At 62.2% G+C, this 55,377-nt stretch carries 62 protein-coding genes and 1 riboswitch (1 of these 63 only partly in view); of the genes, 10 read left to right on the plus strand and 52 right to left on the minus strand.

From position 1 onward, the window contains the following. The 4 genes from J2D75_RS12100 to J2D75_RS12115 all read right to left on the minus strand — a co-directional run. Window positions 1-967: NAD-dependent epimerase/dehydratase family protein (locus J2D75_RS12100; protein ID WP_207855079.1), on the minus strand; the 967-nt coding region annotated here is incomplete at its 3' end. Between the two features lie 71 nt (window positions 968-1,038). Then, window positions 1,039-1,533: a DUF192 domain-containing protein gene (locus J2D75_RS12105; protein WP_207855134.1), complete on the minus strand. Its 495-nt coding sequence runs from the start codon at window positions 1,531-1,533 to the stop codon at window positions 1,039-1,041. A gap of 78 nt (window positions 1,534-1,611) precedes the next feature. Next, the gene (locus J2D75_RS12110) at window positions 1,612-2,310 is read right to left on the minus strand and encodes an MBL fold metallo-hydrolase (RefSeq protein WP_279381469.1); all 699 of its coding nucleotides are present in this window, start codon (window positions 2,308-2,310) and stop codon (window positions 1,612-1,614) included. A gap of 172 nt (window positions 2,311-2,482) precedes the next feature. After that, the gene (locus J2D75_RS12115) at window positions 2,483-2,899 is read right to left on the minus strand and encodes a baeRF12 domain-containing protein (protein WP_207855080.1); all 417 of its coding nucleotides are present in this window, start codon (window positions 2,897-2,899) and stop codon (window positions 2,483-2,485) included. Window positions 2,900-3,065: 166 nt separating this feature from the next. Here J2D75_RS12115 and J2D75_RS12120 point away from each other — a divergent pair, with 166 nt between their 5' ends. From J2D75_RS12120 to J2D75_RS12135, 4 genes are all read left to right on the plus strand, one after another. Then, window positions 3,066-4,169: an XdhC family protein gene (locus tag J2D75_RS12120; RefSeq protein WP_207855136.1), complete on the plus strand. Its 1,104-nt coding sequence runs from the start codon at window positions 3,066-3,068 to the stop codon at window positions 4,167-4,169. Continuing rightward, complete coding sequence (locus tag J2D75_RS12125) at window positions 4,169-4,885, plus strand: nucleotidyltransferase family protein (RefSeq protein ID WP_207855081.1); 717 nt, start codon at window positions 4,169-4,171, stop codon at window positions 4,883-4,885. Before J2D75_RS12120 ends, J2D75_RS12125 begins: the two co-directional genes overlap by 1 nt. Window positions 4,886-5,134: 249 nt before the next feature. After that, window positions 5,135-5,485, plus strand: coding sequence for a RidA family protein (locus J2D75_RS12130; protein ID WP_207855082.1), 351 nt, complete (start codon window positions 5,135-5,137; stop codon window positions 5,483-5,485). Window positions 5,486-5,952: 467 nt separating this feature from the next. Then, complete coding sequence (locus J2D75_RS12135; protein WP_207855083.1) at window positions 5,953-6,648, plus strand: CHAP domain-containing protein; 696 nt, start codon at window positions 5,953-5,955, stop codon at window positions 6,646-6,648. Between the two features lie 257 nt (window positions 6,649-6,905). On the opposite strand, the gene gcvP is transcribed toward J2D75_RS12135, so the two are convergent. From gcvP to J2D75_RS12165, 6 genes are all read right to left on the minus strand, one after another. Next, window positions 6,906-9,830 carry an aminomethyl-transferring glycine dehydrogenase gene (gene gcvP, locus J2D75_RS12140; protein WP_207855084.1) on the minus strand — a complete coding sequence of 975 codons (2,925 nt, stop codon included), beginning with the start codon at window positions 9,828-9,830 and terminating at the stop codon, window positions 6,906-6,908. Window positions 9,831-9,882: 52 nt separating this feature from the next. Then, window positions 9,883-10,248, minus strand: a complete 366-nt coding sequence (gene gcvH / locus J2D75_RS12145; RefSeq protein ID WP_207855085.1) for a glycine cleavage system protein GcvH — start codon at window positions 10,246-10,248, stop codon at window positions 9,883-9,885. 66 nt (window positions 10,249-10,314) lie between these two features. Beyond that, entirely contained in the window at window positions 10,315-11,460 is a 1,146-nt protein-coding gene (gcvT, locus tag J2D75_RS12150) for a glycine cleavage system aminomethyltransferase GcvT (protein ID WP_207855086.1), read from the minus strand. Between the two features lie 156 nt (window positions 11,461-11,616). Next, window positions 11,617-11,706, minus strand: a riboswitch (glycine riboswitch). A gap of 55 nt (window positions 11,707-11,761) precedes the next feature. Continuing rightward, a complete protein-coding gene (gene speE / locus J2D75_RS12155) occupies window positions 11,762-12,631 on the minus strand; it encodes a polyamine aminopropyltransferase (protein ID WP_207855137.1) in 870 nt (289 codons plus the stop codon). Between the two features lie 172 nt (window positions 12,632-12,803). Beyond that, entirely contained in the window at window positions 12,804-13,274 is a 471-nt protein-coding gene (gene speD, locus J2D75_RS12160) for an adenosylmethionine decarboxylase (protein ID WP_207855087.1), read from the minus strand. A gap of 123 nt (window positions 13,275-13,397) precedes the next feature. Further along, window positions 13,398-16,580 (minus strand): hypothetical protein, encoded by a 3,183-nt coding sequence (locus tag J2D75_RS12165; RefSeq protein WP_207855088.1) that lies wholly within the window; start codon window positions 16,578-16,580, stop codon window positions 13,398-13,400. Between the two features lie 321 nt (window positions 16,581-16,901). On the opposite strand from J2D75_RS12165, the gene J2D75_RS12170 reads away from it, so the two are divergent. After that, entirely contained in the window at window positions 16,902-17,600 is a 699-nt protein-coding gene (locus tag J2D75_RS12170; RefSeq protein ID WP_265783039.1) for an HAD family hydrolase, read from the plus strand. Between the two features lie 21 nt (window positions 17,601-17,621). Next, window positions 17,622-18,629 (plus strand): hypothetical protein, encoded by a 1,008-nt coding sequence (locus J2D75_RS12175; protein WP_207855089.1) that lies wholly within the window; start codon window positions 17,622-17,624, stop codon window positions 18,627-18,629. Window positions 18,630-18,655: 26 nt separating this feature from the next. Here J2D75_RS12175 and J2D75_RS12180 read toward each other — a convergent pair whose 3' ends face one another. From J2D75_RS12180 to J2D75_RS12350, 36 genes are all read right to left on the minus strand, one after another. Continuing rightward, window positions 18,656-20,140: a mannitol dehydrogenase family protein gene (locus J2D75_RS12180; RefSeq protein WP_207855090.1), complete on the minus strand. Its 1,485-nt coding sequence runs from the start codon at window positions 20,138-20,140 to the stop codon at window positions 18,656-18,658. Window positions 20,141-20,509: 369 nt separating this feature from the next. Next, window positions 20,510-22,276: a putative bifunctional diguanylate cyclase/phosphodiesterase gene (locus J2D75_RS12185; RefSeq protein ID WP_207855091.1), complete on the minus strand. Its 1,767-nt coding sequence runs from the start codon at window positions 22,274-22,276 to the stop codon at window positions 20,510-20,512. A 178-nt stretch (window positions 22,277-22,454) separates the two neighbouring features. After that, complete coding sequence (locus J2D75_RS12190; protein ID WP_207855092.1) at window positions 22,455-22,781, minus strand: YnfA family protein; 327 nt, start codon at window positions 22,779-22,781, stop codon at window positions 22,455-22,457. Between the two features lie 71 nt (window positions 22,782-22,852). Beyond that, complete coding sequence (locus J2D75_RS12195) at window positions 22,853-23,662, minus strand: hypothetical protein (RefSeq protein WP_207855093.1); 810 nt, start codon at window positions 23,660-23,662, stop codon at window positions 22,853-22,855. Window positions 23,663-23,744: 82 nt separating this feature from the next. Next, window positions 23,745-24,353, minus strand: a complete 609-nt coding sequence (locus J2D75_RS12200; protein WP_207855094.1) for a hypothetical protein — start codon at window positions 24,351-24,353, stop codon at window positions 23,745-23,747. Beyond that, window positions 24,350-24,709: a hypothetical protein gene (locus J2D75_RS12205; RefSeq protein ID WP_207855095.1), complete on the minus strand. Its 360-nt coding sequence runs from the start codon at window positions 24,707-24,709 to the stop codon at window positions 24,350-24,352. Before J2D75_RS12205 ends, J2D75_RS12200 begins: the two co-directional genes overlap by 4 nt. Window positions 24,710-24,713: 4 nt before the next feature. Then, window positions 24,714-25,148 (minus strand): cell wall hydrolase, encoded by a 435-nt coding sequence (locus tag J2D75_RS12210; protein ID WP_207855096.1) that lies wholly within the window; start codon window positions 25,146-25,148, stop codon window positions 24,714-24,716. Continuing rightward, window positions 25,123-25,602, minus strand: a complete 480-nt coding sequence (locus tag J2D75_RS12215; protein WP_207855097.1) for a hypothetical protein — start codon at window positions 25,600-25,602, stop codon at window positions 25,123-25,125. The genes J2D75_RS12210 and J2D75_RS12215 overlap by 26 nt, the downstream gene beginning before the upstream one ends. Before the next feature lie 62 nt (window positions 25,603-25,664). Further along, complete coding sequence (locus J2D75_RS12220) at window positions 25,665-26,135, minus strand: hypothetical protein (RefSeq protein WP_207855098.1); 471 nt, start codon at window positions 26,133-26,135, stop codon at window positions 25,665-25,667. Then, the gene (locus J2D75_RS14480) at window positions 26,132-27,655 is read right to left on the minus strand and encodes a hypothetical protein (protein ID WP_243428730.1); all 1,524 of its coding nucleotides are present in this window, start codon (window positions 27,653-27,655) and stop codon (window positions 26,132-26,134) included. The genes J2D75_RS12220 and J2D75_RS14480 overlap by 4 nt, the downstream gene beginning before the upstream one ends. Next, complete coding sequence (locus tag J2D75_RS12230; RefSeq protein WP_207855099.1) at window positions 27,655-28,230, minus strand: DUF2612 domain-containing protein; 576 nt, start codon at window positions 28,228-28,230, stop codon at window positions 27,655-27,657. The genes J2D75_RS14480 and J2D75_RS12230 overlap by 1 nt, the downstream gene beginning before the upstream one ends. Further along, window positions 28,230-29,435, minus strand: coding sequence for a baseplate J/gp47 family protein (locus J2D75_RS12235; protein WP_243428731.1), 1,206 nt, complete (start codon window positions 29,433-29,435; stop codon window positions 28,230-28,232). Before J2D75_RS12235 ends, J2D75_RS12230 begins: the two co-directional genes overlap by 1 nt. A 4-nt stretch (window positions 29,436-29,439) precedes the next feature. After that, window positions 29,440-29,793, minus strand: a complete 354-nt coding sequence (locus J2D75_RS12240) for a hypothetical protein (RefSeq protein WP_207855101.1) — start codon at window positions 29,791-29,793, stop codon at window positions 29,440-29,442. A gap of 41 nt (window positions 29,794-29,834) precedes the next feature. Then, a complete protein-coding gene (locus J2D75_RS12245) occupies window positions 29,835-30,476 on the minus strand; it encodes a Gp138 family membrane-puncturing spike protein (protein ID WP_243428732.1) in 642 nt (213 codons plus the stop codon). After that, complete coding sequence (locus J2D75_RS12250) at window positions 30,466-31,407, minus strand: baseplate hub protein (RefSeq protein WP_207855102.1); 942 nt, start codon at window positions 31,405-31,407, stop codon at window positions 30,466-30,468. Before J2D75_RS12250 ends, J2D75_RS12245 begins: the two co-directional genes overlap by 11 nt. After that, entirely contained in the window at window positions 31,400-31,705 is a 306-nt protein-coding gene (locus J2D75_RS12255; protein WP_207855103.1) for a phage baseplate plug family protein, read from the minus strand. The genes J2D75_RS12250 and J2D75_RS12255 overlap by 8 nt, the downstream gene beginning before the upstream one ends. Further along, window positions 31,705-32,421: a hypothetical protein gene (locus J2D75_RS12260; RefSeq protein ID WP_207855104.1), complete on the minus strand. Its 717-nt coding sequence runs from the start codon at window positions 32,419-32,421 to the stop codon at window positions 31,705-31,707. Before J2D75_RS12260 ends, J2D75_RS12255 begins: the two co-directional genes overlap by 1 nt. A gap of 47 nt (window positions 32,422-32,468) precedes the next feature. After that, window positions 32,469-33,677, minus strand: coding sequence for a hypothetical protein (locus J2D75_RS12265; protein ID WP_207855105.1), 1,209 nt, complete (start codon window positions 33,675-33,677; stop codon window positions 32,469-32,471). A 3-nt stretch (window positions 33,678-33,680) separates the two neighbouring features. Further along, window positions 33,681-33,815: a hypothetical protein gene (locus J2D75_RS14575; RefSeq protein ID WP_265783035.1), complete on the minus strand. Its 135-nt coding sequence runs from the start codon at window positions 33,813-33,815 to the stop codon at window positions 33,681-33,683. Then, complete coding sequence (locus J2D75_RS12270) at window positions 33,812-34,273, minus strand: hypothetical protein (RefSeq protein WP_207855106.1); 462 nt, start codon at window positions 34,271-34,273, stop codon at window positions 33,812-33,814. The genes J2D75_RS14575 and J2D75_RS12270 overlap by 4 nt, the downstream gene beginning before the upstream one ends. After that, window positions 34,273-34,707 carry a phage tail fiber protein gene (locus J2D75_RS12275; RefSeq protein WP_207855107.1) on the minus strand — a complete coding sequence of 145 codons (435 nt, stop codon included), beginning with the start codon at window positions 34,705-34,707 and terminating at the stop codon, window positions 34,273-34,275. The genes J2D75_RS12270 and J2D75_RS12275 overlap by 1 nt, the downstream gene beginning before the upstream one ends. A gap of 2 nt (window positions 34,708-34,709) precedes the next feature. Further along, entirely contained in the window at window positions 34,710-36,101 is a 1,392-nt protein-coding gene (locus J2D75_RS12280) for a DUF3383 family protein (protein ID WP_207855108.1), read from the minus strand. Window positions 36,102-36,105: 4 nt separating this feature from the next. After that, window positions 36,106-36,696, minus strand: coding sequence for a phage neck terminator protein (locus J2D75_RS12285; RefSeq protein ID WP_207855109.1), 591 nt, complete (start codon window positions 36,694-36,696; stop codon window positions 36,106-36,108). Further along, window positions 36,651-37,052 (minus strand): hypothetical protein, encoded by a 402-nt coding sequence (locus J2D75_RS12290; protein ID WP_207855110.1) that lies wholly within the window; start codon window positions 37,050-37,052, stop codon window positions 36,651-36,653. Before J2D75_RS12290 ends, J2D75_RS12285 begins: the two co-directional genes overlap by 46 nt. Further along, complete coding sequence (locus J2D75_RS12295; protein ID WP_207855111.1) at window positions 37,043-37,489, minus strand: DUF4054 domain-containing protein; 447 nt, start codon at window positions 37,487-37,489, stop codon at window positions 37,043-37,045. The genes J2D75_RS12290 and J2D75_RS12295 overlap by 10 nt, the downstream gene beginning before the upstream one ends. After that, complete coding sequence (locus J2D75_RS12300) at window positions 37,489-37,929, minus strand: hypothetical protein (RefSeq protein ID WP_207855112.1); 441 nt, start codon at window positions 37,927-37,929, stop codon at window positions 37,489-37,491. The genes J2D75_RS12295 and J2D75_RS12300 overlap by 1 nt, the downstream gene beginning before the upstream one ends. 61 nt (window positions 37,930-37,990) lie before the next feature. After that, window positions 37,991-39,052 (minus strand): DUF2184 domain-containing protein, encoded by a 1,062-nt coding sequence (locus J2D75_RS12305; protein ID WP_207855113.1) that lies wholly within the window; start codon window positions 39,050-39,052, stop codon window positions 37,991-37,993. A gap of 5 nt (window positions 39,053-39,057) precedes the next feature. Then, on the minus strand, window positions 39,058-39,561 hold the full coding sequence (locus tag J2D75_RS12310; protein WP_207855114.1) for a structural cement protein Gp24: 504 nt from the start codon (window positions 39,559-39,561) through the stop codon (window positions 39,058-39,060). A 12-nt stretch (window positions 39,562-39,573) separates the two neighbouring features. Beyond that, on the minus strand, window positions 39,574-40,902 hold the full coding sequence (locus J2D75_RS12315; protein WP_207855115.1) for a DUF2213 domain-containing protein: 1,329 nt from the start codon (window positions 40,900-40,902) through the stop codon (window positions 39,574-39,576). A gap of 14 nt (window positions 40,903-40,916) precedes the next feature. After that, window positions 40,917-42,584, minus strand: coding sequence for a phage portal protein (locus tag J2D75_RS12320; protein ID WP_207855116.1), 1,668 nt, complete (start codon window positions 42,582-42,584; stop codon window positions 40,917-40,919). 2 nt (window positions 42,585-42,586) lie between these two features. Beyond that, window positions 42,587-43,852 carry a PBSX family phage terminase large subunit gene (locus tag J2D75_RS12325; protein WP_207855117.1) on the minus strand — a complete coding sequence of 422 codons (1,266 nt, stop codon included), beginning with the start codon at window positions 43,850-43,852 and terminating at the stop codon, window positions 42,587-42,589. Next, window positions 43,849-44,397 (minus strand): terminase small subunit-like protein, encoded by a 549-nt coding sequence (locus tag J2D75_RS12330; RefSeq protein ID WP_207855118.1) that lies wholly within the window; start codon window positions 44,395-44,397, stop codon window positions 43,849-43,851. Before J2D75_RS12330 ends, J2D75_RS12325 begins: the two co-directional genes overlap by 4 nt. After that, the gene (locus J2D75_RS12335) at window positions 44,303-44,845 is read right to left on the minus strand and encodes a hypothetical protein (protein ID WP_207855119.1); all 543 of its coding nucleotides are present in this window, start codon (window positions 44,843-44,845) and stop codon (window positions 44,303-44,305) included. Before J2D75_RS12335 ends, J2D75_RS12330 begins: the two co-directional genes overlap by 95 nt. A gap of 148 nt (window positions 44,846-44,993) precedes the next feature. Beyond that, entirely contained in the window at window positions 44,994-45,548 is a 555-nt protein-coding gene (locus tag J2D75_RS12340; protein ID WP_243428733.1) for a hypothetical protein, read from the minus strand. 2 nt (window positions 45,549-45,550) lie between these two features. Further along, a complete protein-coding gene (locus J2D75_RS12345; protein WP_207855120.1) occupies window positions 45,551-46,105 on the minus strand; it encodes a hypothetical protein in 555 nt (184 codons plus the stop codon). After that, on the minus strand, window positions 46,105-46,917 hold the full coding sequence (locus tag J2D75_RS12350) for a DUF1376 domain-containing protein (RefSeq protein ID WP_207855121.1): 813 nt from the start codon (window positions 46,915-46,917) through the stop codon (window positions 46,105-46,107). Before J2D75_RS12350 ends, J2D75_RS12345 begins: the two co-directional genes overlap by 1 nt. 150 nt (window positions 46,918-47,067) lie before the next feature. Between J2D75_RS12350 and J2D75_RS12355 the strand changes: the two genes are divergently transcribed. From J2D75_RS12355 to J2D75_RS12370, 4 genes are all read left to right on the plus strand, one after another. Beyond that, window positions 47,068-47,925, plus strand: a complete 858-nt coding sequence (locus tag J2D75_RS12355; protein ID WP_207855122.1) for a S24 family peptidase — start codon at window positions 47,068-47,070, stop codon at window positions 47,923-47,925. A gap of 96 nt (window positions 47,926-48,021) precedes the next feature. Then, window positions 48,022-48,321, plus strand: a complete 300-nt coding sequence (locus J2D75_RS12360) for a hypothetical protein (RefSeq protein ID WP_207855123.1) — start codon at window positions 48,022-48,024, stop codon at window positions 48,319-48,321. A gap of 159 nt (window positions 48,322-48,480) precedes the next feature. Next, entirely contained in the window at window positions 48,481-48,993 is a 513-nt protein-coding gene (locus tag J2D75_RS12365; protein WP_207855124.1) for a hypothetical protein, read from the plus strand. A 21-nt stretch (window positions 48,994-49,014) separates the two neighbouring features. Beyond that, the gene (locus J2D75_RS12370; protein WP_207855125.1) at window positions 49,015-49,560 is read left to right on the plus strand and encodes a DUF5384 family protein; all 546 of its coding nucleotides are present in this window, start codon (window positions 49,015-49,017) and stop codon (window positions 49,558-49,560) included. 75 nt (window positions 49,561-49,635) lie between these two features. On the opposite strand, the gene J2D75_RS12375 is transcribed toward J2D75_RS12370, so the two are convergent. The 6 genes from J2D75_RS12375 to J2D75_RS12400 all read right to left on the minus strand — a co-directional run. Further along, complete coding sequence (locus tag J2D75_RS12375; protein ID WP_207855126.1) at window positions 49,636-51,612, minus strand: methyl-accepting chemotaxis protein; 1,977 nt, start codon at window positions 51,610-51,612, stop codon at window positions 49,636-49,638. 256 nt (window positions 51,613-51,868) lie between these two features. After that, window positions 51,869-52,996, minus strand: a complete 1,128-nt coding sequence (locus tag J2D75_RS12380; RefSeq protein WP_207855127.1) for a DegT/DnrJ/EryC1/StrS family aminotransferase — start codon at window positions 52,994-52,996, stop codon at window positions 51,869-51,871. Window positions 52,997-53,124: 128 nt separating this feature from the next. Then, window positions 53,125-53,712, minus strand: coding sequence for a DUF1826 domain-containing protein (locus J2D75_RS12385; protein WP_207855128.1), 588 nt, complete (start codon window positions 53,710-53,712; stop codon window positions 53,125-53,127). Window positions 53,713-53,803: 91 nt separating this feature from the next. Beyond that, window positions 53,804-54,187 carry a hypothetical protein gene (locus J2D75_RS12390; RefSeq protein ID WP_243428734.1) on the minus strand — a complete coding sequence of 128 codons (384 nt, stop codon included), beginning with the start codon at window positions 54,185-54,187 and terminating at the stop codon, window positions 53,804-53,806. 115 nt (window positions 54,188-54,302) lie between these two features. Beyond that, a complete protein-coding gene (locus J2D75_RS12395; RefSeq protein ID WP_207855129.1) occupies window positions 54,303-55,046 on the minus strand; it encodes an ImuA family protein in 744 nt (247 codons plus the stop codon). A 196-nt stretch (window positions 55,047-55,242) separates the two neighbouring features. Beyond that, window positions 55,243-55,377, minus strand: partial view of an autotransporter-associated beta strand repeat-containing protein gene (locus tag J2D75_RS12400; protein ID WP_207855130.1) — the end only. The gene runs 4,101 nt beyond the window's last position; only the last 135 of its 4,236 coding nucleotides appear in the window; its start codon lies beyond the right edge, outside the window; its stop codon occupies window positions 55,243-55,245.

Below are 55,377 nucleotides of genomic sequence, written 5' to 3' on the forward strand. Positions count from 1 at the left end.
GCTCTAGGCCTGATTCGCGCAGCCATGAGACGAAGTGACCGATTCCCTTTTCCAGCGTTGTGGAGGGCTTCCAGCCTGTCAGGGCGTGAATCGCACTGATATTGGCCCATGTCCTTTCCACGTCAGCCCCCGGCCTTGGTTGCAGCGCAATCTGTGCCGTGCGGCCAAGATGCTGCTCCAGCAGGCTGACCAGATGCCGCACTGATTCTGGGCGGTCGTTCCCGACATTGAGTATCCGGGGCCGATCGGGCGCTGGCGGGTGGGCATACACGGCCAGCACCGCGCGCGTTACGTCATCAATATAGGTGAAGTCGCGCGCGAGGGCGTCGCCCTCGTAAAGCGTTACGGGCTGGCCAGCCATAATGGCGCGGGCAAAGCTGTAATAGGCCATATCCGGGCGGCCCCACGGCCCATAAACTGTAAAGAAGCGCAGCCCTGTCTGTGGCAGGCCATACAGGTGACTATAGGCAACCGAGGTCAGCTCAGCGCTTCGTTTTGTTACGGCATAGAAGGAGCCCGGCTGGTCCACCGGGTCGGTCTCGGAAAACGGCAGGCGGGTATTGCCCCCGTAAACCGAGGAGGACGAGGCATAGACCAGATGCTCCAGCCGCCGCAGCCTGCGCGCGAACTCCAGCACCGCCACATGCCCGCACACATTGGTGCCTGCGAACACGTACGGGTCTGTCAGGGAGTAACGCACCCCCGCCTGCGCTGCCATGTGGAAGATGCCGCGTATATCCGGCTCAGCCTGCCGCAGGGCTTCGAGCGCCTCGGGGTTGCTGACATCAAGCTGATGAAAGGAAAACCCGGCCTGCTGTTGCAGCCGGGCCAGCCGGGCCTGTTTGAGAGCCGGACTATAATAGCTGTTAAGGTTATCAACCCCGACAACACGCTCGCCCCGCGCCAGCAGCGCCTGAGCGACATGCGCCCCCACAAATCCGGCCACGCCGGTTACCAAGAGTACCACGTTAACTGCCCCAGATCATGCGCGCATGGCAGCAGCCGGGATCTGCCCGGCCGCAAATGGTTTGAACCGCCTTACGGTGCAGGATGCGCCGCCCCCGTGGCACTGCCCGTACCTTCGCCCGCAAGCGAGGCGGACACCACTTTGTCACCCACGGTAATACCCAGCTTGGCTGTCAGCCCGCCTGCCAGTTCCAGCGTGGCCAGCACAGGGCCGTGGCTGCTGATATAAGCCAGACTGTACGGAACGGCGTTTTCAACAATAGAAGCAATGCGCCCGTCAGCACCTATAAAGACGATATCCAGCGGCACGGCGGTATTCTGCATCCACATATCGCTCTGGCGCGGGTTTTTCCACGGGAACAGCATGCCCCCATCTTCCGGCACGGTGGTGCGGAACATTTCACCCACCTGCTGCTGACGCGGCGTGCGCGCCACTTCCACCGAAAACGCATGCGTGCCGGATGCCGAGACAATGCTCAGGCTTTCCTTGGCCAGCTCGGGCTGCGCCTGCGTGGGTTCGCCCGTTAGTGCGGCCTCTGCGGCATCCTGCGCGCGCACCGCGATCATGGGTACTGCCTGCGCCACACATGCGGCCACCAGAGCCGCCAACACTTTGTAATTCACGTTACCTTATTCTCCCCAGCCTCAGCCTTGCAGGAATGGATTGCCCGCCGCCTCTGTATCCAGCGTGGTCAGGCCACCATGGCCGGGCACAACCGTAATATCGTCATGATAAGCCGCACCACTGGCCTGTGCGGTCAGCGGCAGCAGCTTTTCCTTGATGCCGCGCACCAGCAGCGGGCCATCGCCATAGGCGAAATCCGTCCGCCCTACCGTGCCGCGAAACAGCACATCGCCCACAAAGGCAAAGCGTGCCGCCTTATCTACAAACACCACATGGCCGGGCGTATGCCCCGGAACATGCAACACATGCAGGCGGCACCCGGCATACTCCAGCACATCGCCATCCCGCGTGAAGCGATCGACCGTGGCGTTTTCCAGCCCTTCAAACCCGAAATGCCGGGCCTGATCGGCAATGGAGGCCAGCAGAAAGGCATCGCGCTCATCCGGCCCGATCACAACCGGCTGGGGGGCCGCCCGTTCGGCCAGCCCGCGCCGCAGGGCCTCGACACCCCCGGCGTGATCGAGATGGCCGTGGGTAATCAGAATGGCCTCAACCTCAAGGCTGTTCCGGTCGATAAAGGACAGGAGCGCATCGGCATCGCCCCCCGGGTCCACCACAAGGGCGCGCCGGGTTTCGGGGTTCCATAGAATAGAACAGTTCTGCCTGAAGGGCGTAACCGGTATGATGTTCAACTGCATGCCGGGATAGGCCACATGCATGGGCTTCGCTCTCCTTACCACCATCGGGGGCGCGTCGCGCTGTTTTGCCCCGTCTGTTCAGGCAATGGCACGAATACGGGCAAAAAAAAACTGCCGATGCAGCGGAAAGCCCCGCGCGACCGGCAGTTCTGAAAGGCGTGGGGCGTTTACCCCACCCCGAACCGGGGTTGCTTTAGCCCGGCAGCACCCAGCCCGTGGCCGGAATATCGAAATGCGCACGCAGCTCGTGCGAGGGAATGTTGATCAGATCCTTGGACAGCACCTTGATAACCCGCGCCGCAGCAGGTGCGCTCAGATGCTCGCGGATTTCGTGCAGCACAGGGGCTGGAGCCGCCAGCACAAACGCCGCCACATTGGCGCTGTCATGCGCGACCTGCGCATTCATACGCTCTGCCACGCTGCGGGCGAACGCATCCTTGCGCGTATCGGCGGGTGACGCACCCGCAGGCATCTGGCCCGGCGTGCCGGTATGGGCGTGGCTGTCAGACACCTCCACATCGTGCATGGAGCCCTGACTGTCGTGCAGGAAACGCACCTTGCCCCCATCGGCCACGACATACACAACCTGACCGTCTCTAGCTTCCGTCATGAACTTTCCAGTCCCTGTTCGTGTTAACCGCGACAGACGGCACCGGCTGGCCGCCCCGCGCAGGGGTGCCCCCCGCCCGGACGATACGCTGTTTTATGGGCAGTCTGTCCGCTGGATGATATAGGGTGGGCACATGACAGTTTCATCCCCCCACCCCCCGCAAGAGATGCAAAAACCCGCACAGCACACGCTGGGCCATGCCCTGCACTGGGTGCATGAAGGGCAGGCTGTCGCCATTGCCACCGTAACCGGCACATGGGGCAGCTCGCCCCGCCCGGCGGGGAGCTGCATGGTCATGGCGGCCAATGGGCGGGTGGAAGGCTCGGTCAGCGGCGGGTGCGTGGAATCCGATGTCATGCACACGGCCCAGCAGATCATGGCGGGTGCTGCCCCCGCCGTGCTGGATTACGGTGTCAGCAGCGCACGGGCATGGGAAGTCGGGCTGGCCTGCGGTGGACGGCTTGAGGTTATGGTGGAAGCCATACAAAGCCCCGCCTGCCCCACCGGCACATGGCCGCTGGAAACGCTGGAACAGGTCTGTGCGCTCATGGCCGCGCGGCGTCCGGCGGCACTCCTGCGCACGCTGGATGCCGCACACCACCGCGTGCTGGCCACCCTGCCTGATGGCGGGCTGGACAAAGCCCCGGATCATACACCCCACGACCCGGCTCTGACCGAAGCCACCGAGCGTGCGCTGGCGACCGGGCGCGGGCTGCTCGCACCCGACAGCACCGGGCAGGACTGGTTTGTGCAGCCCCTGTTACCGCCCCCCCGCCTGCTGATTGTAGGGGCCGTACATATCGCCCAGCATCTGGCGCGGCTGGCAGCCCTGACAGGGTTTGACCCTATCGTTGTAGACCCGCGCGAAGCACTGGCTACCACCGAACGCTTTCCCGGCCTGATACCAGGCCAGACTCTGGTAACCGAATGGCCCGATGAAGCCCTGCCCGCTCTGGGCATTGATTCCACCACGGCCCTTGTAACCCTCACCCACGATGCCAAGCTGGACGACCCCACGCTGGAAACCGCGCTGGGTAGCCCGGCTTTCTATATTGGTGCGCTCGGCTCTCGCAAAACACAGGCAAGCCGCTTGGAGCGCCTGCACCAGCTTGGGTACCCCCCCGAGGCTCTGGCGCGTATCCGTGGCCCGGTGGGGCTGGCCATCGGGGCGGTGGGGGCCGAGGAAATCGCCCTGTCCATTCTGGCCGATATTGTCGCTGTCAGGCGCAATGGCCCGCTGGCAACCCGGCGCGGTTGGGAGACCCCCTGATGCCCGACACCGCACCCCACCCCATTATACCGGGAACACTCGCCATTATTCTGGCCGCCGGGCGTTCAAGCCGTACCGCCCCCGCGCACAAGCTGCTGGCCTGCGATGCCTCGGGACAGCCCATGCTGCTCCGCACGATTAACGCCGTGCTGCACAGCGCGGTTGAGGAAGTGCTGGTGCTGCTCCCGCCCGAACGCCCCGACATAGCGGCCCTGCTGCACCCGCTCGTGGAAAGCCCGGCCAATGCGCCCGCTGCTTCAGGCCCCATAACCAGTGGCGGCAGACAACCGGCCCGGCGGCTACGCATGACCTGCGTACGCCAGCCCGAGCTGGGCCTGTCGCGCTCGCTCCATACCGGCGTGCGCGCCGCCATGCGCCGCCGCGCGGGTAGCCTGCTGGTGTGCCTGGGGGATATGCCGCTGGTTTCCCCCGCCCTGCTCAACGCATTGCTGGACACCCAGCGCACCACCAATGCCCCTGCCGTTGCCCCTGACCGCCACGGCCAGCCCGGCAACCCGGTGCTGTGGAGCGCACAATGCTATGACAGGCTGCTGGGCGTGCAGGGCGATCAGGGCGGACGCGCCATCCTGCGCGACCTTGGCTCCGCCGTGCGGCTGGTGCCTGCCCCTGCCGCCATGCTGGAGGATTTCGATACGCCCGAGCGGCTGGCGGATTTTGCCCATATGGACGCCGCCGCCACACCACCCCGGCCCTGAACCCCACCCAACACAGCGCACACGCCCGCTCAGAAACCACGACCACAAAGGGCCGCACCGTCTTTTTAACCCATAGCGGGATTCAGGCAGTTGACCGCGCGCCCCAGCAGGCCAAAAACTAGGGCAGGGCCAGTCCCATCCGGCGCAGGGCCGGGCGGCAGCCCCCAGACACCGGCCCGCCAGATACCAGCCGCCCCAACCGGGCGTTACGGGATGGCGGTTCTTTTTTGCAGGAAAGAGTTTCCCGACATGAGCAAGATTATCCGCACCAACCCGAACCCCATCCTGTCCGCCGCAGTGGAATATCATGGTTTTGTCTACACGCAGGGCGTGGTGGCCCGGAACCTTGATCTGGACATGGAAGGCCAGACCAAGGACGTGCTGGAACAGATTGACGCCCTGCTGGAACAGCACGGCACCGACAACACCCGCCTGCTGCAGGCCCAGATCTGGCTGAAAGACATCAACGACCGCGAAATCCTGAACAAGCTGTGGAGCGCATGGCTGCCCGAAGGCGGCGCCCCGGCGCGTGCGTGCGTACAGGGCATTCTGGCTGACCCGCGCATGCTGGTCGAAATCATGCTGGTTACCACCAAATAAGTCCTGCACGGCTGAAAACGGCCGGACAGCCCCGCACCCGCGCGGGTCTGTCCGCCGAACCGTCAGGGACTGGCCGCGTACAGGCCGGTTGGGGCAGGGCAATCCTGCCCCTTTTTTTGTCCGCCACACAGGCTGTGGCAAAACGGCACCAGAACCCTGATGCGTTGTATCAAGGCCACAGTTGCTCCGAATCCCCACCCCTTGGGCCACCGGATGATTTTTCATGATTCGTGAAGGGTTTGTTCTCCTAAAAGGGCAAAATAAAACAGATTTAGACAGATTTATGACAAGGTATAGGAATATTTTCCTATTTTTATCTTTTTACCGGTATCGAAATGCCAAAGTGCATTTTTTGTGTTTTTGCTACGCAATGAGAGCTTGCCTGATCTGCATCAGCCCTTATACGTGGAACTATCTTGTGATCAGACGCACTTATGTAGCGCACGGAAAAATCTAAGGTGGAACCCATGCGGAATGGACAGCCAAAGACTCTAAAACTGAAATTGGCTGTTTTGTCATTCTGTTCTGCTGTTCTGTCTGTTTCGGGCGTAGCAAAAGCCGCCACGCACAAAGCCCCCACACATCATGCCGCTGTCTCCGCCAGTCATGGCCACGCCAGTGCGCATCACGGTATCCGCCATGTGGCCAGCCGCCATCATGGTGGTGGGCATGTGATCCAGTGCGTAGCCTATGCCAAGTCCGCCTCTGAAGTCGTGCTCCGTGGCAATGCCCGTGACTGGTGGCACAATGCCTCGGGCGTGTATGACCGCGGTCAGGCTCCTGAAGCCGGAAGCGTTCTGAACTTCCGTGGCACACGCCGCATGCCGCTGGGCCATGTGGCCGTGGTGCGCAACGTGGTTGACAGCCGCACCATTGTTATCGACCAGTCTCACTGGGCGCAGGCCGGTGTCAGCCATAATGTGTCGGTTATCGACGTGTCCGCCAATAACGACTGGTCGGCTGTGCGCGTAGCGCTCAACCACAACGGTGGCACCTATGGGTCCATCTACCCGACCTACGGTTTCATCTATCCCCGCTCGCCGGGTGCGGCCCCCACCACGCAGATGGCGGCAAACAACCCGCAGAGCCAGCGTGATGCCGTCATGACCGCGTGGGCCAAGAAAGCCTCTGGTGCGACCACGCAGGTGGCACAGGCTCCCTGAGCCTTTAACGGCAGACCGGCCCCCCGGTTCATCCTTTCTGGATAAAAATATCAAAACCCGCCCCTTTGCATAAAAGGATGCGGGCTTTTTTGTATCCAACCCGTTGATACCGCGCCGACAACCCGCAACCGGGCCACTCAGCCAGCAGGCCCGACAGGGGGGGGGTAGACAGACAACAGGTGCAGGCTGCCAGTAAAAACAAGGCCCGCCGCCACCACCCGCAGGCGATGACGGCACCCTGAACTAAGCGTGGCGTATCAGCCCTGTTCGGCCCACACGCTCATATCCGGGCAGGAGCAGATCAGGTTACGATCACCATAGGCGTTGTCGATCCGGCCTACGGGCGGCCAGTATTTGGCATCCGCCCGCACACCGGGGGGGAAGCATGCCTGCTGGCGGGTATAGGGATGCGCCCAGTCCGCGACCGTCAGCGCCTCGCCCGTATGGGGGGCATGGCGCAGCACAGAGCTTTCCACCGCAACATCGCCGCGCTCAATCGCACGCACTTCCTCACGAATGGCCAGCATTGCATCGCAGAAACGATCAAGCTCGGCCAAGTTTTCGGATTCCGTCGGCTCCACCATCAGCGTACCAGCCACGGGGAAGCTGACAGTCGGGGCGTGGAAGCCAAAATCGACCAGACGCTTGGCCACGTCATCCACGCTCACGCCCGTTGCCTCCTTGATGGGCCGCAGGTCGAGAATACATTCATGCGCCACCCGCCCCTGTGCGCCGCGATACAGCACCGGATAGGCATCGCCCAGACGGGTTGCAATGTAGTTGGCGTTCAGAATCGCAACCTGTGTGGCGCGGGTCAGGCCCGCATCGCCCATCAGGCGGATATAGGCCCATGAAATCGGCAGGATGGAGGCCGAACCGAAAGGTGCAGCACTCACCACCATAGCCGCATCGGTTTCCTGCGGGTTGCCGGGCAGATAGGGGGCAAGATGGGCACGCACGCCAATCGGCCCCATACCCGGCCCGCCACCGCCATGCGGAATGCAGAAAGTCTTGTGCAGGTTGAAATGGCTGACATCGCCGCCGTAATCGCCCGGACGGGCCAGCCCGACCTGCGCATTCATGTTCGCGCCATCCACATAAACCTGCCCACCGGCCTCATGCACCAGATCGCACACAAGGCGCATGTTTTCTTCAAACACACCGTGGGTGGAGGGATAGGTAATCATGACAGCAGCCAGTTCGGCGGCATGGGCCTGCACTTTTTCGCGCATGTCGGCCAGATCAATATTGCCCTGCGCATCGCAGCGCACCACCACCACCTTCATGCCCGCCATCTGGGCGGATGCCGGGTTGGTACCATGGGCAGAGGCCGGAATCAGGCAGACCGTACGCCCTGCCTCGCCGCGTGCATGATGATAGGCGCGGATCGCCAGCAGCCCCGCATATTCCCCCTGTGCGCCCGAATTGGGCTGAAAGGACACCGCATCATACCCGCTGATACGGCACAGCCAGCTTTCCAGATCGGCCAGCAGAACCCGATAGCCCGCCGCCTGATCGGCCGGGGCATAAGGGTGCAGGCTGGAAAAACCGGGCCACGTAATGGGCAGCATTTCCACCGTGGCGTTCAGCTTCATGGTGCATGACCCGAGCGGGATCATGGTGCGATCAAGGGCCAGATCCTTGTCTGACAGGCGGCGCAGGTAGCGCAGCATGTCGGTCTCGGAACGCAGGGTATTGAAAATGCCCTGCTGCATGAAAGCCGACTGCCGCACCAGAACGTCCGGCAGGGCGCTGGCGGGTGCGGCAAGTGCGGCCGCCACGGCCTGCACGCGCGCCGCATCGGCACAGAAAACCGACCAGACAGCCCGCACGGTTTCGGGGGTTGAGGTCTCATCAAGGCTGATGCCCAGACGGCCCTGCCCCGCATCGCGCAGGTTCAGCCCCAGCGTGCGTGCGCGGGCCAGCAGGTCTGGCGCGCTGTCACCGGCCTCGATGCTCAGCGTATCAAAAAAGGCCTGATGCGCCACCGTTACACCCAGCGTGCGCAGGCCCGCTGCCAGTGTAACCGTCAGCCCATGCACGCGCCGTGCAATGGCGCGCAGGCCATCCGGCCCGTGATAGGTGGCGTAAAGCCCGGCAATAACCGCCAGCAGAACCTGCGCTGTGCAGATATTGGACGTGGCTTTTTCGCGCCGGATATGCTGCTCGCGCGTTTGCAGCGCCAGACGGTAGGCAGGCTGGCCCGCACTATCCACCGACACGCCCACCAGACGCCCCGGCATGCTGCGCTTATAGGCATCGCGCACCGCCATATAGGCGGCATGCGGGCCACCATACCCCATCGGCACACCAAAACGCTGGGTGGAACCAATGGCGATATCCGCCCCAAGCTCCCCCGGAGACGCCAGCAGCGTCAGGGCCAGCGGATCCGCCGCCATGACGGCAATGGCCCCGGCTTCATGCAGGGCGGCAATAGCCGTGCGCGGGTCAGCAACCTGACCGGACGAGCCGGGATACTGCAACAGGGCGCCAAACACCTCACCCGCACGCAGGTCGCGGGCGGGATTGCCAACAACAATGCCAAAGCCCATCGGCTCGGCGCGGGTTTTCAGCACCGCAATAGTCTGGGGGTGGCAATCTTCATCGACAAAAAACGTGGTCACGCGGCTTTTGGCCACCCGGTGCGCCAGCGCCATGGCTTCGGCGGCGGCCGTGGCCTCATCCAGCAGCGAGGCATTGGCAATATCAAGCCCGGTCAGCTCGGTTACCACGGTCTGGAAATTCAGCAGCGCTTCAAGACGGCCCTGACTGATTTCGGGCTGGTAGGGCGTATAGGCCGTGTACCATGCGGGATTTTCCAGCACATTGCGCTGGATGACCGCAGGCAGCACAGTACCGTAATAGCCCTGCCCGATCAGCGAGGTCATGACCGTATTGCGTGCGGCAATGGCACGCAGGCGTGCCAGCACTTCGGTTTCGCTCCAGCCGGGGCCAATGCCCATGCTCTCACCCAGACGGATGTCGCCCGGCAGGGTCTGTGCTGCGAGCGCTTCGAGCGAGTCTGCCCCCACACTGTGCAGCATGGTGTCCACATCATGCCGGGTAGGGCCGATATGGCGCGCATGAAACGCGCCATCGGCCTCGGTCAGTCCGGCAAAGGCGGCCAGCGCCTGATCCGGCCCGAACGGCCTGTTGTCCGATGTAAAATCACCTGAAAGCATGGGAGTATCCTGAACGGGCGGGAAAAGCGAAAGCGAAGGAGCAGGCCGGAAATTAACCGAGGAACGCCTCGTAGGCGGCGGCGTCCATCAGGCCAGAAAGCTGCTCGGGCGCACTCAGGCGGAAGCGGAAAATCCAGCCTTCGCCTTCAGGATCAGCGCTGATGCGTGAGGCATCGTCCGCCACCACCGGGTTGCCGTCCAGCACTTCGCCATCAACCGGGGCGTAAATATCGGATGCGGCTTTAACGGATTCGACCACAGCCGCCGTCTCGCCTGCTTTGACAACCGTGCCAGCCGGACGGGCTTCGGCAAAAACCAGTTCGCCCAGTTCGCTGGCAGCATGGCGGGTAATGCCCACAACGGCGGTATCGCCTTCGATACGCAGCCACTCATGTTCTTTGGTAAAATAAAGGCTCATCTGATTTCTCCTGATCGGCACCCGGCTGGGTGCCCTGAAAAACTGAAAAAACTGTTCTGGATGGCCTCAGCCAGCCACGCGCCGGAAACCGGCAGGCACGAAAGGCAGCGCGTGCACCGTGCAGGGCACCGCGCGGCCACGCAGTTCAGCCGCCACAGCCTGCCCCGGTTTCGCCAGAGCCGTGCTGACATAGCCCATGGCCACCGGTGCATCGACCGTGGGGCCAAACCCGCCTGAGGTCACGTTACCCACGGGGCTGGCCAGCGTTGTATCGGCAAACAGACCGGCCCCACCCCGCACGGGGGCGCGGCCTTCGGGCAGCAGGCCCACGCGGCGGCGTGTGGTGCCTTCGCTCAACTGGGCCAGAATAATATCGGCACCGGGGAAACCGCCCGCGCGTGCGCCACCGGTGCGGCGGCTTTTCTGAATCGACCATTCCAGAGCGGCTTCGACAGGGGTCGTGGTTTCATCAATATCCGCGCCATACAGGCATAGCCCGGCCTCCAGCCGCAGGCTGTCACGCGCGCCAAGCCCGATAGGGGCGACACCCGGCTGCGCCAGCAGGGTACGGGCCAGAGCCTCGGCCTGTGCGGCGGGGACGGAAATTTCAAAACCATCTTCGCCCGTATAGCCCGAGCGCGAGACTACGCAGGCGGCTCCGGCGATCTCAAGCGCACGCACATCCATAAACAGCATATCCGCGACAGCCGGGGCCAGAGCCGCGAGAACCTGCCCCGCAAGCGGCCCCTGAAGGGCCAGAAGGGCGCGGTCTTCCAGCACATCGAGCGTGCAGGTTTCGGCAAGATGGGCGCGCATATGGGCAATATCAGCGGCTTTGCACGCGGCGTTGATCACAACCAGCAGGTCGTTCTCCAGCCGGGTCACCATCAGGTCGTCCAGAATACCACCCTGATCGTTGGTAAACTGCGTATAACGCTGCCGCCCGGACGCCAGACCGGCAAGATCGGCCGGCACCAGCCGCTCAAGAGCGAGGGCCGCATCGCGCACATCGCCCGAGCGTGCGCGCAGGCGTACCTGCCCCATATGCGAGACATCGAACAGCCCCGCCTGCGTGCGGGTGTGACGATGCTCCGCCATGATGCCATCAGCATATTGCAGGGGCATGGCATAGCCCGCGAACGGCACCATACGGGCACCCAGAGCGGTATGCAGGGAAAAAAGCGGGGTATGAAGAAGTGATTCGGAACTCATGCACACTGCCCTTGCGCGTTACGAAAAAGGCCATGCCTTCCTGCGCGGGGTGCGAAGGGGCCTGGACCGAAAACCGTCCGTTGCCCCTTCTGTGCCTTGTGCCTGAGATCGCTATCCCGTCGGCGGACGCCTCGGGGGCGTCTCTCTCCAGAAGTTTTAGTGCGCAGGGTCCTTTTGCCTGAGAGTTTCCGGGGCGGTTGCTCCTTCGGCGCCAGCTCGAAGCTGGGCTCTCCCTCTGCGCGGCGTGATTGGTGACATCATTTTAACGACAAGTCAATCACGCCCCGCAAGGCCGGAAGACTCAGGCTTTTCCTGCGGGAAGGTGCTGCGCGATATAGGGTGGCAGGTTAAAGGAACCGACATGGATTTCGGGTGTCCAGTACTGGGTTTTACCCACCAGACCCGCCGCCTGAGCGCGTGCGCGCACGCTCTGCACATCCTGCCCCGCAAGGCTGGCCTTGGAAGCGATGCCCAGCGTCATGAACCCACCCACATAAGTCGGCACCGCTGCGACATAAGCTGACACATGCGGGAAGAATTTCGCACGGCGCAGGCTGGTTTCGTGCAGTTCATCCGCCTGCATGAAAGGCACGCCACACTGGTTAACGATCAGCCCCTGCGCGCTGAGTACGCGGGCACACTGCTCATAGAAAGAATCGGTAAACAGGACTTCACCCACGCCGATGGGGTCGGTGCTGTCCACGATAATGACATCAAACGACGCATCGGGCGCACGGGCCACGTAGTCGATTCCATCGCCCACGATCACTTCGGCACGCGGGTTTGTCCAGGCATCCTGTGCGATGGAGGGCAGATGCTCCTTGGACAGTTCGATAACCGCACCGTCAATTTCCACCATCACGGCTTTTTCCACGCCGGGGTGTTCAAGCACGCGGCGCAGCACGCCACCATCGCCCGCACCGATAATCAGCACACGGCGCGGATCAGGGTGGCTGAACAGCGGCACATGGGTCAGCATTTCCTGATAAACGAACTCATCGCGCTCGGTAATCTGCACCACGCCATCGAGCAGCAGTACGCGTCCGTGAGAATCGCTTTCAAAAACAACGATATCCTGAAACGGACTGCGCACGCGCGCCAGTTCACGCACGACGCGGAAGCGCTGGCCCCAGTTGTCGTACAGGGTTTCCTCAATCCATGTTTCGCTCATGTGCGCCTCATCCGGTTGCATGGCGGCCACCCCCGGCACCTGTGTGCGGCGGGTTTTAGTGGCCATCAGAAAAACAGACAGAAAATAAACAAAAAAAACCGGCAGGACATGCCCCCTCACCCCTTTGGGGGCGGGTAAGGCATACCCTGCCGGTGTCAGGCATACGCCAGACTTATTTTTTCACCACGCGGCCGCGGCGTTCTTCATTGACTTCCAGACGCTTGGCCTGGAACAGCCGCTGCATGACCGGCACCGCAAGATGCGGGTCGCATGCGCCACACATGAAAATGTCCACAGCGGCAAAGTTGCGCTCGGGCCATGTGTGAATGGAAATGTGGCTTTCCGCCAGCACGACAACACCCGACACGCCGCCATTAGGCGTGAAATGGTGGAAGTGGCTGTGCAGGATGGTAGCCCCTGCCGTTACCGCGGCTTCGCACAGGGTCTGGTCGATCTTTGCCGGATCATCCAGATTTGTGGCGCCCCACAGATCAACAAGCAGGTGTGTACCTGCAAACTTTTCGCCGTTCTTTTCGACGAAGTAATCTTTGCGGTCTTCATCCCCTGATGAATCGGCAGCGGAAAATGTCTGGTTATTGCTCGGGTGTTCCGAGACCATCCCCAGTTGAGCAAGTGCGTTCATTGACGTACCCCCAAACCAGTAGACAGCCTGTTGGGCAAAAATTGCCCCCTTGGGCCAAGAGCGCGCTAACTAGGCGGTTATACCCCGCTTTGCAAGCACTAAATCAGGTCTGTAACCGTTTTTTCAAAAACCGTCAGACAGTGTCGCACGCTTGCCAACCCATGCACGCAGGCGGTTAAGGGTATCGGTATCGCCTGCGGCGGCGGCATCGTGCGCAAGGCGGCGGGCCAAGGCCACCTGATCGGATGTGAACGCACCTTGCGCGGGCAGGGCCCGGCTGGCCAGACGCCCCAGCACCAGCACAGCCTGCGCCCATTGGTGCTGTCCCTCGTACACACGCCCACGCAGGCGCAGCCCGTCATCCGATTCGTCGTTGGCCAGCAGGCGCAGTGCCTGTGCCGCCTGCCCCGATGCCTGCGCCATCAGCGCGTTATCGTACCGCAGGCGCTCAGGCAGATCGGCTGCGAAATCTGCTGGCACACCCAAGGAAAAACCCGATAGCGCAGCCCGCGCCAAAGCCTGCGCCGCCGCGTGCTCCTGCCCGGCCTCCAATGCCGCGCGGGCCAGAAGCTCCGCCCGGTCGGCCCGCGTGGCAGGGGTCGTGGACAAAAACTCCGCCTGCGCCAGAACCGGCACGGCCTGCGCGGGCCTACCGGCGTGCATGAGCGCCGCACCATATCCGGCCAGCAGCTTGGCGGTGGAGGCATCATATCCCAGCCAATGCCGCAAGGCCGCAACGCGGGCCAGCGCCTCATCCGTCGGAACATACCCCTCCGGCATGGGCGGTGCTGCCTGCCCGGAGGAACCCTGCGGCACAACGCCAAAAACCAGCCCGTACAGCACATCACACCAGACCGCACCCAGCCTGTCATGCGGCGTAGCCTCACCTGCCCGCACCCCGGACAGTACCGAGGCCGCAGCCCCCGCCCGCCCTGCCTGCACCAGCGCTCGGGCATAGCCCAGCCGCGCCGCCATGCCTGCCGCCCCGGCCGGAATGCGCTCCGGGGCCAGCAGGCGCTCATACGCCCGAACCGCCTCGGCCGGGCTGATCCGCTCCTGAGCAAGCTGGAGGGCGAGCTGCTCCACCCCGGCCCACACAGCAGACTGGCCAGTACCGGCACGCAGCCTGTCCAACAGGGCAAAGGCGGCATCCGTCTGGCCCTGCCGGACATCCAGCAGGGCGCGCGGCAGAGCCAGAGCGCTGTTATCCGGCGGGGCATCACGCAAGGCGGCGCGTAAGGTATCGAGCACTTCGGGCGCACCATAACGCGCCACATAAGCCGCCACACGCGGAAGAAGCCGGTCACGCACAGGGGCCGGGTACTGGCTCAGCCGGGCGTAAGACCGCGCTAGCAGAGTGGCCGTCTGGCCGCTGTCTGCCCCTGTTATCATCTCATACACGGCGCGCCACAGGGCCATGTCCGGGCCAAAGCGCAGATCCGCATCCGCCAGCGCACCCGCTTCGGACGGCACACCCGCCAAAAGCGCGGCACAGGCCCGCAATACCGTGACCGAATCCCGAGTATCGCCCCCGGCATGGGGGGTGGGCAATGTGGGGGCGGAACGCCCTGCCCCGGGAACACTCACACCATCCGGCACACCCCCAAGCGCTGAGGAAGACGGCAGATCACGCAGCAAAAGCCAGCTCTGCCGCACATCACCTGCGGCAAAGGCCGCCCGTGCAGCCGCCACACGCACCGGCCACGCAACCTGCACCGCCTTCTGCCCGGCCTCAGCCGAGTGCGTGCCATGCCGCCCGCCCGCATGGCCATGTGCGGGCCTGCCGGTTTTTGTAGCGTGCTTGCGGCTGCGCGTGCTGGCCTTGCCGGGGTCCGCCGCCCAGCCACTGGCTTTGAGGGCCGCCTGAGCCGCCTGCCACCGCCGCGCCAACTGGGCGGCGGGTTCATCGCGTAGGCCCAGCCATGCCCAGTCACGCCCCTGCGCAGCACCGCCATGAAGGGTTCCGGCACGCACCCCCGCCGTACTACCGGGCACAAGCCCAACGGGAAGCGGCACAGGGGCCGTGGACTCCACCACAGGGCCATACTCTGTCGCCCGCAGGCTTACCCGCGACGAATCCGCCATAACCGCCAGCCCCTGCCATGAGGGCCGCACGCGGTACCCCACCGCCACAGCCCCCTGCGGAACAGGCCCGGTCAAACGGGCTGACAGAGCCACAAAAACCGTACCCCCCGTAGCCGGGTCGGGCAGGGGCAGCACCGGGCCACGCCCTACCCCTGTAAACAGCACCGCACCAGGGAGCCGCAGCAGCCGTGGCCCGGTGGCCCCATCCGCTACCACTGGCCCGGCAGAATCCGGCCCCGACACCGCCGGACAGCCCCCACCCAGACAAACCCGCCAGCCCGTGCTGTCATGCACAAACCCCAGCGGAGGCTGTGCGCCTGTTGTTGCCTGATCCGCGCCCGGTGGAAGCACAGATGCCGCAGGCCATTTCAGCCGAATAACCGTGACGCCTTCGAGCGCCACCACCTGCATGGCGGCCCATGCGCCCGTCGCACCAGACACCGGGAGCGCCAGCGGGCGATCCACCACCAGCACCAGATCAGACCCGGAGCGAAAGGCCGCAAGTGCTGTCTGCGCATCGCCGGGCAGGATCAGCGTCCGGCCCGTATCCTGCACAACAACTGCTGGATGAAGAACAGGCGGCGGCGCAACAGGCGTATCCGCCCCGGCCAACGGTGTGGACAGCAAAGGGGGTGCCAGCACCACAGACGGCACGGGCGGCCGGGCTGCTGCTTTGGCCGGTTCCTCCTGCTCCTCCGGCCTGACAGGGGGCACCGCACGCGCCTGCTCGGCCTGAGGCGCTGGGGCCACCGTCTCATCAGGCGGTGATGTGGGCTGTGCGGCTTCCTCAACCCGAGAAGGCTGCCCCTCTACAGCCCCTCCTTCTTCAACCGCAGGATAGGACGGCGCTGGGGCCGGGGCGGCATCATCCGGGGCGGACAGGGGATCGGATACTGCGGGAGACCGATACTGAAGCCGCTGCAAGCCCGGCGACTGGAACATCCGCCCCTCGGCCTCCGGGGCTTCGCCCTGTGGTATGCTACCCGCAGCCTCTGTGCCGGACGGAGAGGCCGTAGGGCTTGGGGCAGCGGTGGCGCCTGTGTTCTGGGCATCCTGCAGGGCATCTTCGGAAAAAACGATCCCTGCATCATCATCCGCTGTTTCGGCCCGACCGGGCGGTGCAAGGCAGGCCAGCCAAAGCGCTGGGGCAAGCAGGCCGAAGCGCCCCGCCCGGAGCCACAGCGTGCGGGGCCGCACACCATATCCCCCCCTGCGTGCCATCCGTTTGCTCTTGCCACCTGTTTTCACGCTTTTTCGCACTCCTTTGCCCGCGCAGCATGCCCCTGCCATCGGATTGCCAGAAACACCATCCATTATAAAAAAGGTGTCCAAACCCGGCGGAGCCCACTACACTCCACCAACAGAACACGCCTGACAGGCCGGACTGTATTTAGCATCCTGTCGGGTTACGTGAAGGGTGCCAGCCGCACGGCCTGCTATCACAGCGCTGGTTTTACAGGTCGGCCGCACCCTGCTCCACAGACCGGATCAGATGATCTGGTGCAGGATAACGGGCAACCACTGCAACAGAAGGGAGACATTGTGTCCAATACGGAAAAACCACAATCCCTGCCGATATTCGGTGTAATTTTCGACATGGATGGTCTGCTGCTCGACAGCGAGACCCTGGCCATGGATGCACTGGTGGCGGCAGGCCACGAACTGGGCTACGACATGCCCTCCACTTTCTGTCGGCGCATGATTGGCGTTCCGGCAGATGGGTGCGAAAAACTCGTGCGCGAAACCTATGGGCATGATTTCCCGCTGCGTCGTTTCTTCGACCTACAGGAAAAGCACCTGCGCGATTTTGTCGATAACGACAAGCTCGTGCTCAAAAGTGGTGTAACCCCGCTGATAGCCCTGCTGGACGAGCTGCGCCTGCCACGCGCCATCGCCACATCCTCCAGCCGTATGCGCGCGCACCACCACCTTAAACTTGTCGGCCTTGACAGGCATTTTCCCGTCATTGTCACGCGCGACGATGTGGATAACGGCAAACCCCATCCCGAACCCTACCTGAAAGCCGCACACCTGCTGGGGATTGAGCCGCGCTTCTGTCTGGCGCTGGAAGATTCGCATTCCGGCGCACGGGCAGCCGTGGCGGCAGGCATGCGCGTCATTATCGTGCCTGACCTGCTTGAACCCACTGAAGACGTAAAGGAAAACGCACTGGCCATTGTCAACGAACTGACAGCCGTGCAACCCTATATCCGTATGGCTGCGGGCATGCCCATCGCCTGAACCTCTTGACCGGCATGCCGCGTGCGGCATGCCACCCCCGCCCGTATGGAGCATGAAACAGGCATGATTTTCCTGCACTCCGGTTTCAGAACCGCCAGCACATGGGTGTGGTCGCGGTTTCGGGCCAATACGGGCACGCTCAGCTATTACGAGGTGTTCAACGAACGTCTGGCCAGCCTAACACTCCAGACAGCGCTGGCGCTGAACGGGCGCATCTGGCATTCCAAACACCCGCCTGTAAAAAACTATTTTGAGGAATTCATCCCCCTTATCCAGAACGGTCAGGGGATTTTTCTCTACCAGCAGAGCATGTCATCAGAGTGGTTCATTCCACAAGGCGGCATGGATGGCACCTTGCGCCAGGAAGAATTCCTGTACTGCCAGCTTCTTGTAAAATATGCTGAACAGACAGGAAAAATTCCTGTTCTGTCCGCCACGCGCAGTCTGGGGCGGATACCGGCACTCAGCCGCGCCATACCCGGCACGCATGTGCTGATCTACCGCAACCTGTTCAAACAGTGGTGCTCGTTTACCGAACAGGGTGAAATCGGTAATCCGTATTTTCTCAAAACCATTGTCCAGCAGCTACAGGCGCAAAGCGCTCCGCCGGAATTTGCGGCCATTCTTGCCGAGTTTACACCCGCCTCCGCCAGCCCGCGCGATGAAAACCTGTTTGTCTGCTTCGTGCTGCTGCATCTGTATCTTTACAGCCGCGCACGCCCGGCCTGTGATCTGGTCATGGACATTGCCGCCATGGCCACCGATCCCGCCTGCACCGCAGCACTGGAACAGCAGTTTCTTGCCCGGCATGGGTTGAGCGTGGATCTGTCAGGGGCGACAGACGGCATGATGTTCTGTCAGATCGACCCTGCCGCCCATGACCGGCTGCACCATATTATTGATGAACGCGGGCGCGCACTGCTCAAAAGCGCTGAAACTGAACAGGGCCGGGCATTCGGGCTTAAAGCGCTGGAAGCGTTCCTGACAACCTACACCGCCTACACACGCGAGACCCTCACCACCGCCTGAAGGCCGGGAACAAAAGCCCGTGCGCCTTAACTCTGGCGGGCCAGTTCAGCCAGAACCGCCGGGGCGGGCATGTTTTCAAACCTGTCCAGCAACGCGGCAATGGCCGCCACCTGCGTTTCATGCGCTGGCAGGGCAGGCCCGGCCATGTCCTCACGCGCCAAAATAGCCCCGACAAGACCCTGATGGTCGCCCCGCCAGGTCGCGCACAGGCGCACCAGTGTTTCGGAGCGGGGGTCTGCGGGGGCAAAGCGCAGGGCACCGCGCTCATGCAGGATAAACCAACGTATCCAGCACGCAACCAGCAGATGTGCGCCCGCAACCTCCGCCCCGGCCTCAAGGTTGGCCCGCATGGGCCGCAGCACCCGCGCCACCAGCTTGGCCGAACCATTCCGCCCCACACGCTCAACCTTATGGGCAATGGAAGGGTTGCGAAAACGCCGCATCAGCTCAACAGCGTATTCATCCAGCTCGGCCTCGTCCAGCGCGACATCGGCCACCTGCTCCAGACGCATGAAGCGCGCGGCCAGCGCCCCCACGGCGCTATCAGAGGCAGCGGCGGCAACCGTATCCAGCCCCGCCAGCGCACCGGCATAGGCCAGCAGCATATGCGTGCCGTTGAGCATCTGGAGCTTGGCGCGTTCAAACACCCCGACATCAGGCACAAAGCGGGTGCCGCTATGGGCCTCCCACCGAGGGCGATCCCCCTCAAAGCGACCAATAACCCACTGAAACCACGGCTCGGCCGAAACGGGTGCAACATCAGACAGCCCGCCCAGCAGCCTGCGGGCATCATCCCGGTCGGTAGCGTTGGGGGTTGGCACGATACGATCCACCATACTGTCGGGGAACTGCACATGCACGCCAATCCACTCGGCCAGAGCATCGTTCCCACGCAGCGAGGCAAAGTCCATGACCGCCTGCCGTAAAGTCTGCCCGTTTTCACTCAGGTTATCGCAGCACAGGATAACAGGCGGCACACCGCCGCGCTTGCGCACCAGTGCAAGACCACGGGCCAGAATACCCAGTGCCGTGCGCGGACGCGGTGCTGTCAGGTCAGCCCGAATGGCCTCGGCCCGTGCATCCAGCCGCCCTTGTGCAGTCAGGTAATACCCGCTGGCGGTTACGGTCAGGGTCACGATACGGGTCTGGGGGTCTGCAATCCGTTCGGCCAGCGCCGCATCCTTGGCGCGGGCAAAAACGGTATCGGTAATCGATGCCATAACGGTTGCAGCGGTCTTGCGCGGCCCGCGTGTGAGCAGGGCATAAAGATTATCCTGCTGGCCCAGCGCCTGCGCCAGATCGGGCTTGCGCATGGTGGCCGAAACAATGCCCCAGCCCAGCCCTTCGCGCCCCATGGCGCCAATGGCGGCCTGAGTTGCTGCGACCTGATGCGCACGGTGAAAATTGCCACAGCCCAGATGTACGATACCGGGCCTGAGCTGCGCAGGATCAAACTCCGGCAGCAAGACCGTATCCTGAACGCGAGAAAGTGTTTGGCGGCAAAGCTGCATGGCGGTCTGCCTCCTTTTTGTTATGGCGGACAAAAGCGCACACCCGGAAAAACCGGGCATAGCCAGTCCCGGACAACGACGGTGTAAAGAGGGCACAGGTAAGGGTTCATGGAACAAAGAAGTCCATGACAAATTCACGCCCTATCACCGTTAATTCATCAAAATCGTGAATGAATAGACCGGACAAGTCAAGGAAAAAATTCACCACACACAGGAAAGGACACCGCATATACCTACCGCGATAGTCCCATAATTATCATTCAGTGTGATTTTTTTATTTCATTTTTATTGAATGTCGGTGGTTATTAAATAAAAAAATAAAACCGATAAATATTAATGCCCTACCCTATACCAGAACACCCGCCCCGTTCAGTGCAGGGACTGACCGTTGATTTCATTCAGCCGGGACAGATCCCGCAAAGCGGGCTCAGGCCGCCCGAACAGATAGCCCTGCGCGTAGGTGCAGCCATCTTCCTGCACGCGCTGGCGCTGCTGAACTGTTTCCACCCCTTCCGCCACGGTGGCAACGCGCAGGGTTACACCCAACTGCGCCAGAGCGCGCACAATGGCCGCGCAGTCCGAGCGCCTGTCGCCATCCTGCACGAAGGAGCCATCAATCTTGATCCGATCAAACGGAAAAGCCCGCAAATGCGCCAAAGAGGAAAAGCCTGTGCCAAAATCATCCAGACTGATGCCCACACCCATATCGCGCAGGGCCTGCAGGTCACGCAGGGCCTCGTTGCCGCCAGACATCAGCGCGGTTTCAGTGACTTCCACACTCAAGCGTTCGGCGGGTAACCCGCTAGCCGCCAGCGCCATAGCCACCACGCCGGGCAGACGCCCCTGCCCCACGCTGGAGGCTGAAACATTCACGGCCACACTCGCCCCGTCAGACCATGCGGCGGCATCCCGGCAGGCGGCATGCAGCACGAATGAGTCCAGATCATAGACCAGCCCTGCTTCTTCCGCGACCGGAATAAAATCCTTAGGCGGAATCCACCCGCGCGAGGCATCATACCAACGCATCAAAGCTTCACGCGAGACCACCTGCCCGGAGGTAAGATCAACAATTGGCTGGTAAAATACAAACATATCGCGCGAATGCACAAACGCATCGCGCAGCATGCGCTCAAGCCGAGAGCGCATGAGCACGCTCTCTTCCATCTGGGGCAGAAAAATCCGCGCCATGTTCTTGCCTCCCGCCTTGGCCGCGTAGAGCGCCATATCCGCGCGAGACAACAACAGGCTGGACTGTGTGCCATGCTCGGGCGAAAACGCAATGCCGATCGAAGCCCCCATCTGATGCTGATGCCCTGTGGGCAGCACAAAAGGATACTCGAACGCATCAATAATGCGACCAGCCAGAAGCCCCACCTGCTCGATCGAGGCGTTCTGGACGATCACGGCAAATTCATCACCCCCCAGGCGGGCCAGAAACACCCCGGCCTTACGGCAGAGGGCACCCAGCACCTCGGCCACATGCGTGAGCATGAGATCGCCCGTGGCATGGCCATATGTGTCATTAACAATCTTGAACCCGTCAAGATCAATAAACATCATAGCCGTTTCAAGGCTTTTTTCATCGGAGCCAGCGCTTTCCAGAACGCTTTCCAGCTTTTCCATGAACGCGGCACGATTATGCAGCCCTGTCAGGATGTCGTAATTAGCCAGCCGAAAAACATGTTCCTCTGCCCGCACCTGTGCCGTCACCAAAGACCACGTAAGCATCGGGCCATAATCGACTCCATTGGGGCCGAACACGCGCGATACTGACAGATCCAGAATTTCCGGGCCAAGATGAATCCGCGCACGGTGCGGCGGCATGGCGGCATCCATCAACAGGGTGCGCTGCTCGGCGGGCGCTTTATGAAAAACATCGACATTCACACCAAGCAGGCTATCCACCGCAACGGGCAGCAGATCGCTTATCTGTTCAAGAATTTTTCGCGATGCTTCATTATAATAGGAAATACAGAGTGTTTTCGGATCAAGCAGCATGACCCCGACAGGAATCTGGTCGAGCATCCGCATAAGCTGACTGTGCGACATAGCGACTGTCTGCACATAACCTTCCTGCCCAGATAGAGCAGAAAAAGCGCACCCCTGCTGTTGCGAGGCCAGAGACTCTGTTTTCATACGCCTTGATGCCTTAAACCGTTCACGCCCGGTTTCGCAACCGTAACAGAAACGGTGTGGCACCGGCTACCCGATGTTAGCGCACTTTATTACGCGCATGAACCCGGTTTCGTATATTTTTCATGAAACTCCTGTCATGTTGGGTGGCTCTGCCAAGGAGGCAACCCCTTGCACACGATCAGGCGCGGTGCGGCGACAGCACAATAACCGCCGCCCCTACCAGACACAGCGCCGCCCCCACCATGTCCCATCTATCAGGGCGCACCCCTTCAACCATCCACATCCACAGGCAGGACACCGCCACATAAATACCGCCATACGCGGCAAAAGCCCGGCCTGCCGCGTCCACCTGCACCAGTGTCAGCAGGCTGGCAAAAGCCACCAGCGACAACCCGCCCGGCACCAGCCACAACGGCGTACGGCCCAGACGCAACCATGCCCAGAAGCTGAAACAGCCCGCAATTTCACAAAACGCCGCAGCGACATAAATCAGAACCATGCTCATGGGTTGGCACTATAGCCCCGGCGCACAGCGTCAGGACAAGCAAATTCCTCCCGCCTGCCTCCGCACAACACTCAGCCTGCTGGCCTTTGGGGATCGTGGTTCAGGAACTCCGTATTCTGCACCCGCAGGGCATCGAGGTCAGCGCCGGTGGGGTAAAGCCCGCTGGCCAGCGTGAGCTGCGGCCAGAGGATACCATGCGCCTCCATAATCCGGCTTTTGAGCCAGGCCCATGTGGCTTTCTGGGTCGCCCCCCATGTCAGCAGATCGAGCGTGTCGGTATCGGCCAGGCCGGTATAGCTCCAGCCCAGCAGGCAATGCCCCCCGGCACTGCCCGGCGTGGGGTCGCCATAGGCGTGGTTGTCGGGCTCCAGCACGCAGGCCCCATTGGTGGCCTCGATCTGGTTCATGTCCGACTGTGCAAGCTGCACACCCAGATAAACCGCCCCCATACCCGCCATGACAAGAGCCAGCGCGTTGCGATCCTGCGGGGCCGCACTCCCCCAGAGCGGGAAATAGTCGCCGCTTTCAAGCTGCACGCCTATGCGCGCGGCATAGGCCAGCACATCCACCTCCACCCCGCCCTGATCCGTTGCGGGCTGGCCGGGCCTGTAGCCGGTACTTTCCGCGTAAAAGCGGATGGCGTCATCCGTATCCGCCCGCACCTGCCAGCCGCCCAGAGCCGCCACGGCCCGCATATGGTTCAGCAGGCCCGCCGCCGTGCAATCACCCAGAGTGTCATTGCCGAACAACAGGGCGCCGGGGTCTATACCAGAGCGATCCAGCACCGCCGGAGCGCGCCGGGCCATCATCCGCAGGCCCGTAAGGGATGGCTGGCGCGGCAGAACCTTTGCGGGCAGGCACCCGAGGGCACGGCCAATCATAGGCCCCGCACCCGACCGAACAGGGGGCAGACCCACAGCCCCGGCACGATACTCCCCATGGAGAACACGGCGACCGCTCGCATTAACGGACACCCAGAACAGCGAGAGCCCGCACCTCAGTCATGCCTGTGGCGGGCACGGGGGCACCTGCCAGCACCATGGCGCGCGTAACCCGCATGTGGCTTGCAGCAGGCGCTTTCGCATCCGCAACGCCCAATAGCGCCTTGAACACGCTGATAAGCGTAGCCAGTGCGCCGTATACTGTTTTGGCATTGGACAGGGCAGGCGCGGTCAACGCCGCGCCAGAACCGGCAATCGCACTCTCAATAGCGGCGGACAGCGTGTCGAGATCAGACAGGATGCTGTCCACGCGGGTTTTCCAGCTTGCATCGTTGTAGCTGATGGTCAGCGTTGAACCGGCCGCACTGGAGAACGCGGACAGTGCGCCGGACAGAGCCGTTTCCGCCGCTGTGATAGCCAGCGCATACGGGGCCATAACCGGCAAGGTGGACAGAAAGCTGGTGACAGTCGTAGCGGCATTCAGCCCGGCCTGCCCGTAGTTTTTCACTTTGGCCACATCCAGCGTAATCGTGGTCACGCCATGGGTCGTGGTTACGGTGCAGGCGGCCAGCAAGCCCAGACCCGCAAGGCCGGAAGAACGCAGCAGCGCACGGCGGGAGAGTCTTTTCATTTCGGGGTATCCTTGGACAGAGCGGCGGCTGACGCGGTGACAACGGGCGATACGACCGCGCTGGAAGATGCGGTGCCAGTCCGCAATGTGGCCGCCGCGTTGGCGGCATATTTCCAGTTCAGGGCAAGGAAGTTCAGAGCGCGATACAGCAGCCAGAGCTTGCCAGACGGGTTGGCGGGCAGCGGGATCTGCGTTGCCGCAAGCCCGGCCCCGGCAAACACGGCACAAGCGATGGCCGCCCACCCGGCATAGGGCTGCGGCAGGGCCAGCAGGAGGGCTAAGGGCGAAAGCCCGCTGACAACAGCCGTGGTTGTCTGCGCAGCGGCGTTGGAGGTGGGGTTTGGCGTATCAGCCATAAGGTTATCCTTCTCCAGAAGGCCCCACGCGGTAAAACGCATGGTGGCCAATCGTGCAGCGATAAAGGCGGGAAGCAGCCCATGCAGGCGTGTGCGCAAGGCGCGTGTCATAATAGCTGTCTGCCCCGCTGGTGATGTCGATCAGGGAGCCGCCCACAAGCTTTGCCGCCAGCGCAAGGGCGATCTGGAATTGCGGGTCGGCCCCGGTTACAGCCAGAAGCAGGGCGCGGTTGGGGTCGCCCATGTTCCAGCAGGAGAACTGCCACGGGTGCAGGAACACGCTGCAAATGTCGCGCCCCCACCATGCGGGCCGGGCCAGACGGTTCCGGGCGGCGCACAGGACAGCCTGCATGCCCACCGCCCCCTCGCCCCGCGCCTCGCCCCATGCGGTGCGGGCCGCGACCTGTAGCGGGTCAGTGAGCAGAGAGGTTTGCGGCATCGCCCGGCCCTCCCTGCACTACATCCCACGGCTCGCGCAGGTGCAGCCAATGCACCCAGATGGTGCTGGCCACCTCCTGATCCGACAGGAGGGTTGACCCTACCGCCGCCCCAACCGTGCAGAGAAGCCCAATAACCACCGCCAGTTTTCGCCAGCGGCGCAGGCTGTCCTCGGCCAGTTCGTTCTGGCGTTTCTGTGCGCCGGTATGTTCGGCCAACTGCTGGGTAAGGGCCGTGAGGGTGTTGCGGGTATCCGCCGCCTCCGCTGCGCGGTTGCGCTCACGCTCCTGCCCCTGCGCCTCAATCGAGATCAGGCGCTCCATCAGCGCGGACTGGCCGGATTTGAGCGTATCCACGTCATCCTCCAGCCCATCAAGGCGGCGGGCGTGGCTATCCACAATCACGCGCAGGTCATCCTCAGCCGCGCAGGTTCCTGCGCACTGTGTTTCACTCATTGCTTCATCCGGGCATAAAAAAACCGCCCTCAGGCGGCGGTCAGGGCGGCCTGTGGCCACGGTCAGGAGGCTGGCGCACTTGGCAGCGCCGTGCTGGTGGTATCCGTACCATCGGCAATGGCCATGAGCGCCTTGAGATACGTCACCCACGCATCCGGCGTTGCCTCGTTCAGAATACCGTAATTGTTATAGACAGTCGTTCGGGCGGTAGAGAGTGCAGCGGTCGCCTGTGCCGCCAGTGTCAATGCTGGCGGTGTATATGTGGAAACCGCACCATCCACGACAATCTGGTTGACCAGTTTTCTCGCAGCCCATTCATCGGACGTAAGCGCGATCATGTCAGCGGCAACCGGAAGCCATGAGGGTGCGACAGAGAATATCGACACATCAACCCATCCGACAACCGGATAGCCGCCTAGCGTTTCTGTGGTGCTGGAATATGCGTAATAGCGTGACGGATAATCCGCTTCCCACCAAGGAGCGGTGGCTGTATCCGATACTGAGGCCTGTGTATCTGTAGATTCTGTTGTCATGATGCTTCTCCGATTACTGTAATATCAACAGGAATCCTGGTGGTTTCGTCACCAGCACCAGTGGAGTTTTGCCATTGTAAAGTCAGCACAAATCCTGATGATGTTTTTGTGTCTACGACGTACCCCACAGTATGAGATGATGAAGACGAGGATACGGCCGCCTTTGAAGGAGCAATATTAACCGTATAGGTGGTGTTAGTAAAAGATATAGGCAATGATATTTGAGTGCCATTGTTTGCACTGATCGTGAAACTCTGAGTTAATATATTGCCAATTTTACTATAATACCCACCCGCGATTGTTCCCGATGTCGGAAGGTCGGATGTAACCGCCATCGTGCCTGCTGATGACAACATGCGGCCAGATTTGGGAAAAGTGTAACGCACGTCCAGACCATAGCCCGCAATCTGGATTGTTGCGCCCTGATCCTGTCCTACATTTTCCCACGAGAAAATCGACGTCGTAACGTCCCGCCCGGTAATGCGGCTCGTTAGGTATCCGCCCCAGTTATTAACAACACCATTTGCCGTGCTGGTGGTGACGGACACCGCGGCCCAGTTGACGGCAGTGTATGAGCCAGTGGTCGTATCACCACCCCGATTAAGCTTTGCGCTGGTTAGAGCGCTTTCAGCCGCTTCTGCCCTTTCAGTCTCATTATTAATGTTTGTTTGAAGGGTATTTTCAGCAGTCTTTGCTCTTGCCGCCTCATTATTAATATTTGTTTGCAGCGTTGTATCGGCGTTAGACCGCAGCTTTGCTTCGGCAGAGACTGCGCTCGTAACGTCCGTCAGATAGGCAACCTGATTCCCCCCGAACAGCATGACTGTAGCCCCGGAACTCAGCAATCGGAAATCAACGTCTGCACGCTGTCCGTATCCCTGAACCTGTAGCCTGCCCCCCACGTACGAACCCACGACCTCAATGGGGTAGAGATAGGCTCCGACTGGCCCGTTCGGTCCTGTTGTTCCGCGCCCGAGTATCTGCCCCCCGGCAGAACCGCCCCAGCAGAGTTGCCCCGTTGCCGTGCCGCCGTGGAACGTTTCGGATATGATGTCGCCATTCGTAACCATCTGCGTTCCGCTCAGGTTATTACCGCCCGACAGTTGGGCAAGGCCATCAAACAGGCTTTTCCAGTTTGCGCCGGTAGCACCGGGCACTGTGGTGTTGGCCTCTGCGGTAGAAACCCAAAATGTACCAGCAGTCGATCCCGATACGACAGCCCCCGCAGGATACCCGCCAATGCCAGCGGCAAAGGCTGCATCAAACGGGCCAAGATAGCCCGCCTGCAATACCTGCACAGCGCTGGAAAGCAGGTTAAGGAAGCCGTTCATGTCCGCCCCGCGCGGCGGCTCACCCCCGGCGGCACGGGCAATAAAGGTCTCGGGCGGGAAAGCCAGCGCGATGGAGGCTGTGCCATCCCCCGCCGTGCCCTGCGTTGCGGGAATGGTTACGATATTACCCGTGGCTGCCGACGCGCCAATAAGCGTGCCGAAAAGCCTGCGGTTATCAGTGCTTTTCATCAGGAACCTGCCTCGATGGAGTAGGAGACGCCAACGCCTGCCGGGCGTGGCAGCACGCCGCTGTTCTGGATGATGCTCACCTGCACATCGGTCGGCACAAACCTGAAAACATAGGTCATGGTCATGTCGCCATTGTCTTTTATGTAAGCATCGCCCTGCCCGGAAAAAAGCGTGGTCAGGATTGTGTTTATTGAAAGAACCGATCCATCCGAAATATTGGCCAGCGCCTTGGCATAGATAAGCTGGCGGTAGCCATCATCAGACAGGCGGTCATTGCTGGTGGCGTCCGCGCCACTATACCAGGGGGCTTGGTTAAAGCCTTCTTCCGTCAGGTCGTTTGCTTCGCGCCAGCCCAGATAATCGACTGATTCAATACTCAGAACCCGCGAAACCCCGACAATGCGCCCCCACACATCCAGCCCGTAACCCTGCGCGGTTTTTACATTCCACACCAGATCGTACCACTGATCTATCAGGGTGGCCGGGTCGAGTGCCTGATTCCATGCATCGATAATGCCGCACAGAGCCGGGCTGTTTGCATATTGCGAAAGGATGGTTTGCTGGATGTTGTCCATCAGGCCACCGTAACGGCTATGGAGGCGGTATCGAGCGTGGGGATCTGGTTGATATTGAGTGCGGCGGTCAACCCGGTGGGCGAGGCCGCCGTGCCAACCGTAATTTCCATGATCTTGGCCCATGCGCCCAGTGCTGCCACCGCTGCGTAATAGGCGCTGGCATAGACCGTACCACCGATAATCCCAGCATCCCCACCATCTTCCTCAAAAGCGGCGAGGATGACTGCCTGAATCTGTGTGGCTGCGGTGGACGGAACAGCCGCGCTATCCTTGATTTTAACCGTGAAATACAGGGGGGTATCGGCGGCACGGGTAAAAGATACGGCATAGGTTGGGGGTGTCTGATAATGGCTGTTCGGGTCTGTGACCGTCACCGTAGTGGTGCCGGTATAGCCGCAGCCGGGAGCCTTTTTGCTCAGGATGGCCAGCGCCACATCCTGATCCGTACCGCCATTGACGCACACATACAGGCTATGGGCCGCAAGGCTGATACCGCCCGTTGTCACGGCGGCGGCGGTGCTGTTATCCACCACATAGGCCGCTGTAACACCGTCTACCGCACTCACGGCCCCGGCAATGGCGTCAAGTGAGCCCACGCTGTTTCCTGCTACGGACGCCTCGCGCCGGGCCTCGAATGCGGCCCGGCCTTCCTCATCCGTGCCGGTTACACCAGCAGCCGGGTTGGATACGGCGGTAAGGCCGGTCACAGACTGGTAGAGGCTGATGCTATTGGCCGCGCACTCTATGGCGCCCGGCGTAGTGCAGGAGAATGACCCCGTGCCCGTGCCGGTTGCATCCAGCGTAATGGCTCCATCTGCCGCGTAATAGTGCCCGCCCGCATCCTGCACCAGCGTGCCAGAAGGCACAACAACGCCCACCGCCCCCGTACAGACAACGTTCACAACCGTAGCCGTTGCCCCCTTGCGGCTCATGAAATAGATATTGCCAATGGCGTCCTGCAGGCGTCCGAAGGCGCGTTCGGGATCAACACCATTGAGGATGGCAAGGAACTGATCGTACGCATCGCCCAGTGCCGCCGTAAAGGACGTGGCAAGCTGGCCCTGCGGGGTGGAGAGATCGGTATTGAGGTTGCCGCCCATGGCCGCGTTGAGGTCGGCCAGAGCGCCTGCCAGAATATCGCTCTCTGCCGGGGCCACAAAGCCTGTATCCGTGAAAGAGGGTGGCGGAACCGAGGTGGTTCCCATGCTGCTAGAATCCGGCACTCTGTGTTGTTCCATCCGTTGTGGTGATAAGAATGGCCCCTGAAAGCCTGCGATCCACCCCAAGGGCGGTAATGATGCACCGGGCGGTAGCGACACCGGGCACGGCCTGCGCTACGGCCTGCGCCTGTGCGCGAAAAACCGATGCGGATTGCGCAACCCCCAGAATATTCTGCCGGTATGGCAAACCCGTGCCGGTATTGTACCAGCACTCCCCCGCAAAGACCCGGACAGCACAGGACACATCCTGCGTGACAGCGTAAGACGCTGTCGCAAGAGCGAGATTGCCGCCGGAATCCAGCACCAGATCCCATGTGGATCTGTCCAGAAGCAGCGTTGACATGATATGGATTTTCTCCAGAACACTTCAGGCTTTATATTTTTTTAGACTGGAACGCCCGTTTTACCACCACCGGGCATAACGCCAGTATGGGTGTGGGTTTGCAGGCTGATATCGCCTGCCTGCACATCGCCCGTAGCCGAGAGCGCGCCCTTTACTGTTACATCGCAGTCAATGACACAGGCGGCGGCATCAACAATGAAACGGCCAGTGGTGCTGACATGCACATCTCCCCCCACCCAGCCGATATACTCCGTGGGGGCGGCGTTCAGCAGGCCACCAAGATAAAGCGCATCGGCCATATCATGCTGGCGGAAAGAGCCTGGGGCCGCCGCATCACGCGTGGCCTTGAGCGTGGAAATATCGCGCCCGCAGACAATAATCAGTCCGATATCCCCTACCGCCGGGTCGCACAGGAAGGCCCGCGCACCGCCTTGCAGGCGAATATAGGGTATATTGTAAAGAATCCCGTGCGGCACCGTGCGGCCCACACCATCCTGCTGGTGTACCATGGGCTGCACATCCACAAACCCCACGGGGTTCAGCCCTGCGCCGCGCACCGCCACAACGCGGGCAGGCAGGTTTGTACCCATCATGGATAAAAGCCGCCGGATAACGGCATTCATGGCGTTGAAATCGCTCGCGCTGTCTTCAGGCCGCTGCGTGCCGATAAGCCTATTGTGCAAAGCCCTGCCCGGCAAGGTCTGGCCTTGCCGCCTCTATCATTGTGAACCACGGCCCCTGTGCGCGCCCGCTTTGCAGGCTATGCCGCACGCCCTGCACCACCCACAGACCTGTTGCCGGCAGAGTAACCCCGCGCACGGATGACCCCGCGCTTTGCAGGCTGATCGTATCGCGAAAACCAATGCCCGGATGAAACAGCATCCGCAGCGCCACCCCGTACTGGCTATAGGCGGGATAGCCGATCAGCCCCGTGGCGGCGGAAACCGGCACGGCGGTGGCATGGGCTGCTTCCATGGAAAAAGGCCAGACCGACAAACGCCCCATGCCGATATGGTAGCTTACCCCTCCGGCACGTGCGCAGGCATCGATCTGTTCGGTGGCGGCTCCTTTGTAATACACGCCCCCCCGCAGCACGCCCTGCACGCCATTACTGACAAACCCTAGCCCCGCCTTGGCCGCGATGGCTGCCATAATGGTGGCCACGGAAACATCACGCGCGAAGGATGTCGGGCTGATGGGCTGGGCCGCAGGCAGGGCGATGGAGTGCGCCTGCACCACAAACACGGCCTCGGGCGCGGTATCGTATTCCACGAACGCCTCGACAATCCCGCCTGAAAAAATGACTGGCCGGGTAGCCTGCGCCCCTCCGGCCATAACGGTGACACTGTTCCGCCCCTGCGCCACCACCCCCGCCTGCGCGGCGGAAAGCCGGTTGACCAGTGTGGGGGGCATGCCTTCTATCCGCAGGGTACACACCATGCCGGTTTCCAGCCCGGTGCTAAGGATCTGGCACTCTACGCGGTAGTCGCTCAGGGTAACGGTTTCGGCCCCCGCACCGACCGCCACCCCCTGCGTGGGATCGGGAGCAAAGGTAAAAGCCACGTCAATCCGCCGGGCCGCCAGCGGGGTGTTCTGGCCTGATGTATCAGGCATTGCGTCCCTCCTCGTAAACAAGCACGAACCGCCCGCCCAGCCCGGTGTAATCGGGGTCGGCTGTTCCCTCGGTATCGACAAAGGCAAAATCGCCGGGCAGGCCGTAATAGGCCTTGCGGGCCAGCCAGCTCCGGTTCTGGCACAGCACCCCGGACAGACAGGCCACGCCATCGCACCAGAATGCGGCAAACAGCCCGGTACTGCGCTGCTGCACCTCAAGGCGGATGACATGGCCCGACAGCGGCACGCTCAGGCTCTGATACGCCACCGCGTTGAGCGGAATGGACACCACCGCCATCAGCGCAAACCCGCCGGATCAAGGGTAGAGGCCGCAGCCTGAACCGCACCGCCAGACTGCATGGCCTGCCCTGCGGGCGAGGCCGTGCCGGGGCTTGTGGTGGTATCAAGCCTGATTTCCTGCAAGAGAATGCCCGCCCAGAGCAGGGTCACGCCATGCTGTGCCTCGCGCCGCAAGCTGTAACCCTGCACGTTTACGTTGGTATAGGTGACTTCAGGCGTAACCACGCAATACAGGTTCAGATCATCGACCAGCGCTTCAAGCGTTTGCAGAAAACCCCGGCGCATCAACATATCGGCTGAAGGGCCAACCAGCCCTGTAGCCGCCAGCAGGCTTTCCAGCACACCGCTCCCGCCTGCCGCTGCCCCCAGAACCGGGCCGGACCCATCGCACAGCATTTCCACTCTGTACTGACCGGGCTGGCGCACCTTGTTGTAGGATAGAAAAGCCCCCTGCTCCTGCGGGGCATCGGACACATAGCTATAGGCCTGCACATCCAGCGAGCGCACCCGCCCCGATGTCAGAACGGGCTGGTTATCAGCCGTAAAAATACCCCACTGGGTATCCGCCAGCATAATACGTGTATCATCCAGCATGGAGGCCAGCGCTGTAGAGGCCGAAGCCGCAACGCCTGCCGCACCGGACTGCCCCAGCAGGGCAGGAACCCCAACCGCCACGGGAATATTCCACACGGCGGGCAGGGGCACCAGATTCATCGCCATCGCCACATACTTTCATCAATCAGAAAAACAGGGGCAGGCCGTTAGCGCATACCCATATTGGCGTGCCGGGCCTGCGCCTTAAGGCCAGAGACCCCGCGCGCCTCAGCCCCGGTGCGGATGGAAAACGCATCGTTGTCCATCCGCGTTTTCGCCAGAACCTCACGGCTGGCGGTGGAGCCGGGCGATGTGTCCGTGGCTGTCGGCCCCGGCACGGTGCGGGCCATAGCGGCCTGCACCGCCGCGTGCATGCCACGGGCATAAGCACCCGCTGCATGAGGCACTGAAGGCAAAAGGCCAGATGGCTCCGGCGTTCCGGCCTGTGGCCAGTGCGCGGTGCGTGCGGGAAACGGTGCGGACTGGGCTGGGCTGACCCCATGCCCGCCTACGGCCCCACCCGCCCACACAGTACGCATGCGTGACAGCGCCTCGCCGGGCAGAATGGCGCGCAGCATGGCCTGTGCGAAGGTCTCCGGGTTCTTAGCCTGTTCGGCTTCAGGTTCAGCCAGTTGTTCCTGCGTGATCCGCCCGGCCCCTGTGCTGCTGCTGCCTGTCTGGCCTGCCGCGCCTTGGGGGGCAGGCAAGCCGGGCCGGAACGAAACCCCACCCCACGAAACCTGATGATGCCCCGAAGCACCGCCCCACGGAGCAACCGGCCCGCCAACCGAATGGGTACGCCCCCGCCGGGCGGATACGCCCCCCGCCCCGCCCGCAGCCCCCTCAAACACGTGACCGGACAGGCCGGAAAGGCGGGACAGGCCGCCCGGCCGCTCTGTAGGCCGATCACCCCTCAGACCGGGGGCAACACCCCGCCGCCCACCCCCTCGCCGCATCCTGTGCTCTGGCCCGCTCTCATGGGCCAGCCCGCGCCCGCGTGTGGCGGCCATACCGCTCGCCACACGCGGACGCGGCAAAAACGGGAAGGCCGGGCGGGCCTCTGACACTGGCTCTTGCTCTGACTTTAGCTTGGGCTTTGGCTTGGGTTTTGTTTTTGGCTCTGACTTTCGCTCTACCTCTGGCTCGGGGCGCAGGCTTTCTCCCCCCATCCGGTAAAGAGCCTGACGCACCGTAGCCCCCGATATACCTACCCCCGCCACACCGGCAGAGAGAGAGCCGGAAGCCCCCTCCCTCCCTCCGCGCATAGCCCGCAGGATACGCTGGAAAACATCCAGCAAGTGCCATGCAAGTGCTGCATGCTCCCATGCGCTGTCTGGCCGGGGGCTACCCGGCAAGCCGTTATCCGCCATCGCCATTGCTTACCGGTTCCATCGCCTGATCAGCGCCATTTCAAGAAGCATCTCAAAATCCTCGCTGTCGTAAAGGGTTTGCAGGTCATGCAGGCTTGCCAGCCCTTCTGAAACAACCAGCGCCAGTCTTTCGCTTACATTCACGCACCGGGCGGCGGGCTGTCCCTCTCCCCGCCCGGATAACCGGGAAGGGAGAACAACAGGCCGACGCCCCTGAAAAAATCCACGTGCAGGGCAAAAGCTTCCTTCTGGAGCCAGCCTACGGTCGGAATTTCCTCAATATCGCTTTCATGCAAAGGACGGCGCAGAGCCGGGTTGGCCGGATCAGGCTGCACGCTGACACAGCGCATCAGCCGCTCCAGCAGGCTGTCCATCCGCTCTGGCTCCATCGCGCCGAACAGGCCAATGCCTGCCGCCGCCAGCCCGGCCAGCCCATCCTGCGGGGTAATATCCGCAAGCTCCATGCCACATTGTAAGGCAGCCTGGAGGCAATGCCGCCCCCAGCGATCCGCCTCGAAAGCGGACATACGGGTTATGATAAAGCGCTTGTTATAATCAGCGCCTTCCATAGGCACGCTCAGCGTGACTTCCCGCACCGCCATCACACACCCGCAGGCCAGACGGACTGCCAGCGAATGGCGAAACTGCGCGGATGCAGCACCCGCCCCGCAGAGGGCACGACCGCCATAGAGCGCAACACGCCATTGGTCATGGTATAGCGCCGCCCCGTGCCGGTGAGTGTCAGCTCACCCCCAAGCCGGAACAGCGCACGCGCCGTCTGCTGTGCGGCCATAATAGCCTCGAACACCACAACACTTTCGCTGCCCGCCGAAAAATGGATGGTCTGATCAACCGGCGCAGGCGTCCAGCCCGTATTCAGGTAGCCATCCACCGACATTTCGGTTTCAGCGCAGTTCAGCTCCGCCGTTTCCCATGCCTGATCGGCGGCAAAGTTCTGAAGCGTGATAGGCGCATTGTACAGCCCCGCCACGGTAATGGTAAAAACGGCATTGGCCGCCGTAATATCGTACGCCATGCTTACTGCACCTCGACACTGCTGAGCTGAATGGCCTGCACGCTCTGCCCATCGGCGTACCACAGCCGCGCGGGCGGCGTTGTGCGCGCCACACGGTAAGAGGCCGCCGCCGTGGACACACCGGGCTGGAAATACCACCCCTGTGCGCCCACCGCATCCGCCGCTGCGGCAATACCCGCCGCGTTGGCGATCTGCTGTTTCTGCGCGGTTGTCAGGCTGACACCGGGCTGGATGGCCCCAAAGGCCAGCGCACTGCTGATGGTGTCCTGCACGGCGGCTTTCACAAGGGTATCGCCCTCCGTGTTATAGGGAATCTGCCCGGTATTGAGCAGCAGGGTCACCAGAGCCTGTGTCAGGCTGGCGTTCAGCCAGATCTGATTGACAAAACTATCCGCCCAGGCAAACCGGCCTGATACGCTGCCCGGCCGCATAAACGAAAACAGGCTGCCGCCACTGGCGTAACTACCATAAAAATTATAGCCGTTTGCAATCAGGGTTGCGGCACTCGCCCCATCCGTAACGCCCGGCGTCACCAGCCCCGAGGCATCCTGAATGAAGGCCAGAGTCTGCCGCCCGGCACGGGTGCCAAAAGACAGCGAGGCCATCCACCCCAGACACAGCGCCGCACTGGCCGCATCGCCATACACAGCCGACACCCCTTCAAGGGCTTGCTGCGACAGCCAGACACCAAAGGCTGTTGCACTGCCCTGTGTTACCGCCTGCGGGTCTGTATCCCAGATAACCGCCCACAGGGTGCTGCCCTGCGCCCCCGCCCATGTGGCGAGCGCCTTTTTTTCCTCCAGAGCGGGTTCAAAAGCCGGAGCAAAGCCACTCCAGACCCCGCTGGCATGGCGCAGCGTGTCCATGCGCGTGGCGGGCGTATCGGTGCTGGCCGCCTGCAGCGTAATGGTGGGGGCCTGTGTGTAGCCCGTGCCGCCATCAGTCAGGGTGATACCCGTCACCACTCCGCCTGTAACCGTAACACTCGCTGTAGCACCGGTGCCGCCACCGCCTGAAAAACTGACGGTGGGCGGGGTTTCATAACCGCTGCCGCCCTGTTCAAGCGTAATGGCCGAAACCGCCCCGCCCGTCACACTCGCCGTGGCCGCAGCCCCGGACGCCGCAGGGGCATAGCCGCCAAACAGCAGGCTGGCGGGAGTTAGAACAGCGGTATCGTACCCGGCGAAGTAAACCTGCGCCATGGTATATTCGCTCGAAGTCGTGCCAAACGCCGTGCCGACATCCGCCGCGCTGCCATAGGCCCGCACGGTGCCTGCGGGTATGATGGCGGTCTGCTGGGTCAGCACCAGCCCGGTCAGCCCGTCCAGTCCGCCGCTGGCCACCAGTACACCCGGCGTTACCTGCACAATTGAAGAAATGGGAATGCCTGCCATGGTTTTACTCCTCTGGCGGGTAGGCTGCATCGGTTCCGATTGTCAGAACCGGCAGGGTTGTTGCAAAATCCTGTGGAATGCTCTGGGTAAATGTCACCTGTGCCAGCAGGCTTATTTCCCAGCAGTTTTCGTACTGATGTTCGGCGGTGGTAAAACTGCTCTGGCGGGCATGCTCCACATCCAGCGGGGACAACGCCACCCCTTGTGCGGACAGGAAATCCACCGCCTGCATATCCCGCCATAAGGCGATCACCCGCTGCGCCATGTCGCCCGCCCCCACCCCGAACAGGCGCACCAGCACGCCCAGTTGGGTTGGCACAGCCAGTTCACGCGTGGTGGCGGTATAGCGCCACCCCCCGCTGGACAGGCGCTCGCGCCCGGTCAGCATCAGGGTTGCAAACGGTGGCCGTGGGGGGGCAACCCGGTTGGACTGCCCGGCCACAACCCCCACCCCGGCGGGCAGCACCGCCACCAGCCAGGCGCGCAGGGCGGCGCATAGCGCTGTTTCGGTCGGGCTTTCCACCAGACCTGCCAGCGGTATCGCTGCTGTTACACGCTGGCCGGGAGCTGGCGTGTCACCACCACTTTCACCCATTCGCTCTCTCCCGAGGCATCGCCCCCCCAGTCTTCCACCGAGCGGGTTACGAGCCATTCAGATCCTGAAAATTGCAGAATATCGCCGCCAGTCTGCAAGGAGCGGCTCAGGGCGCGTACAGCGGCATTCACGTACACCACCCTCAGGTCAGCCTGCTGGCCCAGCCCTTCCTGCAATTGCAGGTCTTGTGGGCCGGGGGGCTGTACCATGATCTGCACCGGCGTTGCGGTATAAAGCGGTGTAATACTGCCATCCGCATTGATGGTGCTGCCTGTGCTGGTTTGCAGAATGGCCGCCTGTGGTGGGGCCACCTGTGCGCAGAGCGGGCTAGCCAGCCCGTAAAGGTTCAGCCCCATGGCGGTATCCTCCGCCTTGAATCCGGCACATAACGCGCCTGACGCAGCCCACGCGTGGCCGCCCAGAAAGCCGCGCCATAGGCAGTCTGGGCAAACCATGCCGCACGCTCACCCAGAGTTGCGTAAGCGGTGCTGACCGTCACACTCCCCTGTGTGGCGGATGCCACCCGCCCCACCAGCCCTGCCTGTCCGCCCTGTGCCTGCGGCAGTTCCAGTGTGGCGATATGCGCCACCAGCAGCCCCAGCAACACCGCACGCCGCGCCAGATCGCGCACGGGGCTGGCCGGGGTATTGGCCAGATACAGGGTGGCCTGATCAAAACAGGCCTGCGCCTGATCCTGCGCCACGGCCTGTGCCAGCGCCGGGTAGCGCGTGACCCATGCGGTATAGTCGAACACCACCACGCCCCCCGCACCCCCCGGCAGGGTCGGGGCCATCAGCCTGGGGCCGTATGGGCGGGGGTCACACCCGGCAGGGCGTTGGGGTCAAGCCCTTCCAGCCCTGTGCGCTGGCTGGCGCACTCCGCCAGCCGGGCCTGTGCATCCGCCGCACGGGCCTGTGCGAACACCAGACCGTTTTTAAGCGGCAGATAGCCGGGATTCTGCGCCACCCACGCATCCCAGAACGCCTTATCCACCTGCGTATGGCCCCCAAGGCCAAGCAGGCGGTTATCACGGGCATGAAACCGCGCATCGCGCCGCGCACCGGCCAGCCGCACACTGGCACGCGGCACCGGCGGCGCCATAACCGGCGCCACAGAACCCGCACGGGTGCGCAGGTCTTCGGGGTCGTACAGATCAAGCACAAGCCCCGAAGGCAGGCGGCAGACAACCGTAACCGTTTCCGCCCCCCGGGCAGATGAAGCAGTATGAGCCATAATAGAAAACCATCCGTTCTGTTAAAAAGGTTTTGCGTGTACCCTGAGCGGAATACGCGATTCAGATACCGGCCATGGTCACGCAGGCATGCGGATAGAACCAGATGGTGCCCCATGTACCCTGCGACTTTTTCTGCCTGAAATTGGAAGAATACTGCTCCACCACATGGGCGCGCAGTTTTTCCGTAAAGGCGGTGGTAACGCTGCGCTGGCCTTCGATTTCAGTGGCAAAAAGCTGCATGAGCGTGGTGGATGCCTGCCCACCCGCCAGCGTTGTCCCTGCTTCGGGCAGGGTTTCCACCACCAGATTGGGCAGGTTCTTTTTGAGCAGATCAGCCAGCGAAACCTGATACTGGTTGGTATAGAGCAGGCACTGCTGACGCTCGGTGGGGATCACCAGCGTCATCGGGCTTTCAAGCGTCAGGTTGCCACCAAGCTGGGCGCTGAGAACACCAAAAGCCTTGAGAATATCGGCATAGACCTGAACGGGGTCTGCAATATCGGCCCATGTGTTGCCCTGTGCGGCACTGCCTGAAGGGGCCACCTTGGCCACAGGCGCGATGGCGGCGGGCAGGGAAGGATCGTTCAGTGCGCCAAACAGCTCCATCCCTTCAAGCCCGAACAGGTTAATGGCATTGGCGTTCTTGTTCAGAACCGAGACACTGGCGAGGTTCTTCTGGTTTACCCAGTCAATTTTCGCCGCCCCCATGCGCTCGACCTCGCGCTCACCCCAGCGTGTCCATGTCTGGAAATGAAAGGACTGGCGCGGCACCCAGTTGGCATTGCCATCCGCCGTGCCAATGGCGCTGTAATCATCATAGGCCGAGGCATAGCCGGACAGTTCCACAACCGGAAACTGCGCGGTATCCGTTGTCCAGTCGCCCTTTTTCGCGCTGCCATAAATGGCCTCGGAACGGGTGGGCGTAACCAGGGCGCGAATGACCACGGGGTCGGTATAGGTGGTGAACAGCGCAGGCACCGCACTGTTGGGCGCTGTGGTGGGGGTGTAGGACGGCAGGGCCGTATCCATAGCCATTTCAGAAAAATAGCCCCGCACACCGGCAAGATGAATACCCCAGTCCCGTGCGAGGGACTGGGCGTCGTTTCTGAAAATATCACGCATTGCGTTCAGTTTCCTGAAGTGGTGGCCGAGAGCGGGCCAGACAGAATAATGGGCGAACCAGCAGCGCCACCGCGCGCCACCACCCAGCCGGTTTCCACCGTGCCGGTCGGGGCGGCCCCGGCAGCACCGGTGCTGATAGCCCCGGTTGCCAGCGCGGCATAAACCGCCTGCCCACTGGTGGCCTGCGTGGTGGATAGGGCGAACACATCGCCCCCTTCCGCCAGAGCGAGCATGAAACCTTCGGGCACGCTCATGCTGGCTTCCTGCAAATACTGGGTGAACACACCCTGCTGGCTGCGGCACACAAAGCCATCCGGTGCACCGGTGCCGGTATTGAGCACGCTCACGCCATCGGTCTGCACCCAGGCAAATGCTGCAACCGTGACCCCACCCACCCCGGCGCGAAAGCCGTTCGGCCCCGCGACTTTCAACCGACGGGGGTTACCCGTGGCCCATGCACCCGGAAAACCGGCGGGCCAGCCATAATTAACAGAATTCGGAAAAGACATGTCCTGCTCTCCTTAAAACTTACGTGGAGCACGCAGGCCATAGCGGGCGGTAAAATCACCGCTGCTGGCCCCATCCTGCGCCCCTACCGATCCATCGCCCAAACCACCCATGCCCGCGCGCCCTGCCACCAGTGCGCGCAAACCGGCCATATTCACCCCTTCGGTCTGCACCCCGCATTCCCGCAGGGCGTAGCGCAGAATGTCCTCGGCGCTGTCCATGCCCAGCACATCGCCCACCAGCGGGCGCACCAGCGCCAGAGCCGCGCTGACATCACGCTGGCGCTGGCGTTCGGCCATCAGGGCGGCATCCACCGCGCGGCGCACGGCACTATCCTGCGCCATGCCCGGCCCGCTCCCCTGCTCCGTATCCTGCTGTGCCGTGCCCGGTGTTGCGGTCTGCTGCGTATCGGTAGCCACCGGGTGCAGGCTCTGCGCCTTCCCAGCCAGAAAGGGAGCAAGCCATGCGGCCAGCGCCTGCGGCCCGGCCGCCATGTCCAGCCCGCCAGAAGCCAGAGCCGCACCCAGCCGGGCGAAAAGATCAGCCGCCGTGCAGCCCCCAGCCCCCTGCGGGTCAGCCCTCGCCACAACGCCAGACGCAGCGGGGCCAGAAGCCTGCCCACCCCCAGCAGAGGCACCGGCGGGCGTGGCACCCGCCTCGTCCTGTCCGGGGTGTTTACCCGCCACCCCGCTCTGGAGCGGGCCAGTGCGCCCGGCACCGCTCAGGTCGGCCCCTGCCCCCGGACGGGACAGGCCGCGCGATGGAGAAAATGCCATTCCATGTTCCTTTGGTTGTGCGTCCGCCACCAGCACGTCCGGCCCGGCGCGCCCCGCGCGCACAAGAGCGACGTGGTTGCCGCGGATCTGGGTCATGCGCCCATCGTATGGCTGGCCTTGCCAGACCCCCGGCTCCATAACCGGCACGTAACGATAAGCGCAGGAAAGTTCACGCTGTTCTCCAGAACGCACGCCTTCTATGGCCTGCGCGTTCCAGAGCACCAGCGCATTGGTCAGATACGGGTCGGTAAACCGCGCATCCGTACCGGTTGCCCCCACCACCAGATCGGGGCGGGGGGTCTGGGCCGTAACATGCACATGCTCGGCCAGAACCGGAATACTGTTGAAACTGTCAGCCGCTTTTTCAAGCTCATCCGGCGCACGCAGCAGGCGGTAGCTCCTGTCCGGTGCAAGGCCGAGGGCTTGTGCCCCCGGTATCTCACGCCCGAAATACCGGTTGACCGCCGCCTTGCTGATGGGGGTAACCGCCACACGCAGGCGGCCATCCTCATCAATCAGCCGTACTGAGCCTGCCCGGTCATAGGCCAGAAAGAAATCCGTATTCATGCACTCGTCTTTCATCACCCTGCCTTTTGCGCGGTCTGCCCCGCAGGGTCGGGCGGGGTATGGGTGGCGCGCAGGCCCAGCGTGCGGTACAGGCTTGTGCCATCCGCCGCCTCACGCGCGCGGGCTTCCGCCGGAGTGATCTTGCCCGAGCGGATATTGACCTCGTCCATATCGGCTTTCTGTCGCTCTACGGCGGCACTTTCCTGTTCGGACATCTGCCAAAGCGGCACAAACTCGAACTCCAGCGCGGGATCGACCCAGCCCCACAGATCAAGCTGCACCAGCCGCAGGATGGCCCGCAGAACCGGCGCCATATGCGCCTGCTGAAAAGCGGCTATCTCATCATAAAAAACCCGGATTTCTCCATCCGACGAAGCATTAAGCCCCTGCGGCTGCAACCCGAACAGCTTGACCAGCGGAATACCCGGCACTGCCGCCATGAACTCCTGCGACTGGGCCTGAAGCTCGGAAAGCCCGCTCAGAGACGCCGAACTGATAGAAAAATCCTCGGTTTCGCGATCGAGCACAAACGTGCCGTTGCTGCTCTGCCAGGCTGTCATGGCGGCCAGACGCGCAGTAATGCCCTGTGCATCTATTTCCGGTGCGCCATCGGGGTCTGCCATGCCGCCCGCCATGTCAGTACGCAAAACGCGCGTGGCGTAATTGCCGATCATGTCCGACACCGCCTGCCGTGTGCGCAGGAAGTTCTGTACCGAGGCTTCAAGCATCTGCGGCAGGGCTAACCCGCCAAAGTTGTAGGCGGGCTTGAGCAGGTCGGGCACTTCGTACGGCACCACGCTCAACAGCCGCGAAGCATGAACCTGCGTACCCTGCACCCACCAGCCTGTTGGCCGGTAATAATCCGCCGCAAGTGGATTGAGCGCATTATACTGGGCAGGCGTTGTCCAGACCGGATCAATCAGCCCCAGCCGTTCAAGCTGGCCACACCCTACGCCGTGGCTGGTCAGGCAAAGCGGCAGCGCCTCGTTGCCCGCAGAGCCTTTCAGCCCGATCCAGACATGGCCCATACCATAGCCCAACGCCTGCACCACCAGACGGCGCATGAGGTCACGCACATCCAGCCGGGCAAAGGCCTGTTCCACCGCCCGCAGGCGCAGGGCGGCATCACGCGGGTAAGCAGGTGGGGGGACGGCCTGTGCCGCCGGGTCTGCTGGCATGGGGCCGGGCATGGTGTCAGGCGTGGTGTCAGGCGTGGTGTCAGGCGTGGTGTCAGGCGTGTTCTCTTCCTGCGCCCCCATAACCCGCAGGCGTATCCACTCCCGCGTGGCTTCGCGCGCGATAATTTCAACCGGTTTACGAAACTCCGCCCGCAGCATCATGGCCGCGAGCGCGGGGTATCCTCGAAAAGTCAGCCCTTCGGCCAGCAGGCCATTGCCCCAAGCCAGACCCGCACCGCCGTGGCCCCATAGAGCGGGTGTTACGCTGTCCTGAGCCAGAACGGCCCCCGCCCCCCGCACACTGGCTGGCGGTTGGTAGGGTGCGAACAAGGCGGCGGCCTCCGCCCCCGGCTCGGGTGCGACCGCACGCCACCGCTCCCCGCCTCCCTTTGGAGCATGCTGCACGCGGGCCTGTGCGCCCTCGGCCTGCTCCTGCGATGCTGGCAGGGGTGCTGGAGCAAACGCGCACCACGCCGCGATACGGTGCCAAAAACCCTTTGTCATGCTCAGTCCATTTTCATGATCTGGCGCACTGTCCCCGCCGTAAAACGCGGTAGCGTGCGCCGGTTATGAATAAGCCCGTCCAGCGCGTAGCGCAGGGCATCCATCCAGTGGTTATTGGCGTCCTCCACCACGGGCAGGACATCCTCCGTGGCTGGATCAACCCGGTAGGCATAGCTATGAAACTCGGCGACCACGCGCACGCAGCGCGGATGCACCACAATGCGCTGGAATGCGCGCAGGCGAGCAATGCCGTCCTCCACGCTGCCGGGCCATTTGCGCGCGGCCGTTATTCTGAAACCATGCCTGCGCGCCAGAAAACTGATGGTTTCAGGCCGTGCGCCATCCGCCCGCCACGGCCACTGGCGCGCACCGGGTATGGTGTCCAGCACGGCGGGAATGGCATCAAGCTCTATGCCAACGCCGCCTGCCTCATAATCGATATACAGCACATCCTGCGCTCTCCAGCAGCGCAATGCCGCCAGAGGGTCTTTTGAAAAACCCCAGTCAACACCATAATAGGGCCGGATCGTATCTGGTGTGGAAAAGGCCCGCACTTCCACCATACCGGAAAAAACCAGCGCATCGGAGCGGGTGCGGTAAGCACCTTCCCATACATGGGCGTAGTCATCCGGGCGGGCGGCGGCATCTGCCTCGCGCTCACGCGGCAAAGCGCCTTCGCCAAACCACGGATTATCGGCCCAGTTCGCCCGCACAGCCACCAGATCCGCCCGCCCACTCCCCGCCCCCCGAAAGAACTGATCCACCGGGTCATGTTCAAAAACCGGGTTCCAGCTTGCCCATATTTCCGAATCCTTCTTGCGCAGCGTCGGGCGCAGCAAACGCCAGCTCTGGGCGGACAGGTTCTGGGCTTCCTCCACCCATGCCCGGTCAAACCCTTCAAGCGATTTGATACTGTCTGCGGTATGGCCATGCATGCCCTGAAAAATAATGAGGCCATCGCCCGGTGTACGAATGGCGCGCTCCTGCACGTCAAACCACGGCTCCAGCCCGTATCGGGCGATCTTGTCCAGAATGAGCCGCCGTGACGACTGCTCCATGGATTTCTGCACCTCGCGGATACACACGCTCCTATGCCCCGGCAGGCGCAGATGTTCCTCCACCACGCATTCGCCAAAAAAATGCGACTTGCCCGAACCCCGCCCGCCATAAGCGCCCTTGTAACGGCACGGCCCCAGCAAAGGTGCAAACACCCGCGCGGTTGGCATATCCAGTGTGCGCAAGGCACGTTGCAACCGCCGGTCTTTCATGGTGGTGGCGCAGGCTGCGGTGTGCTTGGCCCCTCCGGCGTGGGGGTTCGCGCGGTGAGGGAACCAGCGGTCAGGGGGGCTGGGTCTATGATAACCCGCCGCACTGTCGCGGGGCGTTCGGGGCGGGTATCGGCCTCATCTGCCTTTTCGCCATAACGGGCGGGAGCACGGCGGGCCATGAGCCATTTGAGCGTGTCTATACGCAGGCGCATGGCGGCGGTGTCCTCGCCCTTTATGGTTTCAAGCTCCTTGATGAGCCTGTCCTCGAAAGCCTCGGCCGCCAGCATGCGCGCACGGGCAAACCCTGCCGCCCGCGCACCGCTGCCCCGCACAGACCGGCGCAGAACCTGCCAGTCGGGCATATCGGGCCGTTCGGCTATCTCGCGCAGGCTGCACCCTTCTTCTGTCAGGCTGAGCACCAGCCGCCATTGCGCGGCGGTCAGTGCCGGATCAGGCGGGCAGGGTTTCGGGCTGGGCGGCGCGGTGTCCGCCTCCTGCCCGCCTGCCCTGCCTGCGTCCGGCCTGTCCATATCCTGTCTGCTCATGCTCCGCCCATTCCTGTCCTGTCCGGCGGAAAACACGCACCCCGCCCTCTCGCATGGGGGGCGCTGGCTGTGCGTGCCATGCCACAATGCCCCCACGCACGGATGTCATGCGTGGGATGTGCACAAAAGAACCGGACTGTTCCTTTGCCTGAAAGGTGTTTTCACGCTCAAGCATGGAAAGAATACGCCGCATGGCTTCAGCAGGCATCCGCCCCTGCACCTGAAAAGCCCCAACCTGCACCCGCCCGATACAGCGCACACGCTGATCAGGCCGCAGACCGGCCTCCGCACTCTCACACAAAGAGAGCGATACATCCGCACGATGTCGTGTATTTTCCGAATCCGGTACGAGAAAGCACAGAATGACATGATCATGCCGCACACCAACACAAACGGCCATAGCACGCCGAAGGCGCACGATGTCCGAGCACTTTACTGTTTGTAACATGTTTTTTCCGAGAAATGCGCCAGACCAACCATAGGGGGCAGGGCATAAAAAAAGCCGCCCGAGGGCGGCTGGCTGGCGCAGAAATTCCAATGTAGAAATATACCTATCGAACCCGAGCGCGGCTGGCAAGAGGACTATTTATATTTTTTCAAAATTCCTTTTCAAAAGACGATTTTTCCGACCCATGCCGATTTCGTGCCGTGGCATAAAAAGAATCAAGCTGCTCCAGAACCATCGCGCACTGGGCAGAAACCTTCAGCCGGGCGCGCGCCTCGGACAGATGCGGAAACAGGGTTTTTCCCATTTGAGCAAAAGACATTTCACGCACCATCATCAGACAGAGCCGCACCTCGCCACAGCCACCCAGAGCCGCCCGCACATCCGCCAGCCGTGCAGAAGCCCTGCCCCGCACCAGTTGCCACGACACCGCATCATGCCGGGTAACAGACGCCGCCTGCGCGGCTGGCGCATAATCGGCCACGCCTTCGCGGGCGAACATCCAGTCTCTGTACCAGCGTTCTGCGGCATTGGCCGCATCCTGCCCTATATCGCCCGCATTGAGCAGCGCCTGAACGGTGTTCAGCACCCGCAGGGGCGCACTGCCGGTAAACACAGAGCGCGCCAGACGCTCAGGCGTAGGAGAAAGCGGCACGGGAGCTGTAGCGCCACGCGCGGGAGAAGGGGATGAGGAAATACGAGACATGCTCACGCTCTCTTTTCAGAACTGTTTAAAAGACCGGGGCGGGCGGCATGCCACGCCGCTTCACGCCGGGCCTGCCGCTGGTGCGCGCGCGCCCGGCGCTCCATATCCGCCAGCAGCAGGCCAAGCCGCGCCACCAGACAGCGTGCTGGCGCACTCCGGGCCTGCAAAAACGCCGTTAGCTCCGCCACCGAAGGAAAAAACCGAAACGCACGCAACGCCTCACGCTCCACAGCGCCCTCCCACACCACAGCGGGCAATGGCGCACAGGCCACCCACAGAGCAGCGCAGCGCATATCCAGCGCGGCACCCGGCAATGGATTGGCCACCCCCGCATTGACGATTTCCGCCAGATTACGCAGGCGCGCCCGCAGCGTGGCTTCCGGCAGGGGGTGCAGCGCCTGATCCAGCCGGGCGAGCAGGGCGCGGGCTTCTGGCTCAAGGCTTGCTGGCGGCGCAAACCCGCCGGGGCGAAAACAGGCCAGTTCGTGCGCCAGTTCCGGCCCCGGCGCACAGGCCTGCCCCCCAACAAAGAGCATCTGGCTGAAAGAATCCGCCATTACCCTTCTCCCGCCGTGCGCCGGAGTAGCCGGGCGGCCTGTTCTTCCAGCGGGTGCGGTGGCCGGTTGGTATGCGCGGGGGGGCGGCCCGCATGTTCACGCCGGCACCAGTTGCGCCATGTCGCCCCCCAGTCCGCCTTGCGCCCGCGCGTACCCGGCACCGCCAGCCAGTAGTCACGAAAACGCTCCGCCACACCCTGCGCATCCAGCCCGAGTGTGCTGGCAAATGCCAGCAAGGTGGCATCGGGTTGCCATGTGGGCGCAAGCCGCGTGCCGCGTTGGCCCGTACTGTCCTTTGTACTCTCCCCTGTACTCTCTCTTGCATATGCCGTGGCACCACCTGCCGCCGTAGCCTGAGCCGCCTCCTGCGGGTGCCAGCGGCGATTGGCGCGCGCACGCTGGGCCTGCCGGGCTTTCCATGCGTGATTGGCTTTTTCCGCCAGAACAGGGTGATACAGGCGACCATCCGTACAAAGCACCCACCCATGCAGGGCCATACCCCGCACACCCGGCCAGCCCACCCCCGCCCCGGACAGATGCGCCAGCACCCGATCATGATCAGGCAGGCTGCCTGCTGGCACCTGCTGCCATGCCTTGCACCACAGCGCCACGGCACATTTGAACTCGTCACCCGTGCTGAGGGCGAACAGATCACTATCAAGCAGCCTGACCGTATCGAGCGGCATGAAAGGCAAGCCCCGCAGATCGGATTCTGGTGGGGTTAGCGGGGCTGTGGCCGGAACAGAGGGGTGAACAGGCGCACTCAGCAACGCCGTGGGGTGCGGCGCTTCACAGGCGGGGAGGTGGATCATTACGGAGCCTTGCGGTTACGGACGCGCCTCCCGGTGGGGGATGGCGTCAGTCTCGTGCGATATTACCGCACGATATGTGCCTTAATAACGCACAACGATCAAGCGGTTTTTCCGCACTGACACATGTACCTTTTTCACACACAATACCGCATGAGCAGAATTCGCATTACGGACAGGCTGAAAGCCCTGCGCGAACGCGCGGGCTATACAATCCGCGATTTCGCACGCGCGCTGGGATATGGAGACAAGTTCTCCTCTTACCGCACGTATGAAACCTCCTACAAAAAGGAGGAGCTGCCACTGGCCATGGTCAAGCTGATGGTACCGCTGCTGAGCGGGCGGGGAGAGCCGCCCATCACTACTGCTGAAATCTGGAATCTGGCCGGGCTGACCACGGGCGAAGCGGTTCTGGGCATGAATCTGGCCCAGAACGGGCAGACCGCCCCCGCACTGCCAACCGGGTTCGCGGACAGGCGTCCAGCACGGCAGCCCGGCTTCCCGCGCGGGATGGCCAGCGGTAGCCTGCCCACGCCCCCCCCCTCCGAGGAAGACCCCGCCGCGGACACCGCGCCAAGGCAGGTTCGCATACCGGAATACGATGTGCTGACCTCTGCCGGGCCGGGCACCGTGCCCGTGCTGTGCGCCCCACAGGACGGCCTGCGCCCCGTGGAACACTGGAGCCTGCCGCGCGGCTATATCAGCGCCTTTGCCGAATCGCCCGAAACGCTGGCCATTGTGCGCGTGGCAGGCGACAGCATGGAGCCGGATTATCAGGCCGGAGACCGCGTGCTGGTAGATACGGCCCACCGCGCACCCTCGCCGCCGGGGGTGTATGTGCTGTGGGATGGATTCGGCCTCGTGCTCAAGCGCCTTGAGCTGCTGCCCGGCATGGAAGAACCCCGCCGCGTGCGGATTATGAGCATCAATCCCGCCTATTCCACCTATGAGCTGACGCTGGATGAAATCAGCATCAACGGTCGGGTTGTCGGCAAATGGACATGGAAATAAGCCCTCATTCCCCCATGCGGGGGTTTTGACTTGCGTTTTGTGCGGTTTTGACGCACACATTCATGACGGTTCCAGCGCAAGGGAGGGACAGACCGCATGAACACACACCCCGCCCGCCCCTACGCCGCCGCCGTGGCTGACGGGCTGTTCAGCCTTGTGGCCCTGCCACCCCTCATGGCCGGTGAAATAGACCGTTACGAGCGCGCCATTCTGGCCCTGCAAACCGCACGCGACGCGCTGGACTGGCCCCTGTTTACCGATCGGCCCCTCGCCGCCATGCAGACCGTATTCTGCGATGAAAATATAGGGGAACTGGTGCAGGCTGTCCGCGATCTGCACGAGCGGTACTCTACCAGTGCGCAGGCCCGATGCCGTAATGAAAACGAATTCCTGTAAATGTTCATAACCCATTAATTTGTCTTCAATAGGTCAAAAATCACATTCACAAGCCGGACTGCTGATCCGACTTGTGAATCTACAAACACTTATTATTTTCAAGGCCAGAAACATGCTCTAAAAGCATGAGACACTATTCTTATGATCCAAGGATCGACCATGATCAAAACCTCTGCAAAAATCGGCGTTCTGCTGGCCTCGGCCCTGTCTCTGGCAGCCTGCACCACCCCCGGTGAAGAAAACCGGGCCGACACCTATACCGCCTCTCAGGTCAACCAGCGCCAGCTTGCAAAGGTTGTAACCATTCTGGCTGTCCTGCCTGCCAAGGTGCAGGTGAGCAACGCCCGTAACCGCCAGACCGCCCAGATCGTTGGCGGCATTCTGGGTGCGGGCCTTGGCGCCGGGCTTGGGGCGGGCGTTGGCGGCTCAGCCGGGCTGGGCGCACTGGGTGGCGTTGGCGGGGCTGCCGCTGGTGTGGGCGCTGGCTCGCTCGTAGCAAGCCAGACACTGGTTGAAGGCGTGTCGCTGACCTATGAGCAGAACAACCAGACCTTCAACTCCGCTCAGGTCGGTCGCGCCTGCGAGTTCGCACCCGGTCGTGCTGTCATGGTTGAATCCGCTCCGGGTGAAACACGCATCCAGCCTAACCGCGCCTGCCCGCCCACCCGGTAAAAACCGCAAGGGATATTGATCATGAAACATGTTGTGCGGGCCGCCCTGCTGCTGCCCCTGCTCCTGCCCGCCCTTGCGCCCGGCGCCGTTCAGGCACAGTCGCTGACGGATCAGATCGACGCTGTGGACGCGGCCCAGCAACGCAATGACTATCAGGCCATGCAGGCGCAGGCTCAGGCTCAGGCCGCCGCACGTGCACAGGCACAGGCACAGGCCCGGGCACAGGCTGCCCGTCAGGCGGCCCAATCCCGTGCCGCGGCTGAGGAACGCGCCCGCAAGGATGCCCGTCAGGCGCGTGACGATGCGTATGAAGACAAGCTGCGCGCTCTTGAACTCGAAGACCGCTCGCTGGATATCCAGTCCAAGAAAACCGTCGTCTCGCGTGAGAACGATATGATCGACAGCAAGCTGAACGAGCAGAAAGCCAAGACTGATCTGACCCAGTCGGAAGCCGATGCCAACCGCGCCCTGTCTTCAGGCACCAAAACCATGCTGGAAAAAGAAGGCAACGCCGCCGAACTGCACGGCCAGGCGGCTGTCAAAAAAGAATCTGGCTGGTTTCACTAAGCCGATCATGCCCCATAACGGGGCATGACCCTTTCCCGGCCGGGCGCTACTTTAAGCCCCGGCCGGAAGCGGGCCTTACTGCTCGATTTTACGCAGATGAGCGATATCGTCTTCTACCGTGCGGATAAGCTGCGCCTGCTGGTGCGACATTTCCTCCACCGAGTTCATCACCTCGTTAATCTGCTCGAAAGACGAAAACATGTTGCCGATACGCGCAAAGATTTCGCCATAGTTATCCCGCGCCTCGGCCAGCTTTTTTTCCGACTGTTCAATATGCTCACCCAGCACGCCGGTTGAGCTTTTAACCCCCACCAGCGCCTGCGCGCTCTTGCCCAGACTCTCCTTGGTGTGCTGTGCGAGAATACGCACTTCGCTGGCGATCACGGCAAAGCCCTTGCCCTGCTCGCCCACGCGTGCCGCCTCCACCGCCGCATTCAGGGACAGGATATTGGTCTGGAGCGAGATTTTCTCCAGAATGGTCACAATATCGAACAGTTCCTTGGTTCTGTGTACGACATTCTGAAACTCCTGCTCCAGCACGCCTTTCTGGTCATCACTGGCCATGCCCTGCATACGGGCGTGCAGCTCGGCTCGGACACTTTCCATCGTGGTGCGTACGGCTTCAGTCTGTTTGACCATCTGCTCCAGCTCAAGGCTGCTCTGGGCGGTGCGGCGGATAAAATCCACCATGCGCTCGATCAGCCCCTTGCGAATATCGTTGAGGATTTTCTGCTGGTTAAGCCGGGTCTGCAAAAAATACTGCGAATAACGGCCATAATAGACAGGGAAGAACTCAATGAACTCATCGTGAAAAACCTCGCCTTCCTCCAGCCGGAAAAACACGGCGGCGGTCAGGGTCTGGTTCATGTTGATGCCGAAGAACTCACCAAAGCATGAAAAACCGGCGGCAGGCATGGGCCACATGCCATCAAGCTCGCGCAGGTGGTTGGCGTTGTTCAGGCGGCGCAGAATACAGTCATTGAGAATAGCCCCGACCGGCTGCGGCTTGCCCTTAAGGAAGTTACGCAGGTCGGATCGGGTTGTTTCGTTAAAATCGGTTGATTTGAGCAAGAACAGCTCATCGCCAACATTAATATCGGCGTAGAACGACACCAGCCCCTGCGCGACATCAATGCCGGAAATGGAGCGGATATACAGCTCCCCCTCTATTGAGAGGGCGAATGTGTAATCTTCCAGTGCTTCGAACACTTTTTCCTTACGGCATGACATCAGTGCCGCAAGGGTGTCGAGAATATTGACGACCGTAACACTCTGCCGATCCAGAACCGAGCGCACCATGCGGCTGCCCGCATCGGCCTCGGTTACGATGAAGGAGCGACCGGTATTGACGAAATTCTGCGTCTTGAAAATGCTAAATGCGAAATCCGGTGCGAGTTTGAGAAACGCCAGAACCGCATGATTACGCACAACGCGCCGCCCATCGAACAGGGCTGTTTCACGAAAATCGAGTGTGCCGCCGGAAGACCCGCCAATAAAGGCGCAGGGAAAACTTTCGGCCTTGTACAGCGCCTCGGCAAAATAATTTTCGGCTTTTGCCAGCCCGTCTATAAGGGTAACGGCCAGCGTATTCTGCGGATTGATGACAAAAGGCAGGGCAATGCGCGAAAGCTGATCCTGTATGTGCGCAACCCGCATATCGGGCGGGACGGTGGAGGATGCGCCCTCGCCCTCATCAAGCGCGATGGTGTGCACAGACACGGCCTCAACCATCTCGGGGCTGAAAAGCTGGATCACCACATCATCCCACGCGGAGCGGGTATCGTTATAGAGCGGCGTGCGCGTGGCCCCACCCTGCGTGCAGAGTTCCCCTGCTGTCATGGTTGCGATCAGCGTGGTTTGCCCGGCAAGGCGCTGGAGTGCGCTGAGCGTTGCCTGAAAGTCGTTATGTGGCGAGATATAGGCCACTGCCAACCGCGCAGGCTGATCAGCAAAGAAAAAGCTGTCCTGCGTTATATCCTGAAGGCGCGCATTGGTTCTGATAACCCGAACCGGATCACTGCCCTGAGCTGACAGGGCAGAGAGATCAGACATGGTTTCCATCATCATAAAATTGTCTCTTCAGACAGGGTGTAGGCCCACGCCTGGAACGCACCCTACCCCTTAATAAGCCAATAATTATGGGCAATCTTCTTGTCCAGCGGGTTAGGGGGGCAGAACCGCCGCTGACAGATATGTGATATAAGTATGACAGTTATACGGAGTATGCCAGCACTCATACCCCGCCACCAGCACGGCGCAGGGCATGAGAAAAACCGCTATTTTTACCCCCTGCCAACAGGCCGGGCGCTCAGAGCGTATCGGTGCAGGAGGCTTTCACGGCCTCGATAATGCGGTCCTGCGTCTGCTCATCCAGATAGGGGTGCATAGGCAGGCTGATGACATCCTGCGACAGCACATTGCTGACCGGCAGGCCCGCATCCGATACGGGAAAGCTCTTGTAGCCCGTCTGCTCATGCAGCGGCGTTGCGTAATAAACGGCTGTTGGCACCCCAAGCCGCTTCATGTTTTCGGCAAAGCTGCTGCGGTGGCGGACACGCACGGTATATTGCGCCCAGACCGACACCAGCCCCTGCGGTGTGCGCGGTGTTTTGACAACCCCGGCAAGCCCCTGTGCGTAGCGGTCGGCAATGCGGTTGCGCGCTGCGATTTCATCCTCAAAAATCGCCAGCTTCTCGCTCAGGATCGCAGCCTGAAGCGTATCAAGCCGACTATTGACCCCGATCCGCACATTGTCATACCGGTCCGTGCCGGTGCCGTGCACCGCCAGCGACCGGATAAGGGCAGCTTTTTCGGCGTTGTCCGTCAGGATCGCGCCGCCATCGCCATAACAGCCCAGCGGCTTGGCGGGGAAAAAGCTCGTGGTCGTGTAATCGCCCAGCGTGCCGCTACGGCGACCATGATAGGAACACCCGAACCCCTGCGCCGAATCGGCAATAACCGTCAGGCCGTACTGTCTGGCCACCGGCACCAGCGCATCGTAATCAGCGGAAAGCCCGAACAGATCGACCGGAATAACCGCACGCGGCTTCAGGCCCTTGTGCAGGGCTGTCTGCACGGCGGCCTCGAGGCTCTGCGGGTCCATGTTGAACGTCTCTTCGTGCACGTCCACAAAAACCGGGGTCGCTCCCAAAAACGGCACCACCTCGGCGGTAGCCACAAACGTGAAGGACGGCACGAACACCGCATCACCCGGCCCGATATTTTCGGCCATCAGCACGAGCATCAGCGCATCGGTGCCATTGGCGCAGCCTATTGCGTGCTGTGCGCCTGAAAACGCCGCGAGCTGCTCCTCAAAGGCTCTGACCTCCGGCCCGTTGATGAAACCACAATGGCCGAGCACCCGCTCCATGGCGGTTGTAATACGATCTCCCAGAACGCGTTTCTGGGCAGCAAGATCAATAAAGGCGATGGACATGGGTGGGTCTCACGCAAAATCAGGTTGGGTTCGCCCCTCAATTCATACCGGCTCCCCCGCACAAGGCAAATCCGGCACGGGCGGGGCTGCCCCGCGCGGCCCTTATCCCTTGTGCAAACCCGCTTACCCTAGTTCATGCCGCAGACATCGGGGTGATCGAGTGTCAGCAGCAGGCGTGTTACGGGCATTTTCAGGCCGGACAGAGGGGGCGAGCGGTGCAGGACAGCCTGTGCCGCGCCCCATCCGGGGTAAAGCCTGCCCTTGAGCAGCGTCAGCCACCCGGTGGGGGTTTTATGAATAAGCTGGTCGCTGGCATGCCGCCACTGCACACCGGGGCCAGCATAGGTGCACAACATCCGCAGGGGCACCTGATCCACATGAAAGCGGCGGCAGCTATCGTGGTCGATTTTTTCCAGACGAAAGCGCAGTTCGTGCACCCCCGACACCTGCTGATAGCGGCGGGCGAGGGCCAGCATATCTTCCACCAGCAGCAGTGTACCGGCGGGCATGAGGGGCTGGAGTTCGGTTTCAAGGATTTCGACCGTGCCACGGCTCAGAAACAGGTCGGGGCCATGAGCCACCCAGCGCGCCACGGCGTCTTTGAGCGGGTTGCTCAACTGGCGTGGTTCCTGCGCGATCGGGCAGTCGGGGCGGCTGATATGCTCAAGCGGCGGCGGAACGGCAAAGAGCTGACGGGTTGGGCAGGCCTGTCTCATTCCTGTCTCTCCATATGAGTGTTATGTTATAATATAACATACCCCATACGGCGGCCGCAACCATACGCCCCCTGCCCCGGCCAAGGCGCGGTTACGAACCGCTGCTGTTTTTTGCTATGGCGTCGTGCGTTTTCATTCTGCGCTGAATATCGGCCAGTTCCGCTGCGTAGGCGTCCTTCACATCGGCCACCGCCTTGCGCACCGGCTCCTTGGGGTGTTTTTGGCATTCATCCCGAATGGCTTTGGACAGCCCAATGGTAATTTGATCAAGCTGGCGGGATTCCTCCATTTTATTACCCGAATAACCGCCATGTTCGGAGTTCAGGTAATCAATGCAGGTGGCATCGGAATTTTTGGTCGTTTTGCTGGTCAGGGCGGTGTAGTCGCCATCTTCTTCACTATCCTGCGCCAGCGCCGGGGGGGCTGCTATGGCCAGCAAAAACCCGACCCCCAGCAAAAACCGTTTCCTGCCCATGTCATTTGCCTTTCCTGCATGGCCTGAACACGGCTCTACCGCCCCATTCAGCCATCCGAAGGTGCCAGACATTGGCGGTGCCGTCCAATCCCGCCGGGCAGGGCAGGCTATCGGTTCAGGCTCTGGCGCGGTGCTCGCCCGCCCACGGCATGGGGCGTGTGCAGGGGGTTTCCTGCCGGGTGGGGGTGACACCCCACGGGCCACCGGGGCCATCTCTGTGCCACAACAGTTCCACCGACAGGCGTTCAGCCCCCATAACAGGCGAGAAGCCGGAAAAATCCGCGCGGGCCAGAGCCGCCGCCCCGCCGCCAATCCGCCAGCGGGTCATGCGCGCACTGGCGGGCGGCTCCGCCACCAGCGCGGCCGCCCGGCAGAGCAGAAAGCCACTGACATGGCTCCGCCCCGCCGCCAGCACCAGCCGACGCAACAGTGCCGGAGAAAGCGGCGTGCGCAGATCGGCCACCAACGCGCAGACACCCCGTTCGTTCAGCACGTCCTCGCACAGGTTTTCCAGCCCGCCCGGCCGGGTGGTGACACAGAGCAGGCGGCCGGGGTTCAGACCTGACTGGCGGATACCCGGCGCGGACAGGTCTGGATAATCCTCGCTCACCCATATGACGGGGCCGGTGGTCTGGGCCAGCACATGGGCGACAAAGGCGGCGGGCCGGGCCAGTTGTATCCGGTCTGGCCCGGTGCTGAACATTTCATGAACACAACCCGGCACCAGCCCCCCGCCCAGATGGGTATCAAGGGCGGCAAAGCCGGTAGGCAGCCTCTCGGCTGAAGGGGGTTGGGCAGGCTCCATACGGCAGATTTTCTCGCGCAGGAGGGCGAGCGCGCCGGTCTTGTCCTGGTGCATGGGGTGGCTCCTTTTCCGCCTTTCTCCCTACGCTAGAACAAAAATAGAACACAAGCCTTTTCGCACGGCCCGCCACACCCTTACGTCTATCCTGCTGATATGATGGCAAAACTGCCCGTCTGCTCAGCCCCCGACTCTGCACGGCGGCGGCGCGTGTTACCCCCGGCGCACGCAGCACCGGGGGTAACCTCACACCCTAGAAGCGGAAATGCGCCTGCCCCATGGCGCCACTTTCAACCGACTGGTTGCCATACTGTCCGATATAGGACAGCCCGACATCAATCAGATCCGTCAACTGGATGTTCAGCCCCGCATCCACCACTGCGGCATC

It is taken from the genome of Acetobacter suratthaniensis, assembly GCF_017377745.1.
GTDB classification, from domain to species: Bacteria; Pseudomonadota; Alphaproteobacteria; order Acetobacterales; family Acetobacteraceae; genus Acetobacter; species Acetobacter suratthaniensis.

Bases quoted from the DNA above. Each gene is read 5' to 3' on its own strand.
- J2D75_RS12105 (WP_207855134.1), bottom strand. From the start codon at position 1,533: ATGATCGCGGTGCGCGCGCAGGATGCCGCAGAGGCCGCACTAACGGGC.
- J2D75_RS12110 (WP_279381469.1), bottom strand. From the start codon at position 2,310: ATGCATGTGGCCTATCCCGGCATGCAGTTGAACATCATACCGGTTACG.
- J2D75_RS12115 (WP_207855080.1), bottom strand. From the start codon at position 2,899: ATGACGGAAGCTAGAGACGGTCAGGTTGTGTATGTCGTGGCCGATGGG.
- J2D75_RS12120 (WP_207855136.1), top strand. From the start codon at position 3,066: ATGCAAAAACCCGCACAGCACACGCTGGGCCATGCCCTGCACTGGGTG.
- J2D75_RS12125 (WP_207855081.1), top strand. From the start codon at position 4,169: ATGCCCGACACCGCACCCCACCCCATTATACCGGGAACACTCGCCATT.
- J2D75_RS12130 (WP_207855082.1), top strand. From the start codon at position 5,135: ATGAGCAAGATTATCCGCACCAACCCGAACCCCATCCTGTCCGCCGCA.
- J2D75_RS12135 (WP_207855083.1), top strand. From the start codon at position 5,953: ATGCGGAATGGACAGCCAAAGACTCTAAAACTGAAATTGGCTGTTTTG.
- gcvP (WP_207855084.1), bottom strand. From the start codon at position 9,830: ATGCTTTCAGGTGATTTTACATCGGACAACAGGCCGTTCGGGCCGGAT.
- gcvH (WP_207855085.1), bottom strand. From the start codon at position 10,248: ATGAGCCTTTATTTTACCAAAGAACATGAGTGGCTGCGTATCGAAGGC.
- gcvT (WP_207855086.1), bottom strand. From the start codon at position 11,460: ATGAGTTCCGAATCACTTCTTCATACCCCGCTTTTTTCCCTGCATACC.
- speE (WP_207855137.1), bottom strand. From the start codon at position 12,631: ATGAGCGAAACATGGATTGAGGAAACCCTGTACGACAACTGGGGCCAG.
- speD (WP_207855087.1), bottom strand. From the start codon at position 13,274: ATGAACGCACTTGCTCAACTGGGGATGGTCTCGGAACACCCGAGCAAT.
- J2D75_RS12165 (WP_207855088.1), bottom strand. From the start codon at position 16,580: ATGGCACGCAGGGGGGGATATGGTGTGCGGCCCCGCACGCTGTGGCTC.
- J2D75_RS12180 (WP_207855090.1), bottom strand. From the start codon at position 20,140: ATGCAGCTTTGCCGCCAAACACTTTCTCGCGTTCAGGATACGGTCTTG.
- J2D75_RS12185 (WP_207855091.1), bottom strand. From the start codon at position 22,276: ATGAAAACAGAGTCTCTGGCCTCGCAACAGCAGGGGTGCGCTTTTTCT.
- J2D75_RS12190 (WP_207855092.1), bottom strand. From the start codon at position 22,781: ATGAGCATGGTTCTGATTTATGTCGCTGCGGCGTTTTGTGAAATTGCG.
- J2D75_RS12195 (WP_207855093.1), bottom strand. From the start codon at position 23,662: ATGATTGGCCGTGCCCTCGGGTGCCTGCCCGCAAAGGTTCTGCCGCGC.
- J2D75_RS12200 (WP_207855094.1), bottom strand. From the start codon at position 24,353: ATGAAAAGACTCTCCCGCCGTGCGCTGCTGCGTTCTTCCGGCCTTGCG.
- J2D75_RS12205 (WP_207855095.1), bottom strand. From the start codon at position 24,709: ATGGCTGATACGCCAAACCCCACCTCCAACGCCGCTGCGCAGACAACC.
- J2D75_RS12210 (WP_207855096.1), bottom strand. From the start codon at position 25,148: ATGCCGCAAACCTCTCTGCTCACTGACCCGCTACAGGTCGCGGCCCGC.
- J2D75_RS12215 (WP_207855097.1), bottom strand. From the start codon at position 25,602: ATGAGTGAAACACAGTGCGCAGGAACCTGCGCGGCTGAGGATGACCTG.
- J2D75_RS12220 (WP_207855098.1), bottom strand. From the start codon at position 26,135: ATGACAACAGAATCTACAGATACACAGGCCTCAGTATCGGATACAGCC.
- J2D75_RS14480 (WP_243428730.1), bottom strand. From the start codon at position 27,655: ATGAAAAGCACTGATAACCGCAGGCTTTTCGGCACGCTTATTGGCGCG.
- J2D75_RS12230 (WP_207855099.1), bottom strand. From the start codon at position 28,230: ATGGACAACATCCAGCAAACCATCCTTTCGCAATATGCAAACAGCCCG.
- J2D75_RS12235 (WP_243428731.1), bottom strand. From the start codon at position 29,435: ATGGGAACCACCTCGGTTCCGCCACCCTCTTTCACGGATACAGGCTTT.
- J2D75_RS12240 (WP_207855101.1), bottom strand. From the start codon at position 29,793: ATGTCAACGCTGCTTCTGGACAGATCCACATGGGATCTGGTGCTGGAT.
- J2D75_RS12250 (WP_207855102.1), bottom strand. From the start codon at position 31,407: ATGCCTGATACATCAGGCCAGAACACCCCGCTGGCGGCCCGGCGGATT.
- J2D75_RS12255 (WP_207855103.1), bottom strand. From the start codon at position 31,705: ATGGCGGTGGTGTCCATTCCGCTCAACGCGGTGGCGTATCAGAGCCTG.
- J2D75_RS12260 (WP_207855104.1), bottom strand. From the start codon at position 32,421: ATGAATCTGGTGCCCCTGCCCGCCGTGTGGAATATTCCCGTGGCGGTT.
- J2D75_RS12265 (WP_207855105.1), bottom strand. From the start codon at position 33,677: ATGGCGATGGCGGATAACGGCTTGCCGGGTAGCCCCCGGCCAGACAGC.
- J2D75_RS12270 (WP_207855106.1), bottom strand. From the start codon at position 34,273: ATGGCGGTGCGGGAAGTCACGCTGAGCGTGCCTATGGAAGGCGCTGAT.
- J2D75_RS12275 (WP_207855107.1), bottom strand. From the start codon at position 34,707: ATGGCGTACGATATTACGGCGGCCAATGCCGTTTTTACCATTACCGTG.
- J2D75_RS12280 (WP_207855108.1), bottom strand. From the start codon at position 36,101: ATGGCAGGCATTCCCATTTCTTCAATTGTGCAGGTAACGCCGGGTGTA.
- J2D75_RS12285 (WP_207855109.1), bottom strand. From the start codon at position 36,696: ATGGGTGAAAGTGGTGGTGACACGCCAGCTCCCGGCCAGCGTGTAACA.
- J2D75_RS12290 (WP_207855110.1), bottom strand. From the start codon at position 37,052: ATGGGGCTGAACCTTTACGGGCTGGCTAGCCCGCTCTGCGCACAGGTG.
- J2D75_RS12295 (WP_207855111.1), bottom strand. From the start codon at position 37,489: ATGGCCCCGACCCTGCCGGGGGGTGCGGGGGGCGTGGTGGTGTTCGAC.
- J2D75_RS12300 (WP_207855112.1), bottom strand. From the start codon at position 37,929: ATGGCTCATACTGCTTCATCTGCCCGGGGGGCGGAAACGGTTACGGTT.
- J2D75_RS12305 (WP_207855113.1), bottom strand. From the start codon at position 39,052: ATGCGTGATATTTTCAGAAACGACGCCCAGTCCCTCGCACGGGACTGG.
- J2D75_RS12310 (WP_207855114.1), bottom strand. From the start codon at position 39,561: ATGTCTTTTCCGAATTCTGTTAATTATGGCTGGCCCGCCGGTTTTCCG.
- J2D75_RS12315 (WP_207855115.1), bottom strand. From the start codon at position 40,902: ATGAATACGGATTTCTTTCTGGCCTATGACCGGGCAGGCTCAGTACGG.
- J2D75_RS12320 (WP_207855116.1), bottom strand. From the start codon at position 42,584: ATGACAAAGGGTTTTTGGCACCGTATCGCGGCGTGGTGCGCGTTTGCT.
- J2D75_RS12325 (WP_207855117.1), bottom strand. From the start codon at position 43,852: ATGAAAGACCGGCGGTTGCAACGTGCCTTGCGCACACTGGATATGCCA.
- J2D75_RS12330 (WP_207855118.1), bottom strand. From the start codon at position 44,397: ATGAGCAGACAGGATATGGACAGGCCGGACGCAGGCAGGGCAGGCGGG.
- J2D75_RS12335 (WP_207855119.1), bottom strand. From the start codon at position 44,845: ATGTTACAAACAGTAAAGTGCTCGGACATCGTGCGCCTTCGGCGTGCT.
- J2D75_RS12340 (WP_243428733.1), bottom strand. From the start codon at position 45,548: ATGTCTCGTATTTCCTCATCCCCTTCTCCCGCGCGTGGCGCTACAGCT.
- J2D75_RS12345 (WP_207855120.1), bottom strand. From the start codon at position 46,105: ATGGCGGATTCTTTCAGCCAGATGCTCTTTGTTGGGGGGCAGGCCTGT.
- J2D75_RS12350 (WP_207855121.1), bottom strand. From the start codon at position 46,917: ATGATCCACCTCCCCGCCTGTGAAGCGCCGCACCCCACGGCGTTGCTG.
- J2D75_RS12355 (WP_207855122.1), top strand. From the start codon at position 47,068: ATGAGCAGAATTCGCATTACGGACAGGCTGAAAGCCCTGCGCGAACGC.
- J2D75_RS12360 (WP_207855123.1), top strand. From the start codon at position 48,022: ATGAACACACACCCCGCCCGCCCCTACGCCGCCGCCGTGGCTGACGGG.
- J2D75_RS12365 (WP_207855124.1), top strand. From the start codon at position 48,481: ATGATCAAAACCTCTGCAAAAATCGGCGTTCTGCTGGCCTCGGCCCTG.
- J2D75_RS12370 (WP_207855125.1), top strand. From the start codon at position 49,015: ATGAAACATGTTGTGCGGGCCGCCCTGCTGCTGCCCCTGCTCCTGCCC.
- J2D75_RS12375 (WP_207855126.1), bottom strand. From the start codon at position 51,612: ATGTCTGATCTCTCTGCCCTGTCAGCTCAGGGCAGTGATCCGGTTCGG.
- J2D75_RS12380 (WP_207855127.1), bottom strand. From the start codon at position 52,996: ATGTCCATCGCCTTTATTGATCTTGCTGCCCAGAAACGCGTTCTGGGA.
- J2D75_RS12385 (WP_207855128.1), bottom strand. From the start codon at position 53,712: ATGAGACAGGCCTGCCCAACCCGTCAGCTCTTTGCCGTTCCGCCGCCG.
- J2D75_RS12390 (WP_243428734.1), bottom strand. From the start codon at position 54,187: ATGGGCAGGAAACGGTTTTTGCTGGGGGTCGGGTTTTTGCTGGCCATA.
- J2D75_RS12395 (WP_207855129.1), bottom strand. From the start codon at position 55,046: ATGCACCAGGACAAGACCGGCGCGCTCGCCCTCCTGCGCGAGAAAATC.